This window comes from Pantoea sp. WMus005 (assembly GCF_013415305.1).
Classification (GTDB): Bacteria; Pseudomonadota; Gammaproteobacteria; order Enterobacterales; family Enterobacteriaceae; genus Pantoea; species Pantoea rara.
This window is the reverse complement of sequence record NZ_JACBXU010000001.1, coordinates 2,065,013-2,122,683: the sequence shown is the minus strand read 5'-3', so window position 1 is coordinate 2,122,683 and position 57,671 is coordinate 2,065,013. Positions and strand designations below refer to the sequence as shown.

Below are 57,671 nucleotides of genomic sequence, written 5' to 3'. Positions count from 1 at the left end.
CGCAACCTAACACGGTAATTTTCATGCTGCCTCCCGCTGGCGGGCTATCCATCTATTATTAACTGTCACACCTTCATTATAGCGTTGTGTGCAGCCTGATTTTATTTAGCACCTTAAGACGCGTATTATGCATGTCACTTTAGCGTCAGGAGAAGAAGAGATGCCATCTTTCGATATCGTTTCAGAGGTCGATCTGCAGGAAATTCGCAATGCGGTGGAGAATGCCAACCGTGAAGTGTCTACCCGCTTCGATTTCCGCAACGTGAGCGCCGAGTTTGAGCTCAACGAAAAGAATGAAACCATCAAGATCACCAGCGAGTCTGATTTCCAGGTTAAGCAGCTGGTCGATATTTTGCGTGAGAAGTTGCTGAAGCGCGGGATTGAAGGCGGCGCCTTAGAGGTGCCGGAAGAGATTGAGCACAGTGGTAAAAGCTGGGTGGTCGATGCCAAACTGAAGAAAGGCATTGAAAGCGACGTGGCGAAGAAGCTGGTGAAGCTGATCAAAGACAGTAAGCTGAAAGTGCAGACTCAGATTCAGGGTGAAGCACTGCGTGTGACCGGTAAAGCACGTGATGATTTGCAGGGTGCGATGGCGGTCGTGCGTGGCAGCAACCTGGGGCAGCCATTCCAGTTTAAAAACTTCCGCGATTAAGCGGGGGAGACAGGATTTCAGTCTGAATGCATTGATGAAAAACCCGGCTAAGGCCGGGTTTTTTGTTGTTGAGCTGGAGGTCGTCTGGATGATGTCGTTCTGGCAGTGATGAGGTGCCTAATCGCACGGGCCATGGATGGGGGCTATGGCGTCTTTCCGATCTGACTCTGTTCCCTGAGCCAGCTCGATCTGACAGCAAAACTAAATGATGCTGCTCACCCTCTTAAACCCGCTTTCAAAGCCAACCCGATCTCTCCGCTAACCCACCAAAACCAGCTTTTATCAGCAACTGCCCAGCAGCGCTTCCAGTTCAGGACGGCTGGTAACTTTACTGTCGATCTTGATATACGCGCTTTTCTCTTCCGGCACGATAAACACGGCGTTAACCCCCGGCTGCGCTTTCAGGCGCTGTTCCAGATTCGGCACAGCCAGGGCAGCATCACTCAGCACGATGCGCAGGCTGCTGACATAGGGTGGCTCCTGCATTGTCATGCTGACAAACAGCCAGGCTGCTGCCACCATCGCGCCTACCAGGAACACGGTCTGCGCATCGAAATGTCCAAACACCCAGCCACCCATGCTGCCGCCAACGGCCACGCCCAGGAACTGGCTGGTGGAGTAGATCCCCATCGCCGTACCTTTATAGCCAGCGGGTGACTCTTTACTGATCAGGGAAGGCAGAATGGCTTCCATCAGATTGAAGGCGAAGAAAAAGAGCTGAACACCCACTACCAGCGTCCAGAAATGACCTTCCGCGCCCCACAGCACGATCTCAGCAATGACAATCATCCCGACGCAGCCGACAAAGACACGCTTCATGCGGCGCTTCACTTCGGCATAAATAATGAACGGCACCACGCCCGCAAAGGCGATCAGCATAGTGGAGAGATAAACTTTCCAGTGCTCGGGGGCCGGGAATCCAGCCTGTTCAAACTGCCCTGGCAAGGCGACAAAGCTCGACATCAGCAGGACGTGCAGGCAGAAAATACCGATGTTAAGTTTCACCAGACGCGGGTTCGCCAGCACTTTGCGGAAGCTGCCTTTCACCATGCCCGACTCACGGTTCAGCACATGATGGGAAGCAGACGGCACTACCATCAGGGTAATCACGATACCCAGTGATGCCAGAATCGCAATCATCCAGAACAGCGCATGCAGGCCCATTGCATGAGTGACAATCGGGCCCACGACCATCGCAATCGCGAAGGTCACGCCAAAACTGATACCGATAAACGCCATCGCTTTAGTACGGTTCTGCTCACGGGTTAAATCGGATAACAGTGCCATCACAGCAGCCGCAATGGCCCCTGAACCCTGAAGCGCACGGCCCAGAATGATGCCCCAGATGGAGTCGGTGCAGGCAGCGATTATGCTGCCCAGGACAAACAGCAAGAGTCCGCCCACGATCAACGGCTTGCGGCCGATGCGATCGGAGAGCAAACCAAAAGGAATCTGAAAGATTGCCTGGGCAAGGCCGTAAATGCCAATTGCCAGACCGATTAAGGTTTCACTCGCGCCCTGTAATGCCATGCCATAGGTGGTCAGTACCGGCAGGACCATAAACATTCCCAGCATGCGCAGGGAAAAGACCGTACCGAGGCCCCATGTGGCACGCAGCTCCACCGGAGTCATTTTGTTATCGTTCATTCCAACCTCTGTTAATGTGCTGCAGTTATTCTAGGTGGCGGGGCAGGGCGGGTAAAACAATAGTTTTTAAGCAGTGGTAACAAAAAGAAAGGGCGCGAAAATCGCGCCCTTTTCATGCTGTATCGGTGCCGGTTACCAGACGTAAGTCAGCAGGTCCTTCGAGGCCGGAGCCAGCGAATCTACCGACATCATCACGCTCAGCGCGGTGATGGTCACGATAGAGAAGACGAACACTTTTCTTGCCCAGACACGGTCATCTGCGGTTTTGTAACCCGATAATGCCATGCCCAGCCACCAGACGCTGACCGCAGCGGCCACCACCAGATATTTGTAGCCTGCGTAGCCTCCCAGCGTCAGCATCAGCGTGGCAATCATAAACGCCAGGATATAAAGCGTAATATGATTCTTAGCCACGGAAATGCCTTTCACCACCGGCAGAACCGGGATGTTCGCTGCCTGATAATCTTTAAAGCGGAAGATAGCAATCGCGTACGAATGCGGCATCTGCCACAGGCTAAAGATCGCCAGCAGGATTAACGCGCCAGCATCAAACTGGTTAGAGACCGCGCAGTAGCCGATAACCGGCGGCGCAGCACCCGACAGACTGCCAATCAGCGTTCCGTAAACGGAATTACGCTTCATGTAAAGACTGTAGATGCCTACGTACACCACGAAGCCCATCACCGCCAGCCACATGGCCAGCGGATTAGCACCGAAGTAGAGCAACGCAAAGCCAGCAATACCCAGCACAGTGGCATAAACCAGGCTTACTTTCGCGGAGATAAGGCCTTTTACCAGCACCCGATTCCTGGTTCTCTCCATCTTGATGTCAATGTCGCGGTCAATCACGTTGTTGAAAACACAACCCGATGCAACCACCAGTGACACGCCCACCAGGGTGAAGAGAAACAGGGCGTAATCCGTGTTGCCTTTGGAAGCCAACAGGAATCCGCCGATCACAGAAATTAAATTCCCGAAAATAATTCCTGGTTTTGTAACTTGCAGGTATTGCTTAAACATTACGTGTGACTCTTTAGTGAGGCATCATGTTGTAGTTGAGGTTCCACATGATCCACAGTGAGCCCACTACGACAATCAGGATGATGATGGCCGAGAAAACAATGGCTACCATGTTCCAGCCACCCTCAGATTTGCTGTCTAAGTGCAGGAAGTACACCAGGTGAACCAGCACCTGGATGATCGCACAGACCAGAACAACACCGAGAATAGTACCGTGAGATGCACTGCCATCCATTACCATCCAGAACGGGATTGCCGTCAGGATGATAGAGAGGATGAAGCCGATCATGTAGGACTTCACGCTACCGTGTGAAGCGCCATGTTCGTTAACAGAATGACTCATTACATGGCTCCCATCAGGTAAACAACGGTGAAGACGCAAATCCAGACCACGTCCAGGAAGTGCCAGAACAGGCTCAGACACATGATACGGGTGCGGTTAGTCGCATTCAGGCCACGTTTGGACACCTGGAACATCAGAACCAGCATCCAGATCAGACCGGAGGTTACGTGCAGACCGTGCGTACCGACCAGCGTAAAGAAGCCAGACAGGAAGCCACTGCGATCCGGACCAAAGCCTTCAGCAATCAGGTGATGGAATTCATAGATTTCCATCCCGATGAAGCCCAGACCGAACAGGAAGGTCAGCGCCAGCCAGCCGATAACGGCACCTTTTTGCTCCTTGTTCATGGAGATAACAGCCATGCCGTAAGTGATTGAACTCAACAGCAGCAGGGCGGTTTCTACCAGAACGAACGGCAGCTCAAAGATGTCTTTACCTGCCGGGCCACCGGCAGTGTTGTTGACCATGACAGCATAGGTCGCAAACAGGGTTGCGAAGATAATGCAGTCACTCATCAGGTAGATCCAGAAGCCAAAGACTTTATTGGCTCCTGCATCGTGATGCCCATGCTCCGCATGGGCGTCGTGGTGATGTTTAATCAGAGTTTCAGTTGACATTATTTCAGACCTGCTTTGCTGATTTCGTCAAAGTGCTGGTTTTCAATCTTCTGAACTTCAGCAACCGGAACGTAGTAATCCACGTCTTCGTCGAAGCTCTTCACGATCCAGGTAACGATCATGCCGAGGAATGAAAGACCCGCCATCCACCAGATATGCCAGATCAGCGCGAAGCCCATTATGGTGGCGAATGCGCAGATGACGATTGCAGCACCACTGTTTTTCGGCATATGAATCTCTTCATACGATGCCGGCTGTTTGTATGCTTCGCCTTTCTCTTTCATTTCCCAGAACGCATCACGCTCATGGACATGTGGGATGACAGCAAAGTTGTAGAACGGTGGCGGTGAAGAGGTTGCCCACTCCAGCGTACGACCGCCCCACGGGTCACCTGTCACATCACGGTTCTGATCGCGATCACGTACTGAAACGTAGAACATAGTCAGCTGACACAGGATACCCAGTGCAATCAGACCTGCACCGACCGCAGCAACCACCAGAAGAGGGTGGAACTGTGGATCGATATCCTGACTCAGACGACGGGTCATACCCATGAAGCCCAGTGCGTACAGCGGCATAAAGGCTACGAAGAAGCCAATGATCCAGAACCAGAATGCGCGCTTACCCCAGGTTTCGTTCAGGGTGAAGCCGAAGGCTTTCGGGAACCAGTAGGTCACGCCCGCCATACAACCGAAGACCACACCACCGATGATAACGTTATGGAAGTGTGCAATCAGGAACAGGCTGTTGTGCAGAATAAAGTCAGCGCCCGGAACGGCCAGCAGTACGCCGGTCATACCCCCTACAGAGAAGGTTACCAGGAAGCCAACGGTCCACAGCATGGCAGAGTGCATCTGAATGCGACCCTGATACATAGTGAACAGCCAGTTAAAGATTTTAACCCCGGTCGGAATCGCGATGATCATCGTCATGATACCGAAGAAGGCGTTAACGTTGGCACCTGCACCCATGGTGAAGAAGTGGTGCAACCAGACGATAAACGACAGCACGGTAATGGCGATGGTCGCCCACACCAGTGAGGTATAACCAAACAGACGTTTTTTGGAGAAGGTCGCGGTAATTTCTGCGAACACACCAAACACCGGCAGTACCAGGATATACACTTCCGGATGGCCCCAGACCCAGATCAGGTTGACGTACATCATCATGTTCCCGCCCATTTCATTGGTGAAGAAATGGAAGCCGAGATAACGATCAAGGGTCAACAGCGCCAGGGTCACGGTCAGAACCGGGAACGCAGCGATGATCAGGACGTTGGTGCACAGCGCGGTCCAGGTAAAGACCGGCATTTTGAACAGGCTCATGCCTGGTGCGCGCATCTTCAGGATGGTCACGAAGAAGTTAATACCGGTTAAGGTCGTACCGATACCTGAGAGCTGAAGGCTCCAGATCCAGTAATCGACCCCGACCCCGGGACTGTACTCCGCGCCGGAAAGCGGCGGATAAGCCAGCCAGCCGGTCTGTGCGAACTCGCCCACACCCAGAGACAGGTTAACCAGGATCACACCGACCGCAGTAAACCAGAAGCTCAGGTTGTTCAGGAACGGGAACGCAACGTCACGTGCACCAATCTGCAACGGAACCGCGATGTTCATCAGGCCAACCACGAAAGGCATCGCCACGAAGAAGATCATAATCACGCCATGCGCGGTAAAGATCTGGTCGTAGTGGTGCGGTGGCAGAATGCCCGCTTCACCGGCCGAAGCCATAACCTGCTGGGTACGCATCATAATGGCATCAGCGAAACCACGAATCAGCATGACGAACGCCATGATGATATACATGATACCCAGGCGTTTGTGGTCGACTGACGTCAGCCATTCAGACCACAGATATTTCCACTTACCAAAATAGGTGAGCGCAGCGACCAGCGCCGCTCCACCTATCAGGATAGCGGCAACCGTAACCATGATAATCGGCTCATGGTACGGCACTGCATCAAGTGTTAATTTTCCGAACATCGTATTATTCCTCGGCTCCCGCGGAAGCGGCGTGACTCATGTCCATACCTTCATGCTGTGGCATGTCCATTTTCCCGTGGCTCATCTTGAACTTGTCGATGACTTGCATGAACAGTTTCGGATCAGCTGAAGAGAAATATTCCACCGGGTGATTTTCGCTTGGCACAGCCACTTTCTCGAAATCATCCATAGTAGTCAGCGTGTTAGGGGCTGCTTTAACTTTAGCCACCCACTGCTGGAATTCCGCATCGTCTTTAGTTGCAATGGCTTTAAACTTCATGCCAGAGAAACCACGACCACTGAAGTTCGCAGAGATACCGTCGAAAGTTCCCGGCTCATTCGCAATCAGATGCAGTTTGGTCTGCATACCAGCCATCGCATAGATCTGGCTGCCGAGCGTTGGGATGAAGAAAGAGTTCATGACGGAGTTAGACGTAATTTTGAAGTTCACCGGAGTATTTGCCGGGAAGGCAATCTGGTTCACAGTCGCAATACCCTGCTCCGGGTAAATGAACAACCATTTCCAGTCCAGTGCAACCACATCGATCTCAACCGGTTTCACATCAGATTGCAGCGGTTTGCTGGGCTCCAGTGCGTGGGTCGATTTCCAGGTCAGTACGCTAAGGAAGAGAATGATCAGGATCGGAATGGTCCAGACCACGGCTTCCACTTTGTTAGAGTGTGACCAGTTAGGGCTGTACTTCGCATTCGTGTTGGACGCCCGGTACTTCCAGGCAAACACCACGGCCATCAGGACTGCGGGAATCACGACGATCAACATCAGGCCAAAGGCAGTCAGTATCAGCGAACGTTGCTCCAGTGCAATCTGTCCTTTGGGATTTAACAATGCACTATCACAGCCACTCATTAATAAAGTGCCTGCAATTAATGACAAAATCCCCAAACTTTTATTGTATTTACTGAGTCTCATTTAACGACCTCAATGACAAAGGGCTCTATTGTCGTTTAAGTGTGCGCGCATTTTACGGGAAGGTTTATGCAGTGTAAACCAGCTTAAGGATGTGTCAGATACGTGTTGACACCTTTTGCTAAGGGTGTCACAGATGTTGCGCCAGGTGACAAAAAATTAACGCAGACAAGCAGTTGCCACCAATATAACAAAAATCAATGGAAGTAACCGTAAAAAAATCAGGGAAAGGAATAACCCGTACTTTTAATCCCCAATTATTTAACAAGTCCGTATCATTTGTGCGATGAAATTTAAACAAAGTAATTGCTCACCGGTTTTTAGTATTTCCGCTACGCCTCCTCAGGTCATATTGTTATTTTTTAAAAATAACACGCGATGATAAATGACGGCGACTTATCCACTGCTTAAAAAATAAGTCGCAGCGCGTTAACCTATCGATTTCGCTTAAGCGTCTGATGCGGGCAACACCGGCGTTTTCTTCAGCGCCCGGTAGTCCAGCAACACCCCGGCAAGCACCGCCAGTAGCGAGAGGGCCATGCCCAGCTCAAACAGGCGGGTAAGCAGCGGTGCCAGCGCAGTCAGCCCCAGTGCATTCAGTGCCAGCGCAACAAGCCACAGAGCCAGCACGCCGCATCCGGTTGCAAACAGACGATTAGTCCAGCGATAACCATGAGGATAGTAGCTTCGTGTGAGGAAATTGCCACTTTGCTCGACCTGATTAAGCGTTTGACGGCAAAAAGCCAGCAGCACCAGGCCCGGCAGGCCTGCTACCACTGTGAAAGCATAAAAGGTCGGCCAGCCCCAGAGTTCTACCAGCCAGCCCGCCGCCGGGCCAACATAGACCCGGCCAACGGCTGACAGTGCCGACAGCAGGGCGAACTGGGTGGCTGAGAATGATTTGTTGCAGAGTGTCATTAACAGCGCCACAAAGGCTGCGGTGCCCATGCCGCCGCAGAGGTTTTCCACAAAGACCGCGCTGGCCATGCTCCACAACTGTTTGTCTGTCACTGCCAGCAGCCAGTAACCAAAGTTCGAGACCGCCTGCAGCACGCCGAAAATCATCAGCGCCCTGAACAGACTCAGGCGCTGCATCAGCACGCCGCCATAGAGCGCCCCGATAATGGTTGCCAGCAGGCCCAGCGTCTTATTAACCAGGCCGACATCGCCTGCATTGAAACCCACGCCGCGAATCAGAAAGGTAGTAGTCAGCGAGGCAGCAAAGGCATCGCCCAGCTTGTAAAGGATAATCAGGGTAATCAGCAGCCAGGCGTTGTTGCGCTGAAAGAAATCTTTTAGCGGATCGACCACCGCCTGACGCAGCGAATGAGGAGTGGAGATACGCGTGTCCGGCTCGTTTGCCATCAGCGTCGCGATAATGCCTGGCACCATCATCAATGCCATCAGCCAGTAGGTTGCCTGCCAGCCCAGATAGCGGTCAGCCAGCCACAACGCCAGCCCGCCGGAAATGAGCATCGCCAGTCGATAACCCAGCACGGTGATTGCCGCACCGCTGCCACGCTCTTCAGGCGGCAGGATATCCGTTTTCCAGGCATCAAAGACGATATCCTGCGAGGCAGAGCAGAAGGCAATCAGCACCGCCAGCGCGGCCATCAGGGTCAGATCGCGCCCGGGTTGCAGAAATCCCATCGCGAAGATTCCGCCCACCAGCGCCAGCTGACTGAGCAGCAACCAACCGCGACGCCGTCCCAGAAAAGGTGGCGTATAGCGGTCCATCATCGGCGACCAGAGAAATTTAAAGACGTAAGCCTGGCCGACCAGCGAAAAGAAGCCGATAGTTTTCAGATCGACATTTTCCACTGTCATCCACGCCTGCAACGTGCCCGATGTCAGTGCCAGCGGTAATCCGGAAGCAAAACCGAGGAGCAGTAAGACGGCGGCGTTTTTCTGGCTGAAGAGGCGAAGGTAGTGGTTCATGCGGATCCTGCAGATAACAAAAAGCCCTGCACGAGGCAGGGCAGAGAAGAGAGGATATTAACGGGCGTTCTGTTTGATGAAGTCGTTCACGCTCGTGTCCTGCGCCATGTCCGCGATTACATCGCTCATGGTGGCGTTCACCGCGTTGGTAATCTTCTGGTTATTGGCGTTGAACGCGCCTTCTACGCTGTAAGTCTGGCGGTAGTTTTTAACCTGTTTGTTGCCGTTTTTCGCTGTCGCGATGATAGAAATGTCGGCTTTTGTGGTGATGCTGTAGCGCACATTGCCCTGTGTCACGTCGGCATAGAGGTTGTTAACCACAATCTGCAGATCAACCGCGCCATTAGGACCCACCATATAGCCACGTGCGGTCATCTGCTTCTCCAGCACTTCCTGCAGCAGGAAACGCAGATCGCGCGATGGCGTCAGGGTCACTAACTGACCATCACGGTTTACTTTTGCCAGCGCCTGATCTTTACGCTGGTCGGCACCGTTGATGCTGACGGTCACGCCCATCAGGCCTGGATCCTGCTGTGGCAACTGAATTTTAGGCTGGATGGTAAGGGTATTCGTGCTGGTTGCACAGCCGGCTAAAATGAACGCAGCCAACAGTGGGAATAACAGTTTTTTCAACATACTTTTTCTCGTTGGTGTCAGGGGGTTGGTTTGCAAAAACTGCGGCCATCATAGCATTGCCCGGCAGTGAAAAAAGCCCTGTTGCCGGGGAAATTGTGTCTGAAACCGTTTTAAGCCTCTTCTCTGACAGGCTGGTTTGATGTTGGTTTCAGCTGCGTTATTATGCGCGCCAGAGGCGGGCTGACATAAAATGCAATATTTAGCGTCCGCTGACAGGTAAGCGCACTAAAAGCGACTAAGATTGAATGAGATGGGGCACCGCGCTCGCCATTGAGGAGTAATAGCCATGATCCGCGAACAAATAGAAGAAAAGCTGCGTGTGGCGTTTCAGCCAGCTCATCTGGAAGTACATGACGAGAGCTACCGGCACAACGTGCCTGCCGGATCCGAAAGTCACTTCAAAGTGGTGATTGTCAGCGACTGCTTTGCGGGCCAGCGTTTTCTGGCGCGTCACCGCCTGATTTATGGCGAACTGGCGGCAGAACTCGCGGGCAGTGTTCATGCTTTAGCCCTGCATACGTACACCCTGAAAGAGTGGGAAGGGTTGCAGGATACCGTACTGGCTTCGCCTAACTGCCGCGGTGCCGGAACACTCGCCTGAACTGCCTTCTGTGAAACGGCCTGCGGGCCGTTTTATTCGATTGCGGCGTGACGTGACATTAAAAACGCGTAAGCAGTGAAGGCGCAATAAATAGGTCTTTACCTGCACATGACATCTATTAAAATAAGAGGGAATAAAGCGGAGTTCGCTATCGGTAACAACCTATATATATTCCGATTAATCAAAAAACGCACTCTTCAGCCCTCAGGTTTTTTGTTCAGCGGCTGACCAGGTTATGTTGCTTTTTTATGCCTCTGCCGATGTTAATTCACTCTGATAATGGGTCTTACTCTATTTATCTCTGGCGTGGTAAGACCTCTCTGTATTTAAGTCTCTCCTTATAGTAGAAACCGTACGGCTTATTTATAATAAATTCCTTACTCAGTCAGAGATATTTCTCTTTCAGGAAAAGCGTATTCCCAGGTGACTGGCGTATATTCTTTTCACTCTATCAACAACAATAGTGGACTTAATTTCATCCTGATTACAACGGAATATAATTATGTCTACGACCCCTTTGCATAATAAGTGCACCAGGGTAACGCTGCGCCCGCTGATATTGGCTCTCTCATGTGCTGCAGCATGTCCGGCAGCGGCAGAGCAGGTAATGACCGTAACCGCCCCGGTAAATAATCCGGGCCATCTGGTGACCTCTACGCAAACGCCGCGCCAGCCTGTTCCGGCCAGTGATGGTGCAGATTTACTGAAAACAATCCCGGGCTTCTCGATACTGCGTAGCGGGGGCAGCAATGGCGATCCTGTATTGCGCGGCATGTTCGGTTCCCGGCTGAATATCCTGAGCGATGGTGCCAGTACGCAGGGGGGGTGTGGCTCCAGAATGGATACCCCGACTGCCTACATCACCCCCAAAAGTTACGACACGCTGACGGTTGTCAAAGGGCCACAAAGCGTTACCCACGGGCCGATGGCCTCGGCGGGCACCCTGCTGTTTGAGCGTCAGCCCGAACTGTTCAGCGAGCCGGGGATTAAAGGCTCGGTTAGCCTTCTTCAGGGGGCGAATGGTCGCTCAGATCAAAACGTCAATACTGTGTTGGGTAATCGTTCGGGCTATATCCGTTTAGACGGCAACCGTTCGGAAGCGGAGGATTACCGGGATGGCGACAGCAATCGGGTGCCAGGCAAGTGGCGTAAATGGAACAGCGGCGTCACTCTGGGGCTGACGCCGGATGACGATACGCTGGCGGAACTGAGCATGGGGGCCAGTGACGGCGAAGCCCGCTATGCGGGACGCATGATGGACGGCAGCCGTTTTGCGCGCAAAAGTGCCGCATTGAAGCTGGAAAAATATGCGTTAAGCGATCGTCTGAGAAAAGTCAGCTGGCAAAGTTACTACAACGACACCGACCACATCATGGACAACTACAGTCTGCGCCAGACCGCTGGGCCAAAACGCAAAAGTGAAGTCGGTGGGGTTACGATGGGAACCCGGCTGAGTACTGTCTGGGAGTCTGACGCTAATCAGCTGACGACCGGCACCGACATGATGCGTAAGACTCACCGTAGAAAGAATGCGGCAGGCTGGCGCGATGACGCGCAGTTCATTCAGGCAGGCATTTTCAGTGAGCTCAAGACTGAATTAAACAGCGACAATAAGTTCATCACCGGCGCACGTCTGGATCATGTCAGGGTTGACGACAAGCGCTCACCAGATTTCGCATCACGCAGTGACGTACTGCCCGGTGCCTTTATGCGCGTTGAGCATACGCTGCCGGATGCCCCGCTTACACTCTACAGTGGCGTAGGTTATACCGAGCGTTTCCCGGACTACTGGGAATTTTTTTCCGGCAAAGCCGGACAGGCCAGTTTCAAAACACTGAAAAGCGAAAAAACGCTCCAGTGGGATAATGGTCTGAGCTTTAATGGCGAGAACGTCAGCGCGTGGCTCTCCGCTTATGTGGGACGGATTTCCGACTATATCCTGTTCGATTACAGCCAGACGCCGTCGCAGGCAAGCAACACCAACGCTGTCATTATGGGAGGGGAAACCGGAGCGCGCTGGAAGATTGCACCGAACTGGTTGCTGGAAAGTAGCCTTAATTACGCCTGGGGAGAAAATCGCTCCGACAGCCAGCCGCTGCCGCAGATGCCGCCACTGGAAGGGCGCGTCATGCTTAATTACTATCAGGAAGACTGGAGCACAGGCGTGATGTGGCGAGCCGTCGCTCCTCAGCATCGCACCGCTAACCAAAAAGGAAACGTAACCGGGCAGGACCTGAGCAGCAGCGCAGGGTTTGGTACCCTGGCCTGGAGTGCAGATTATACGTTCAGTCAGCAGCTAAAGATGAGTGCGGGTATTGATAACCTGCTGAACAAAGCTTACAGCGAACACCTTAATATGGCTGGTGTCAGCGAATTCGGTTATTCCACTCATCAGCAGATCACTGAACCCGGTCGCACGTGGTGGCTGGAAATGGAATATGTTTTCTAGGTGGCGACAGGCAATGCTGATGCTTTAATTTATCCGGACGTGATCTGGGGAGGTGTTTTCCGCGCCGCCTGCGCCAGGAGCGTTTGATGATCTCCCCCGATCAACGCAGGGCAAATAATATAGCAGCCGTTCCTCAGTGCAAAAATGATTCTGCCATGCGGCTGTCTCTTAAGGGTAAATAAGTGTCGTCCGGTCACGCCATAAGAGAATTATTAATAGTGAGGTTCAAATAGCAATATCGAACGCCTGCGTTTTTGCCAGCACACAATAGAGCTGGCAATCGTTACTGACGTTGAGTTTCTCCATGGCTCTCAGCTTATGGGCGCTGACGGTCTTATTACTCAGGTTCATCTGCTGAGCGATCTGGGTCAGATTAAGCCCCTGACACATCATACGCAGCACGTCAATTTCGCGCGGAGATAGCTCCCTGCTGGCTTGATTATTGTTCTGAAAAAGGGCGTTCATGAGTTCGCGTTCAATGTAAACCTCATCGTTGATGACTGAACTCAGCGTCCGGCTCAGCGTTTTCTCGCAGGTATCCCGGCTGATATAGGCTTTTGCCCCAGCTTCCAGCGTCATACGGATGAGCTGGGTATTTTTATAAGGAGAAAGGACGATCATTTTTAACTTTGGATACTTGCGGTTGAGCCACTTAATCAGCAGCACGCCATCCATGCCACTAATGGGATTTGGGCCTGGAGTGGTAGCCAGCGAGAAGCCAAGAAAAAGAATATCAACCGTCTGTTCAGTCAGCAGTGACATGAGGCCGGAAGGCGAGGCTGTATCCCCTGTGACTTTAATTTCGGGGCGGGAAAAGCTGTCACTGGGCAGAGCCGGCGCATTCATAATCATCGACATAACGCCGCGACGAATAATCGTATGCTCATGGGCGATAGCAATATTGATACTCATAGTGGTTTCTCCGAAATGATGATGGCGCTCTGGATGACGTCACCTGATGTGAAGAAATATACTGATCCCACAGAGAGTATTCTTTAGTACTTGTCAGATAATTCCGCTTGCGCGCTGTCCAGGCGTAGCAGGCTCTCTTGCATTAATGCCACGAAACGTTCTGCGAGCGGTGAAAGCTGTAACTCATCGACAAGACCCGCCCGGAGGAGTTCAGGGAGAGCCTCCATTGCCTGGCAGAAACGGGTTGCTTCTCGCATGGAAAGCAAGCTCCATGATGCCTTGAGACGGTGCGCCAGCTTACTCAGCGCTTCGGCCGAGTGGCTGGAACACCGGAGCTGCCGCAGGTCCTGCTCAAGCGCTTCCCGCATCTGATCGCGCATCAGGGTAATCACATCATGTTGTCCCTCTGCAAGTTGATAAAGCCCTGTAAGATCACAGGTCTCGACGAGGGGACTGGCATGCTGCGCCAGTGCCTGCTGCAGTTCATCCAGGGTGAGAGGTTTACGCAACAGACCGTCCATGCCGGCATGGCGTGCCCTGTCATTCTCTTCCAGCAGCGCATTGGCCGTGCAGCCAAGCAGGATAGCCGGTGCAGGGGCCAACCCCGCGATATCTCTTACCAGCAGCAATGTTGCGAGTTGATAGCCATCTATTTCTGGCATCTGGCAGTCAGTAATCAGTACCTCTACCGGATCGGTAGCCAGCCGGGCAAGGGCATCGCGGGCATTGGTACAGCCAATCACTTCCTGTCCCAGTTTTTCCAGCTGCAGTCTCAGCACGGTTAAGTTAGCGGGGAAATCATCGACAATCATGATGCGGCGGCGCGGAAGCGGTGCGAACGCTGATTCGGTGATGACTCTGGTCTGTTCATCGACAGGCTGCAGAGGCAACGAAACCGTCACTTCAGTGCCCTGAGCTGGCACACTACTCAGGGTGAGTTTACCGGCCATCAGCTCAATTAACTGATAGCAAATCGCAAGCCCAAGTCCGCTGCTTTGCGGCATGGCAGAGTCACACTGGAACCACGGCGTACCGATTGATGGCATGGCATCTGGCGGGATGCCTATTCCGGTATCCGTGATACGTAATTCAAGTTTTTGACCCTCAAGCCTGGCGCTAAACGTCACCTTTCCCTCAGGGGTATATTTGATGGCGTTACTGAGCAGGTTAGCAATTACCTGGCTAAGCCGGGACTTATCAATATGAAACAGTTGATGGCGCGGAACATCCAGCGCGGCCTCCCACTGCAGCATTTTAGCTGAGGCGCTATGAGCGAAGATCTCCTCGTTGGTATGGAGGAGTTGCCAGAGAGAGTGTTGCGCCAGTTCCAGTCGCAACTCTCCCGCTTCGATGCGAGAGAGATCAAGAATATCGCCAATCACGTCACGCAATGAGCCTGCGCTCTGCCATGCCACCATGAGGCTATTACTACGCTCTTTTTCCAGCTCCAGCAGCCCAAGCAGGGCATTGAGCGGTGTGCGGATGTCATGGCTCATACGGGCGAGAAAGTTTGATTTTTCCAGGCTTGCGCGTTCGGCCTGACTAAGGGCAAGATTCAGCGCGGCGGTCAGTTCGGCTTTTTCACTGATATCAACCCAACCGCCAATAATGCCCTGAGGTCGTCCAACATTATCGGTATAGCTGCACAACCACCAATAGAGTGTGGCGCCAGCCTGAGCGATACGCGTTTCTCCAGTCAGGGGATCGGGTGCGTTAAGTAGCATCAGGCGTCTGGGGAGAGCGAATTGCTCTGCGAGTTCACCCAGCGGCAGGTTGACAAAAAGACTGCCTTCTTCCGGCTCGTTCGCCAAAAGCGGGGAGTTTACAAACGCGTCGTTATAGCGAGTCAGGCGACCAGAGGGATCGCAGACAAACAGCGGCACCGGGACATTGTTCATGAGTGTTTGCCACAAGGACAGGGCATTATGCAATGCGAAAGTATCCTGTTCCCGCTGACTGCGCCGGCGTTGTGCAATCTTCCAGATGACCAGCACCAGAATCGCGACACAAAAGAAGATCGCAGCCAGCAATGCAGTCCACAACGTGCGGTTTAAAGAAGGTTGCTGTTTGTTAAGGACAGCCAGCGGCCTGGCCCGCTCGCGAAAGACGCTGGCGCGGGTTACGGATGCCAGTATGGCGTTGACCCGTTCTTCTTTAACCGGGTCTGAACTCTCTGCGATAAACCATAACGGCGTACCCGGCAGATCGAGCGGCATAAGCTGCAGTGAGGTATCTTCACGTTGCCGCAGAGCATAGTTCAGCGCATAAGCATCTCCCGCCAGTCCGTTGGCTCCTCCCGCATTCATTAATTCAAACCCCTGAGAAAGCGTCTTCACCCGTACAAGGTTTTCCGACGGTAGCTTATGTCGCAATAGAGGAAGGAGAGGGGAATCCTGGAGCACCGCGATGCGCCGATGTTTCAGCCCGGGCAAAACGGCAGGCAGCGCATGCTGAATGGGGCTGACCAGACCCCAGGCGAGTTCGTCAAAATGAATCGCGTCTGGCGCTGGCGACGTCTGGCTGGCCACGATCTTTATGCGAACGTGCTCACTCTGCATAAGCGGGGGGAGTGATGCCGGGTTCATCCCAAACGTAAGGCTGAAGTGGGTGGTGGGGAACAATTTCGAAATGAGATCGTACCAGACGCCGCGAATCTGCCCATCGGCCGAAAGCTGTACAAACGGGGCGGGAGACAAGGGAAGGACCACCTGTAGCATCAGGCGAGGGGCCTTTTCGCTGGCTGGCGAGTTTCTTGCACTGAATACGGTGCCGTTCGGGAGGAACCATTTTTCCTCAAGCCAGTGCGCATCTTCAGGAGCCATGGTCCGAATATGCGCATTGATCTCTTCCAGCGCATCGGTGCGATCGGACATTGCCCAGGCATAAAAATGCAGTGCGGGCAGCCCCTCCTCTGTATCAAGTGACAACGTGGTTGCTGGCGCGTGAGCCATCCAGCTGCGCAGAATAAATTCCGGAGCGATAAAGCGGCTGGCTTCGCCACGAACCAGTCGCTGAATATTCTCTTCCGTTGAGGCGGTAGTCGCTGACACCGAGCAGGATGCTGTGATGTTAACCGGAAGGTTGTGAAAGCACAGAGTGCCACCGGTACTATTTTGCAGCGTCACAGAAGCCAGAGAAAAAGTGACAATAGGGTCACTGGCTTGCAAAGCGCTCTCTGGCGGCTGGCTGGCAATGACGACATCAACGATGCCCTGTTTCAGTGCTTTCACACTCTCATCCGCAGAGACAAAACGGTGAACCTCCGGCCTGGGGTTATGAATGAACAAAATTTCAAGTTCATCATCCAGCAGACTGCTGGCTTTATTTTGCGAGACGAACGGGGGCGCAATAATCAAACCGATCTTCAGCTCAGCCGTCGCGGATGGCGTGTTGATCAGTATCAGTAGCAGAAGAAGAATCCACGCGCCCTGGCGCATGTTACGTGCCTAGCCCAAGACTCTGAGCAAACTGGAACAACTCAAAGTCGCTTGAGGCGCCGAGCTTGCGCATAGCGCTGATTTTTTGTGTGCTGATGGTTTGCTTAGTGCGCTTAAGCTGACCACTAATCTGGTTCACGGTTAAGCCACGAAGCAGCAGGCGCAGGACTTCAGTTTCTCGCTGTGTAAGATGAACCTCCGTTTTTACGGGAGCCATATGCCCCTGGCTCGTACTGTGTAAACTCTGAATCAGATTTGTCGACAGGCTCGTTTTATTCAGCACGGCGTGAACGCCGCAGCGGCGCAGAGAGGCGAGGAGTTCGGGGTTGGTGATCATTGTGACAACGACCACCATACTTTCCGGATAACGTCGGGTCAGCGTCTGGATCATGGTCAATCCATCCGGGAAGCGCTCGCCGGGCATACTTAAGTCAGTAATGATGATATCCACAGGCGAGTGTGCAAGCTTGTCCATGACCTCGTCAGCGCTCAGCGCTTCATGAACAATATGATAGCGATCATGGCGTGTTTGCAGGAGGGTACGTAACCCTAATAAATAGACGGGGTGATCATCAGCAATCAGGACGGTTTTTTTCATCACATTTCAGTCATGGAAAGGGAATGGGTTCTGAGAGGAAAAACGTCAGCAGGAGCCGGGTTTAACGGCGTATTAAGTAGAGTGTAAATCAAAGTAGATTCCTCTGCACAAGTCGCCTGTTTGCCTGTAACACCAGATAATTTTAAGAAGAATACTATTTCTGCGGCTGAGCGAGAATGGCGCAGAATAAATTAATTCAGTCTCTTTTAGCATTCATTATTTTGGTAATCTCCTGATAAACATGAGATACAAGACATGCGTTGATAATCGACATTCGTCAGGAGCTGTCTGATTGAGTGGCAGGAATGCTAATAAACGGTTAACCGCAAGCTGATTGAGAATTTTCCAGGTTATGCCGCTTAATATCTGATGAACTGTTCAGTTATTCCACTGTTTTATTAAAAATGAATTACATACTCTTAAAAGCTGAATGTTCATTGCACTATTACAAAGCGATTATCGCCAGCGATACAGCCAATAATGTTGCCATTCCGGGACTGCCTTTTACGGCGGCCACGTTTACCGCTTACTGAACGTACATACCGCAGACAGCCATCGGGCACCGGATGCAGCGCTTAACCTGCTTTCTGCTAATTAATTATTAATTAATTTCTGGCTCCGCTGGCAGGTTTTTTTTAGATAACACTGAATTTTATAGGTAAATGTTATGATATCCAGTTCTTTAAATGTTGCGCGCTATGATCGCTTCACGCGCATTCTTCATTGGGTTGTGGCGGTGATCATCATTTATGCGATGTGCGTGGGATATATTCTGCATGCGCTGGAAGGAACAAGATGGTTTTACTTCTTCTCAGAATTAAATATGTCGCTGGCCACTATTGCTACGCCTGTCATGCTGGTGCGTTTTATCTGGCGTTTTTTCCGTCCGTCGATCGAACGGCCTGCAGGTATATCCTTGCGTAAAAAGCAGATGGTGGCTTTGGTGCACGAGGTGTTTTATCTGACCATTTTTGCCGTGCTGGTGAGCGGTTTTCTGATGCTGCATAAGGATTATCACCTTTTTGGTCTTCTGCATGTCACGCGTCCTGTAGACGTTCCGGTTATCAATCAGTTCTTTTTCACGGCTCATCGCTATAGCTGCATGGTGTTAGGCATCATTCTGGTGATGCACGTAGCCGCCGTACTGAAATATACCGTTACCGGTAAGCCGGAGATCCTGCGGCGTATGTTGTAAGCCCCCGGCTTATTACGGGCGATCATGAAAGGGATTGAACGTGCTTATCCCGCCGGTGAGTGAAGGGTCGCCGGGAAGTCGCATCATGGTCAACAGGCAGCACGACTGTTGCCCATTGAGTCGTTGTATCGTCAGCCTTTTTTCGAACAGCGGTTCTTCACCGCGGGTGTACCAGTCAAGAAATGCTGGGATAAAGGGTGCATCGCAATGGGCCTCAAGCAGATCGAGAGTACTGATGCTCTGATGTTCACCGGGGAAAAACGTCTCAGTATTACCCTGCCAGTGCAGCGTACGTTGTGGCACATCCAGCCGGAAAAAAAGACTGCTGCCGGTAAGCGCAAAGCGGGAAAGTAGCGTCTCCGTGTTTTTCGCCTGCTGCAGCTGCAGCTGTGTCCGGCGCTGATACTGGTGCAGGCAACCAGCAAGTATCGACGAAAAGACGAGGTAACAGTAAGCCTGCCATATCGCAGGCAGTCGCACTGGCATCAACTCAAAAAAGATCCCCTTACTCTTATGGGTAGCCAGTACCACGATCAGGTATTGCACTAACAGTAACAGGCCTATGCCGCGTCCTGACAGCATGAACACACTTAACAGCAACAGCATAAGCTGTAAAAAGAGCAGGTTAAGCCCCTGTTGCAGAGGCTCAAGCGGAGAGAAAAACAGCCCAAGCTGCAGTAGCGTATTCGCACCAATCACTATCCATGTCTGAACATTCCCCACCGACTGCCGAAGTGAGAGGGGAGACTCATCCTGTTCGTGCAGGAAGGGGAGTATGGCCAATACACCGGTGAGGGTAGAGAGCGACCAGTAGAGTAAATGCTGTGTCGAAATGGGGTATCCGGCCATGAGCAGACAGAGGCTGAGTACCGCGCTACCGCATAAGGTAAACAGGAGAAGCAGCATTACCCATACCAGCTCACGCGCAATGGGGCGATGGCTCAGGGGATGCCACAACAGGGGAGCGCTGTAACGAAAAACGAGTATGGTCAGGGGGTAGACAGTGATTTCGAACAGGGTGAACAGGCTGGCAAGTGCCAGTGAGTGACCAATCCAGATGTCGATAAAAAGATGCAGGAACGCGGTTGTGACAAGCCACACCGGCCAGTCACGAACAGAGGTTAACCAAAGGACAGCAAACAGCAGCGAGGCGGGGAACCAGCAGGTTGTAGAAAAACTCCAGGCGTCCTGGCTGCGCAGGCTTAACAGCGCCAGCAGGCTATAGAGGCCTGAAAAAAGCACCCAGCTAAAGATAGTGCGGGTCATTGATGTTTTGCCCCTGCCGTTATCATATCGTTCATTAAATCGAGCAATATTCTTAGGATACCCGGCTTCTCGCGGTTGTGGTCTGCAAATGCGATTTAACCATTCCAGAATGGTGCGTAAAAAAGGATTCTATGCAAATTATTTTCTTTATTTTAACCGGTGCCATATTTGGCAGCTTCAGTAACGTTATTATTTACCGTCTTCCGCGAATACTTAACGGTGAGGCGATGTCATTATCCTGGCCTGGCTCACATTGCCCGGGCTGTAAACAACCGGTAAAGGTTTATCACAATATTCCGCTGCTGGGCTGGTTGTTGCTGCGTGGCCGCTGTGCCGGATGCGGGCAGGCCATTTCACTGCGCTACCCTCTGGTTGAGGCCGTGATGGCAATTTTATACGGCACGATCATCTGGCAGCAAGGCGTGACGCCGCAAAGCATTGTCGACCTCTTTGTGGTTACGCTGCTGGTGCCGCTTTTCTTTATTGATTTGCAGACCATGCTGCTGCCGGACAGGCTCACACTGCCGTTGCTTGTTGTTGCCCTGTTGTTTGCGGCCAGCGGATACGGCGCCGTGACACTTCCCCAGGCGCTTATTGCGGCCGGTCTGGGATTTGGTATCCCCTGGCTGCTCTCTCTGTTATTCCGTCTGTTGCGCGGGCATGAGGGGATGGGGCGAGGAGATATGAAGTTACTGGCGGGATTAGGTGCGTGGGTGGGTCCCCTGCCGCTGCTGGACATTGTGACGGCTTCAAGCTTACTGGCTCTGCTGTCAGGCGTGGTTTTACTGCGGGTGAAACCCGGTTTACCCTTTCCCTTTGGGCCTTACCCTGTTATCGCGGCAATGGGCTGGTTGCTGATAGTACGCTGAAATATCAAATAAAAAAGACACCGGCAGCGCACTGTCGGTGTCAAACGAGGGCATTAAAATATTATGTTCCGCCCGTCACGCGGGCGGTTTTATTTGTTTATTGCTGTATCCATGCAGGGGCTGTGCCTGGCGCATTGTTCTGAGCAATCCACTGACTGGCTCTCCAGGTTTTGCCAGCATGGGTAACCAGGTTACCGCTTTCGTAAACCATCGTAGACATCCACGCGACCGGTTTAGCATTCTCGTACAATTTCCAGTCGCTGCCTTTGCCCGGTTCAGACCTCGTCCAGTTACGGGCAATGTAGTTAATGCCCTTCCAGCTTACTGTGTTTCCGGCGGTGTATGTGTTGCCGGAAACCCAGGTCGCATAGCCGCTGGTAGCTGGCTCTTCTTTTGCGGTGACTTTCAGGTTAGTGGTTCCGGTCGCGGTGCGCTGGCCGTTATCCAGCTCAGCGGTCACTTTTACCTTATAATCGCCTGCCTGCAGACCGGTAATGACATTACCATTCTGATCGATACCGGAGACTTCGCGGCCATCTTTGAGCAGCGACCATCGGTAGCTCACGCGACCCTGATCGTAATCAAAGTTGGCTTTTGCCGTGAACTTTCCGCCTTTATCCGAAGCGATGTTCGTCGGGCCGGCTGGAGAGACGTCTGGTGCAATGACATTGACTTTCAGCGTGGCTTTACCTGCATGGCCATTGGCGCTGGTGCCGATCAGTTCGAAGGTGGCCGTTGCGCCGCCTTTCACGCCACCGGCAACGCTGATCTGCGTTGTTGCCTGATTTGCCGGATTTGCGGTGATCTGTGTATCGCCTGCGACATGCTTCCACTTCCAGCTCACACCGGCTTTGTCGCTGCTACCGGTCACGGCATAGTTGTAAGTGGCACTGGTGGTGGCAACCGGAGAAATAGTGTAGCGGTTAAGTGTAATCACCGGTGTCTGTACATTACTCACAATTTCAATGGCATAACCATAAATGCTATTGCTGACGAAGACCTGGTTGCTCAGCGGAAGCTGTTCGTTAAAGCGAACGGTGCCATCAGGCTGTTTTTGACCAATCTGTAGCTCATTGCTGTGATCGCGATTCAGTAGCTGACCCAGCTCAACAACCCACTGGTTGTTACTGATGTTCTGTGCGGTGATTGGCAGAGTAACGTCAATCAGGTTGTCGCCACGGGTTCCCCCCATCAGGCGAAAACGGACTTTTTCACCCACGGCTGGCTTATGAGCCTGGGTAATGAAGTCGCCTTTTTCCGTCCAGCTGCTCTGGATAGTTTCCTCTTCTTCACCCCCACCAGCCTGCGCTTCTGAGCCGTCACGGGCTTTGATATTCACATCGCTGCAGTTATAGAAACCTTCCCCTACAGGGTCAATTCGCTGCCAGCGGGTAAAAATGATCGCTTTACCCTGGCGGTCTGCCGGAATAGTGACGTTTACAGTATGACGAACGCTGGGATCACCAGCGGCAATATCAAATTTCTTCAGCAGTTCTACGTCATCCCAGCCCAGCGCTTTTTTCGTGATGTCGACATCTTTCTTGTTGATATAAAACTCAATGAAAGACGGCGTGTGTCGCGCGGTATAGTAGTAAGTCATGCCGACCTGACCATGACTGTCAGGCTGGATGGTCGTGGCAGTCCAGTCTGCACGTGGCAGATTAAAGCCCGCGTAGCCCGGGTTACTGCCGCTGCAAAGCATACCATCGCGAACATCAGTCAGAGTGACCGCGTGCGGGGGTTTGGCAAAACCCGTAAAACCATTCCAGTTGACGAACGCATTTGGGCCTGCAGGACTGTTTTCAAGCGCGGCTCTGCAGGCGGCGCTCTTCATCGAGCCCGGGTTCCACATGCCGCCCTGGTTATTGCATTCCCATTGACGGGCTCTGGGATTTTCCATTGCGCCATGGCCAAATGCCGGGCCCGACAGGGCGGATACTGCCAGGCCACCCATCACGACAGCCAGAACTTTTTTCTTTGTAGAAAGCATGATCGCTTACTCCTTATTCAGATTGAAACAAAAATAACGGAGTAACGGTAGCGACCCAGAAGAAAGAAAGGTATGAGATGATCGGGCTGTGCATTAAGTAATTTCTATATATTGACTAATTTGAAGAAAAATATTGTCAAATTGCACAAAACTCTCTGGTCTGATTGATTTTATACGGGGCTGAAGCGGGTGTCCGCGTGCATTGAGCATCGGAATAGCCTGCACGGATGTGTTTATTCACCGCCCGCAGGCTGCAGGCAGAGGAGCCCTGGGATCGGTATCGACCTTAAATGCCCAATCATAATAACTACTGGCCTTTGAAAACGTTTCGGCATCGTGACGGAATCCCGCTTTACGGCGCGGTTTACCGTTGCCCAGGCTGCGTACACCAACCCAGCGTCCCTGAGCGTCGTAAATAGCCCCCCACGTTTTATCGTTTGTTAAGGGATCGACCCAAACCTGACGAAGGTGATAGCGCGGCGCGGGTCCACGTTTGTCGATTAACAGCTGTTCAGCGCGCACGGGAAAACAGCCGTTGCCTGCGGCGCGGTAGGCGGCAATCGCCGTACGATATTGATCACCGCGAAACAGCAGTTCTGCCTCCTGCTGTTCCGTGTGGCGCATCTGTACGTCCTCCTGACTTTTCAGCAGCGATAACGCCAATGCCGACAGGGCAACCAGCAGTAACAGATAGGTGAAACCGCCTTGCCGTTTACTGTAGGGCATATTAAGACCCTCTGGATGCGCCGACAGGTGCAGTAACATCGAGTATCTGTCCATTATTGTCGGTTTTGACTTCCCAGCTATCCCGGCGATTGGTTACCGGATCCAGCGGCATTTCCCGCAGATAGCCCGCTTCAATCAATTCGTCCATGCTATAAGGCCCCACAATGCGATCGCGACGGAAATGATCGATAGCGTTGCGCAGGGTATTCAGATTGTGCGCCTGTACCACCACTTTGGCCTGGTCTGCCTGCTGGAAGAAACGCGGCGCGACCAGCGTCAGCAATGTTGCGATGATCGCCATGACGACGAGCAGTTCAATCAGGGTGAATCCTTTTTCACCATTGTGCATAGGGCACTCCATTCAGGCCGCTGCCAGTACTGCTGCTACTGACGTCAAACACATCTTTACCGCCACCGCTGAAGTCACCCGGTGGCTGCGTTGATGCCCGTAGTCGCCAGGTATCCTCTGCCCGTCGACCCGGACAGTCACACATCGGATCTCTGGGTATTCGTCGCAGAAAATAAAGCCGATTCCCGTTGGGGTTAGTGACATCGATTGCGCCTTCAGTCAGCTGTTTAAGCGCAGGGGGATAGCCCGATTCGCTGGCTTTCTTCTCAATCTTCCCGTCCTTACCAGCCTGATACCAGGCGTCGATTGCGGTACGCAGGGTACGGAGAGACTCCCGCAATTCTGCCTCCTGCTGCTGCTGGTGAAAGCGATGTATCAGCGGTGTGGCAGCCGCCGCTAAGGTGGCGAGGATTGCCAGTGTCACCATCATTTCTATCAACGTAAAACCGCGCTGGCTGTTCATTAATGCGATCCGTTTCGCGCGAAATTGTCATCCAGTACGGGGGGTGGCAGGGTGCTGGTGCGTGCCGGAAATTGTGCAGGAGGCGCAAGCTCTGGCGCAGTGTAACGCTGTCCGGTATCTGACTGCGGCAAGCTGCGAAGCTGAATGCTGTCGCCAGTAAGATCGTCAGTGCCCATATCGATGGTACTGATATGGCTGCCCGGCAGATCGAGGTTTTGGTCGATGGTCGGCGTGATCAATAGCACAACTTCGGTTCGCTGCTTATTGTGTGATTTGCTGCCAAACAGCCTGCCGATAACAGGAATACTGCTCAGTACCGGAGTACCGCTATCAATGACGCTTTCTTCCTGTTTAATCAGACCAGCCAGCATTTGTGTCTCGCCGTTCAGGCTGCTTAACGTCGTATTCGCCTCGCGCTTGTTGGTGCGGTAGTAGACGGTACCGTGCTCGCCCCTCTCTGCCGTGCCCAGGCTGCTGAGCGTAAATTTTACGTCCATCAGGATATTGTTATCCACGCTGATGTCCGGCGTGACCTCAAGCTTAAGCCCGACATCCTGATACTCGACTTTTTGCTGAGAGAAACCGTCCTGCACATTACTGGTCAGAACCGGAATCGTTTCGCCGATATCAATCTGCGCTTTTTTGTTGTTTTTAACGCGAATACGGGGATTAGCTAATACCCGGGCATTCCCCAGTACTTTTCTCAGATCAACGGACATGTTTTCGATATTGACCCGCACGTTACTGCTGTTGAAGCCCTTAAGCGGTATCCCGCTGCCTTCATCCTCTGCGCCGCTAACGAAACCGGCACTGATTTTTTGCGGCAGGTTAATGCCCAGCGCTTCGATATCGCTGGAGTTCACTTCCAGCACCTGAACGGCAAGCGTCACTTCCGCCTCTGGACGGTCAAGAGTCACCAGCAGTCGCTCGGCCTTCTCAACGGTCTCTTTTGGACCACGCAGACTGACGGAATTAGTGCGTTCATCAACGTGGATATCCTTCAGTTTCACCATGTTGCGCAGGGCGACATTGACATCCTTAGCTTTGGCGTATCCCAGAAATACGGTTTTCACTACGATGTCCTGATACATCTTCTCTTTTTGCTGGGTGGCCGGGTAAATCAGCAATGTGTTGTTGTTCAGCACTTTCCTGCGCAGGTGGTTAGTCAGCAGCATCAGGTTAATGGCATCTTCTGCGGTCGTGTTTTTGGCAATCAGCGTCGCCGTCGTAGTCGATGGGACATCCTTATCAAAGATAATGTTTACGCCTGTCATCTGGCTAATTGTGTTACAGATGGCCACCAGGCTATGCTCGCGAAAATTGAGAGAAATACGCTTTTGCAGCTCTTTGTTAAGGCGATTTTCCGGCTGGTTAATACGGGCAATCTCGCGCAGCAGATGGTCGCGAAGCTCCCTCGCCTGGGGCCAGCTGGGATCTTCTTCCAGAACCTTTTGAATAGTCTGCAAGGCCCGTTCCGGGTTGCTGTGGGTATTATTCACCGCATCTTTATAAAGTGTGTCCAGCACACGACGACTATTAATTTTCCGCAGCCCCTGAAGAGCCATAACGTTTCCAGGCTCATATTTCAACGCGTTCTGCCATTGCTGTGAAGCCAGCAGGTAGTTGTTTTTACGGATAGCGAGGTCTGCGTTTTTGAGGTAGCTGGCAACCAGCTTTCTCGAAATGTTCGCTTTTTCTGCCCGCAGATTGACGTCCTGAGGTGCGGTGATACGTTGCTGGTCAATCTCCCTGAGTCGCTGCATCAATGCCTCAGGCTGCTCAATAGCGGATGAGTGAGCTGCAGGTATTTCATTTTTCGCACAGCCGCTTAGCAGAAAGCAGAATAAAATGGACGCAGTAATGGGGGTAATTTTCATCATTATTGTTTAGGCTCCGATTGCAGCTCTCCAAGCTCCAGCCTGTGCTGCGCATGGGTCGACTGCCATTCAAATAGAAGGTGGTCTTGCTTCACCGCTGTTAATTTCCATCCCTTAACCGGCTCGCTGCCGAGCCAGATTTTTCCCGCCGCTTTGCACTGTCTGCAGACGGGCCAGGTGTCGACGCCATCGGTCAGGACAATGATGCGCTGGTGGTCGCTCCACCATGCGCCCAGCGCATGAAGCGGCAGGTCGGGCGTGGTCGGTTCAGCCTTCGCCTGCTCAACCGGCATTGCCTGCTCTGCTACGGCGTCAGCCTTTGGCGACGGAAAGAGATCGATTCGTTCTGGCCGGAGCGTGGAGGCCGGTTCTGCAGTCTGTTTTATCTGGTGCGACGTGACGGGCCGCATTGTCTGGGGTGTCACCGGCGCAGAGTCATCATCATTGAAATGACTCCATACCACGGCGACGGCGGTGGCCAGGAGCGCAACCTGAAGGTAACGGGGAAGCTTCATGGCGTCACCTTCAGCAGGCGAAGGCGGACCGTTACGCTGAGCTGGCTTTCCAGCGGTGAGGCACGCTTCAGGGTTATTTGCTCGATCTCCAGCGGCAGCGTTCGTGCCAGCGCTTCCAGCGACTCAACCAGCGGCAGATACTCGCCTTGCAGGGGAATATCCAGTAGCAGAGCGGGTCTGGCCGCGTTCTCATCCAGCTGGTATCGGCTGGCTTCCACGCGCAGGCCACCCTGACTGAGCCTGTCGAACACCAACCCGACCAGCTGATATTCACTGGGTGTTATATGGCTCTCCAGGGCCGGCTGTTGGCTATCCAGTGGCACCTGAACGCGCAGCTGGGACTGGATTTTCGCCAGGCTCTCCTGCTGAGCGGTGGTATGCGGTATCTGTACGCCCAGCCAAAAGGCCAGCAGTCCGCATGGCAGTGTGCTCAGTAGCAGTGGGAGACGTCCTGTTCGCCCGGAGAGGATCGCTGCGCGCCAGCGCAAGGCCGCGCCTCTATCTTTCAGGAGCATGGTGATCCTCCGCGCTGAAACTGACGTCAAGCGTGGCGCTTACAGCCCAGCCGTTTTCAGTGCTTTCTGTGGGACGGTGGTTTTGCAATGCAACGTGCGCGGGAAGCTGTTGCAGGCGCTGGCTGAAAGCCATCAGGGCATTCAGGCTGGTGGCTTTCACGGTCAGATGAACATCGCGCTTTTCAGGGACGATGTTGATGCTTAGCAGGGCAATCTCAGACGACAGCTCGCTGCCAACTCTATCCATCATGCGGATAGCTGGCGGTATCGCCGTTAACTGATGAGACTGACGCTGGCGACGCAGTTGCGTAGCCTGAAGTTGTTGCTGTATGCGCTGATGAGCGGCAAGTTGCTGTTCTGCCTGCGTGAGTTGATACTCAAGATGCTGCTGGTGTAACGTTTCCCGCATGACTAATCCGGCGACCGGCAGACAAAGCAGGCCAGTGAGCAACAGTGTCCGTCCCGCCCACGGTGGAGCCGGTGAAAACAGTGGTGTCATACCCCCTTCTCCTGAGGCGTAATAATCTGTGGCTCGCCTTCTTCAGTGTTCAAAAGGTAGTGAGGGCAGTCGGTCATACCGCTGAGTTGTGCAATGACGCGCAGCTGGGTAACCGTCTCCTGTTGAGGCAGTGAGATCGTGCTGACCTCATGCCAGGCCCGATTAATCCGGCTGGCGATGCGGCATTGATGCGCGCTGATCGTGATAAACAGCGCTTTCTCCGGAAACGTACGGCGACTGTATTTCAGCAGGCGTTGAAAGGGGGTTTCGATACCCCGAAAGCGCAGTTTCTCCCGGCGGGCCAGCGCCTTAAGCCGCTCCCAGCAGGCATGCTGTACCCCTGAAACCAGGGCAGGTTGCTGCCAGCACGCTGACTCAAAACGCATCATCCAGCCCCCTTTGTGCAGCGCGGCGCTGTCATGTTGCATGACCTGAAGCTGTGCCAGTTGCAGAAGCTCCTGCGGCGTTGCCACACCGGGTTGCCAGGGCACAACCATTAGCATCAGATCGTCAGTATCAACGTTAAATGCCACACTATCGCGCCACGGAAACGACGGTGAACGCAGGCGAAAGAGCATGCTGAGGGCGGTATCCAGCGTTTCACCGGCCACGCGTTCGTGCCTTGCAATCACTTTTTTGCCCAGGCGCAGGCGCAGCGCATGGGGCCAGATATCACACTCCCATGCCTTAGTGAGCGATAACACGATTGACCTCCTCGAGGGTGGTTTTGCCTTCCGCAACAGCACGGAGTGCGATAGTGGTCAGCGGGACAAAGCCATCGTCCAGCGCGACCTGTCTAAGTTGACGAACCGACGCTCTGACCAGCATGGCTTCTTTTATTGCATCGCTGAAATGCAGGACTTCAGCCAGCGCCAGCCTGCCGCGGTAACCGCTGTGTCGGCATGCCTCGCAGCCACGTCCTCGTCGCCAGCGGGGTGTCAGCGAGCCTAACCGTTCAGACTGCCAGGCATCAGGCATCGCCTCTGGCTGTGGGGCATCTTCACCGCATTCAGGACAAATCTGACGGACCAGGCGCTGGGCGACGACACCGTTCAGGGCGGCGATCAGGCTGGCGGGTTCGACCTGCATATAAAGAAAACGCTCGAGCACGCTGAAGACATCGTTAGCGTGGACTGACGAAAGCACGACGTGCCCGGTCAGAGAAGCCTGAACGGCAATGCCTGCCGTTTCGCCATCACGTATTTCACCGACCAGAATAATATCCGGGTCGTGACGCAGAATGGCTCTCAGGCCACGGGCAAAGGTCAGCCCCTTTTTGTCATTGACCGGGATCTGCAGCACGCCATTGAGCTGATACTCGACGGGATCTTCAATAGTGATGATTTTGCTTTCCCCACTGTTCAGTTCGCTGAGCGCAGAATAGAGGGTGGTGGATTTGCCACTTCCCGTCGGGCCGGTTACCAGCACCATGCCATGGGGAAGATGAGTCAGCTGCCGAATCGCTCTGAGTGTGTGTTCATCAAAGCCCAGAGTTTCGAGCTGGATATTCTGATCATGAGATTTATCCAGTACGCGCAGCACCGCATCTTCGCCGTGAATACCGGGCACGATAGAGACGCGGAAATCGACCGGCCGCTGAAGAATTAAGGCTTTAAAACGACCGTCCTGCGGAATACGTCGCTCCGAAATATCCATACAGCTCAGAACTTTGATTCGGGATATAACCTGTTCGGCTTGTTGAATGCCGGCGCAATGCCGGATGGCGTGGAGCACGCCATCAATGCGATATTTCACCACGATGCCATCGGCAACGGCGCTAAGGTGGATGTCGCTGGCACGGCTTTGCAGTGCGTCAAACAAGGTGGCATTGACCAGTTTGATGACCGCATGAGGCTCGCTGGCAATGGCTGCGGGTGTAATCTCCAGCCACTGCATGTCGCTGCTTTCGTCACTGCTCTGCTGTTCAAGCTGATCGAGCGTTCTCTGCTGTTTGCCAAGCTCGTTCAGCCGGGTGTTCAGCCAGGAGAGCGAGAGCAGGGCAGGCTTTGCGTTCATGCTATAGGCCCACTGACGCTGCGTCAGGGAGAACGGGTCGGTCAGTGCAACGTAGAATGTTTTGTCAATCAGCAGCGGGAGCGCGCGATAGCTTAGGGCCTCGGTCAACGCAAGGCGGCTAAAATCCTCATTTTCTTCGGTGACGTTGGCCGCCGAAAGAGGGATCATCCCTAATGCCTCGGCTGTATCGTGCAGACGCTCAGGGAAATGCTCCAGGAGTGTCGCCAGCGTCTGACAACGCTCCTCGTCAGAGAGCTTCATGAGCGCGTCGATGCTGCCGATAGGCGTGGATAAATCGGTCATTATTGCAATCCTCCTGCCAGCTCGAAGATGGGCATATAGAGTAAAAAAACGACCAGGCCGACGATGCCGCCCACCACGATCATCAGAACCGGTTCGAAAACTTTGCTGAAGGTTTCAATTGCACGTTCCAGCGACTCGTCGTAGAACGCGGCGATTCGTTCGCACATGGCGGGCAGTTCACCACTGCGCTCGCCGACCTGCATTAAACGGGTGGCGACGGGCGTGGTCAGATTCTGCGCTTCCAGCATGCGGGAGAGCGATTCGCCCGCGCCGACATCGCGAATGACCTGCTCAATTTGCGGGCGGTGGCTCTCAGGCAGAACGTCCCGGCTAAGCGTCAGCGCCTGCGGCACGGGTAGCCCGCCCTGCAGCAGCAGTCCGAGGGTGCGGTAAAAGCGAACCAGTATGGCTAACTGGTGTTTCTGGCGTAGCTGAGGAATCTGCAGCAGCATGTCGAGTAAACGCTTGCGCAGGCGAGGGCTTCTTACCGCCATCACAATTCCGGCAACAGTGGCGGCACAGCCGGCAATCAGCAGGGTGCTGTGGTTTTGCGTCAGCTTGCCCCACCAGAGGATTAATTGGGCGCTGGATGAGGGATCTTTTATGCCGTCAAACACGACGGAGAAGCGCGGAATAATAAAGCCAAGCAGGAATATCAGTATCGCTACTCCGGCGGAGATAACGATAGTGGGGTAAAGCAGCGTGGCTTTAATGCGTTTGCGCAGTATTTCCATCCGGGTTTCATAATGCTGGAAGCGGGTCAGCGCGATCGGAAGATGGCCGGTTTGTTCTGAGGAGGCCACGGTATTAATCAGCAGCGTCGGAAATAGCGCAGGCAGTGTCGACATGGCCTGTGAAAGCTGGGCGCCCTCATAGAGTCGGTTCACCAGCGTATCGAGCACCAGCGTTGCCGTGCTATCCCGGCTGCTTTCGCGCAGCGCTTCAATGGCTTCAACCACGACAAGTCCGGCTTCAAGCAGGGCGATAAGTTCCTGCAAAAATAAACTCAGCGGAAAGCGTTTATCCCGACGTGCAGGGCGTGCATGTACCTGCAGTACGATGCCGCCTTTCGAGGTGACGCGAAGAGCGGCATCGTCGGCTGAAGTCGCAAGCACTGACTGACTAACGCGTTTACCCTCGGTGAGGGTGATAACAGTATAAGATTTCATTCTGCCAGTTATGAGTGGCCCCGTTGCCTCTTAAGACGGGCATAATGCGGAGCTACTTTTTTTATATATTGTTGACGGAGCGCCCGGCGTTTAGGTGTATTCGCCGTGCCAGCGTTATAGGCGCCGACAGCGTCCCAGGTATACCCGAACCGTTGAATCTGACCGGCCAGAATCCATGCTCCGGTCATCACACTCTGGCAGGGATCATTGAGCAAATCTTTCTGACTAATACGAAATTTCCACAGCGTATTAAAGTGGCTGCTATTTATTTGCATCAGACCAACGTCAAATGATCCATCACGATTTTTATTGATTGCTTTGGTGTTTCCATTCGACTCGACAATCGCGATAGCCTGTAATAGTTCAGGTTCGATTCCGTAGCGTGCTCCCGCATCTACCCAGCAGTTAGCCCGGACGGAAAATAATGGGAGTAATAGCACTAATAATAATCCAGCGCGTAACATCATCAGAATCCATACGTAATGGCTTTATCGCCTTTACCCATAGAAGTAATATCGACGTCATTAATAGAACCTTGTTCTCTGGTCGGGTTATGCCACTGATAAGCCTGACCCCACGGATCCAGTGGCACCTGATGGCTTAGGTAAGGTCCTTTCCAGTTTTGCGCCGAAGCGGGTTTTTCCGTTAGCGCACGCAATCCTTCTGATTCATCAGGATAATGCCCCACGTCAAGACGATATTGCACCATCGCGTCTGCAATTGCGCGCATCTGCCGCTGGGCAGTTTTATCTTTTGCCGAGTCAACATTAGAAAAGACCTTCGGTCCGACAAAGCCAGCCAGAAGCGCAATGATCATCAGGACGACCAGCAGTTCGAGCAAGGTGAATCCCCCTTGCTTATGAAGCAACCGGGTTTGACTATTCATTTAAATACCTCTTTATCAGAGATGCTGTTAAGTGAGGAAGGATTCTTAATTAAATAGCGCCAGGGGAGAAGGTATGGTTTCTTTTATTATTTGAGAATAGGCGTGGAGGGGGTAAGGAATTTCTTATCCTCTTTTATTTAAGATACTTCTTGTCTGGTTTACCTCATTTCTGAAAGTAAAAGAAAATATCCCCAGAGATTTTTTTAAAGCAGAGCGTAATACTGAGTGCAGTAACAAATATTGTATTCAATAAAAACATGGGATATGTCATGAAAAAACTAACGTTACCTCTTTTAATCGGCGGTGCCCTCCTGGCACAGTCGGCTTTTGCTGCGCAGGAGCACTACGCGGTTTCTTATCTGACTTCCTGGGGGGGAATCGGTGCAGGGTCTGTTGAGACCCTCAAAGATGTTAAAGCCAATACGCTGCTGCTTTCATTCGGAGGCTGGGATGCGAACGGTAACATATCCAGCTCTGATAATATCGTTAGCATGCCGACCTACGATCCATGGTACATCCAGGCCTCCGCTTACAGCGGTTGGAGCGGACTGAAGCTGGCCCGTCCAGGTATTAAAATGATGGTCGCCTTCGGCGGTGAAACCTATGAGTCCATGTGGGCGTATCTGGCTTCCCCACAAACGCGCGAAAATCTGGCACAGAATCTGGTCAAAATGCTGCAAACTAATTACCCGGTTTACCAGAAGAACCTGAAGCCTGAAGAGATGACCGGCCAGTGTCTGCACACCAACTGGTCAGGGGCGTGTGATATGGGCGTCAATCAGCTGGCGGGAACCGTACAGCTCGATGGGATTGATTTTGACTTTGAAAAAGTGGCGCGACTGACGCCAGAAGAGAATGACAACGTGCTGGCGGTAGCAAAGCGTGTGCGCGAGCTGCTCAACGCTTCTGGCAGTAAAAAACTGATCAGCCTGACGACCTATCACGTTGGCGCTGACCCGGTAGCGTGCCAGTCCAGCACGGTCACTGAAAACTGCTCATTCACCGAATCATCGCGCTCCAGTCATCACGGTGAAGTCCTGCCGCTGCTGAACAAAGGCAAGGATGTTTTCGACTTCTTTAACGTGATGGCTTATGACGCAGGTCGAAACTTTAAATATGATGTAGCGATGGCCAACTACGCTCGCGCTGTGGGTGATAAGCGTAAAATTGTCCTCGGTCAGACGATTAACTCTCAGTGGGGACCTGAAGGGCGCTTTGTAGAAAATCGTCAGACTAACGTTAACCGTGCGGGATGGCAGGCAGAAAACGGTTATGGTGGTTTCTTCATCTGGACGTTGGGTGCAAATGATCAGCAGACGTCCCTTGCCCAGCAGGTAGATTACTTCAACGAGATGAAAGAGCGGGCTGACCTGATGTCCGGCGATCAGGCAGTTCCGGATGTGACCGCCCCAACGGCCCCGACCGGCCTCAGAGTGATGGCAAACGATAAAACCATCATGCTGGTGTGGCAGCCTTCAACCGACAAGGTGGGCGTGATGAGTTATTCGATTCTGCGCAACGGCGTGGCGGTAGGCTCAACAACAGATACCCGCTGGACCGACACCAACACAGAGCTGGGTGGCGTGACGTATCGCTATACCGTCAAAGCACGCGATGCGGCAGGCAATCTCTCTGAAGCCAGTAATCAGGTGGAAGTGAAAACGGCTCCGGCTCCTGAGGCCGGGTCTGTGGCCCCCGCGGCCCCAGCCAGCCTGAGCCTGATCTCTGCCGGAGAAACAAACCTGAGTATTAAATGGAAAGGGGTTTCCGGTGCGGTAAAATATCAGGTCCTGCGTGATGGCATCCGGGTCGGCACGCTGGCGGGAACCCAATTTACCGATACGGGTCTGAAAGCCGCGACAACCTATAGCTACACCGTAGTGGCTGAAAATGCTAAAGGACAAACGTCACTGGCGAGTGCTGCACTGAAGGTTAAAACGCAGGCCAGCGCAGTTGCGCCGGCACCAGCTCCCGCACCAGCTCCAGCACCAACTCCAGAACCCGCTCCGGCACCTTCGCTGTCAGCAGCCTGGAAAACCGGTGTGAACTATAAACCGGGCGATATTGTGACCTACAAAGGCAAAGAGTATCGCTGCCTGCAGGGACACCCATCAATGGCACACTGGACGCCAGAAGCAACGCAATCCCTTTGGCAGGTTATTCGCTAACGATTTAACTCCGGGTCAGGTCTCTGCCTGAGTGCAGAGGCCTCCGGAAAAATTATCGGAAAACGTGCGGTGAAATATTCCAGTGCTTTTTTCTGAGGTGGTCCGGTCTTATCTGTTATTACCTCTATTTATTCAGCTAAGCCAATGCTTAAAATGATATATGGCCGGGTATTACCTCTGATTCGCGGTGCGTTAATATAAACCCTAGTGCAATAGTTTATTAAAAGAGGTGTTCAGGAAGACGTGATCAGCCATTGTTCTTTCGCTGAATCAGAACGGCCAGTGTGTACTTCCCGCTGTCTCAGTGGGCGTTTTTAGCCTGATATATTCCCGGCGGGTATGCTGCTATAGCAGCACTATACTAAAAGGCCGTGCGGTGGATGTAATGACTTGTAATTCAATATATTTAATTAAAGTCATTTTTTATGGCAATGACTCATCTAAAGGTCTCATTAAAGCACTATGAAAATAAACAAAATAACATTATGTGTTGCCCTTGCAATGTCATTGGGTGCTTGTGTATGGCAGGCCAGTGCTGCCGAACCACACTGGTGGCAGCAGTATGATAATCAGCCTGGTTTTAAAGAAGGCCTGTCCGCGATTGGCTATAATTATGATCAGTTCGAAAAAAACAGCAGCCAGGTGATAAAAGACTCCGGCGACAGCCGTACCCCGCTATTCTGGCTGAAGCGTTCAATGAAGATGTACCCGCCAGCCACGCCTAACCACTATAATCTGCCGATCGTTCACCATGAAACCCGGGACTGGACGAACAGTCTGCAGGCCACCATGGGCAGAGGGATCTTCTTCTTTACACGAACTGCTGCAGATGCGGGTCAGACAGTGACGATCTCAGCGGGTGCCATTCCCGCAGGCGCGACCTGCTATGCCGTTACCGGGAATGGTTTTAAAGATTCAGATACCATGTTTAAAAACCAGGTTGAGCTGGCTGCGGGAAAAACTACCCAATATACATTCAGCGAGCGCGGGGTGTTATTAGTAGGTTGTGGCGATCCGGTTAAAACACAACGCGACGTTACGGTTCCCCTCACGGTCACGGGCGGAAAAGATAATCATTTATTCATTCTGGGTCAAAATGTTCAGGATGACTGGGAAAACAGTAAAATAACGGCCAGTCATTTTGGTTTTTCTTATTTATTTGATGGAAGAGCCAATACGCTGGTTCCCAAAAAGATTGTCGATGTTACCCCCGAAAATATCAACACTGTGCTTGGCGAAAATTTGAAGGTCTCTGCGTTGTATGAAAAATTAAATGGAATGGATGGTTCTGAAGAGATATTCAAATCAGGGCTGGGATCACTTTTTTATAATTATGACACATGTTGCTATGCCGCTTACCGGCGAGGGTTTACCGGTATCGGTTTCAGTTCATCAAGAATGAATGCGGATGATTGGGGGCGGTGGCATGAAGTAGGGCATTTACATGAACCCATGCATGAGTATGTATGGGGACCGTTTTCGGAAATCCAGGTCAACCGTTATTCCTCAGAAGCCTGTCAGCTGATAAGAGGAAAGCACTATCCTCTCAACAAGTGTCATAGCGGTATTACCGAGGAAGAGGGGAACTGGGACAAGGATGCCGTTGTGAAATTCCTCCAGTCTGGTCCTCATTATGCCGATTATACGAAAATAACAAATGTGTTCCGTAAGCTGGCCTTCTTTAACTTTCTGCGTTTCAGCTATGGTGAAGACTTCTTCCCAAAAGTGAATCAGGCGCGACTGCGTGCTATTTACGCGGCGCCCGGTGAGGATATGGCTGCTAAGAAGCAATATGTCATGCATGGAAATCAAAAGGTCTATGATTTCAGCGTAGTGGCTTACAGCCAGGCCGCAGGATACGATCTGCGGAATTATTTCCTGCAATGGGGCATGCATTTTAGCGAAGCGGCGGGACAAAAGGTCGCGGAAATGCATTTACCCCAGCCTGGCGAGAAATCGGATGAAACGTCGAATCTGGCGCCTGAGCTTAGCGTGAGCCGGGACAACATTGTTGCCGTTGCCACGTTTAATCACGGTTTTGCCTACAGTGTGACGGCGAAAAGTAATCGTGATGATGTTATTTACAACTGGTCTCATATTTCGGGAGACCAGCGTATTTATGTCAGAAACAGCAAAGCTGCGACGGCAGAGCTCGTTATCCCGAAAGAGGTGCAAAATGTCACGGCGCGTTTTCAGGTCACGGCCAGCAACAATCATGGCACTACAGCCAGATTTGTCGATATCACCAGCGTCTCACCGGAAGTGACCATTACCGGCCCGGGCAGCATTTCTCGTGATAAGCCCCAGCAACTGAAAGCGGCGGCTAACTTCCGGGAAGCGGCTTACCAGTGGATCCTGCGTAAGAATAACAAGGTTGTTGAAAAGGGGATTGATACTTCAGGCCAGATAAAAGCGGGGCTGGCAGCAGGGCGTTATAGCGCGGAAGTCACAGCAACCAGCCATTTAGGATTACGTCGTGCAGTGTCTGTTCATGACTTTGAGGTGAAGCCTTCTGAGTTACCCGCACCCGCACCACAACCTCAGGCACCCGAGTGGAATGCAGGAACAACATACAGCGCTCCTTGTACCCCTGTCTTATGGAAGGGCAGCGTGTGGAAAAATGGCTGGTGGACACGGGGGGTAACACCGGGTTCAGATGGCCAGTGGGGTGTCTGGCGAATGGTCGGTTCCAGTCAAATGCACGGCGCATGTAAATGATATCTGGCAGATGATTCCCTCTATTAAGATCATCAAGGCCGTCTGGCCGGTCGATGGGGGGCTAAGAAGGATAAAAACGGGCGTTCCTGAGCTCCCGTTTTTATCAGGCATCCGCATACCGGATTCGTTTTGAAAATGATGTCAGGTTCATCAACGCAATCAGGTACGTGAGATCAGACACGTGGTGAGTTAGCATCCTCGACTCATTCCAGCGTTGCCGCTATAATGCTGCGTCTATTTTTCCTGAATGTCTTCGGGACGCTTCTGGTAACAGGGATCAGGTTCTCTTCACGGAAGCCGTCCCGGTTGTTGGATACGGCGCATTTCACTATGTGTGGTGTCTGAAGTTGACCGAGCACGTGATTTTTTTGAGGTAACAAGATGCAAGTTTCTGTAGAAACCACTCAGGGCCTGGGCCGTCGCATTACGATTACTGTTGCAGCTGACAGCATCGAAAGCGCAGTAAAAAAAGAACTGGTTGACGTTGCCAGGAAAGTCCGTATCGATGGTTTCCGTAAAGGCAAAGTGCCGATGAACATCGTTGCGCAGCGTTACGGCGCTTCTGTCCGTCAGGACGTGCTGGGCGAGCTGATGACGCGCAACTTCGTTGACGCCATCATCAAAGAAAAAATTAATCCGGCTGGCGCACCAAACTACGTGCCGGGCGAGTACAAAGAAGGCCAGGATTTCACCTACGCGGTTGAATTCGAAGTTTATCCGGAAGTTGAGCTGAAAGGCCTGGAAAACATCGAAGTCGAAAAACCTGTGGTTGAAGTAACTGATGCTGATGTTGATACCATGCTGGACACCCTGCGTAAGCAGCAGGCTAACTGGATCGAAAGCGACGCTGCTGCTGGTCCGGAAGATCGCGCCACTATCGATTTCAACGGTTCAGTTGACGGTGAAGAGTTCGAAGGCGGCAAAGCCGCTGATTTCGTTCTGGCCATGGGCCAGGGCCGCATGATCCCAGGCTTTGAAGAAGGCGTTGTGGGTCACAAAGCGGGCGAGACTTTCACTATCGACGTGAAATTCCCGGACGACTACCACGCAGAAACCCTGAAAGGGAAAGATGCGAAGTTCGAAATCGTGCTGAAGAAAGTTGAAACGCGCGAACTGCCTGAGCTGACTGAAGAGTTCATCAAGCGTTTCGGCGTTGAAGATGGTTCAATTGCCGGTCTGCGTACTGAAGTGCGCAAGAACATGGATCGCGAACTGAAAGGCGCTATCCGTAACCGCATTAAAACTCAGGCGATCGACGGTCTGGTTGACGCTAACGAAATCGACGTGCCAGCTGCGCTGGTTGACAGCGAAATCGACGTTCTGCGTCGTCAGGCTGCACAGCGTTTCGGTGGCAACGAACAGCAGGCGCTGGAACTGCCACGCGAACTGTTCGAAGAGCAGGCTAAACGCCGTGTTGTGGTCGGTCTGCTGCTGGGCGAAGTGATTCGTACCCACGAGCTGAAAGCTGACGAAGCACGCGTAAACACCATGATCGAAGAGATGGCTTCTGCGTACGAAGATCCGCAGGAAGTGATCGAGTTCTACAGCAAGAATAACGAGCTGATGAACAATATGCGCAACGTTGCGCTGGAAGAGCAAGCGGTTGAAGCGGTCCTGGCGAAAGCTAAAGTGACCGAGAAAGAGACCAACTTCCAGGAACTGATGAATCAGACCGCTCAGGCCTGATCACGCATTTAACCGTCTGTGCTAAGCCCGTGACTGAAAAGTCGCGGGCTTTTTTGTATTTTGCGTACAGAACGCCCCCTTTCGGCGCTATTTGTTTAATTAATCGGCAAATTATTCACCCATCGCTTTTTCCGGGTTAGCGAACAGGGAAAAGATTGTTATGCTTGAAACATGCGTTCAGCATCCCCAGATAGTGGGAGTATGCAGAAATGAGAGTGAGGCTGACTGATTAACCGTCCTGAAGGTGTCGGAAAAGGCGCAACGTAGCGTTTGCCGCGCGTCTTACGTAGAATCGGTACAGAATGTTGCCAATGAAATTTATCCAGGAGACGGTAATGTCATACAGTGGCGATCGTGAATATACTGCACCGCACAATGCGCTGGTGCCAATGGTGGTTGAACAAACTTCGCGTGGTGAGCGTTCTTACGACATCTACTCCCGTCTGCTGAAAGAGCGCGTCATTTTTCTGACCGGCCAGGTTGAAGATCACATGGCGAATCTGATCGTGGCGCAGATGCTGTTTCTGGAAGCTGAAAACCCGGAAAAAGATATCTATCTCTACATTAACTCACCGGGTGGTGTGATCACTGCCGGTATGTCGATCTACGACACCATGAAATTTATCAAACCGGATGTCAGCACCATCTGTATGGGACAGGCCTGTTCAATGGGTGCGTTCCTGCTGACGGCGGGAACCAAAGGCAAACGTTTCTGCCTGCCAAACTCACGAGTCATGATCCACCAGCCGCTGGGCGGTTATCAGGGCCAGGCGTCAGATATTGAGATCCATGCGCGCGAAATTCTTAAAGTTAAACAGCGTATGAATGAGCTGATGGCTGAGCACACCGGTAAAACGCTGGAAGAAATCGAACGTGATACTGAGCGTGACCGTTTCCTCTCAGCAAGTGAAGCGGTAGAGTATGGATTAGTCGATTCAATTCTGACGCATCGTCAATAAGACCCGACTTACCGTTGTCCCTGGTCTATAGTTAACAGGACAACGGTACTATTATGGGTTGAATGAATTTCGGCCGTCTCTGCACGGCCAGAGCCGTACGTATGTATGGCCTGAGAACTAGAAGAGGTTAACTGATGACAGATAAGCGCAAAGACGGTTCAGGAAAGTTGCTGTACTGCTCTTTTTGCGGCAAAAGCCAGCATGAAGTGCGAAAGCTGATTGCCGGGCCGTCAGTGTATATCTGCGATGAGTGTGTTGACCTGTGCAACGACATCATTCGCGAAGAGATTAAAGAAGTTGCCCCGCATCGTGAACGCAGTGCGTTGCCAACCCCACATGAGATTCGCCATCACCTTGATGATTATGTCATCGGTCAGGAAAGGGCGAAGAAAGTGCTGGCGGTTGCGGTCTACAACCACTACAAGCGTCTGCGCAACGGCGATACCAGCAATGGTATCGAACTGGGCAAAAGTAACATTCTGCTGATTGGCCCGACCGGTAGCGGTAAAACGCTGCTGGCAGAAACACTTGCACGCCTGCTGGATGTGCCATTCACCATGGCTGACGCCACCACGCTGACTGAAGCGGGTTATGTGGGTGAAGATGTTGAAAACATCATTCAAAAACTGCTGCAGAAGTGTGACTACGATGTACAGAAAGCACAGCGCGGCATCGTCTATATCGATGAAATTGACAAAATCTCTCGTAAGTCTGATAACCCGTCGATTACCCGTGACGTATCTGGTGAAGGCGTACAGCAGGCTCTGCTTAAACTGATCGAAGGCACCGTTGCTGCCGTTCCACCGCAGGGTGGCCGTAAGCATCCGCAGCAGGAGTTTTTGCAGGTTGATACCTCGAAAATTCTGTTTATCTGCGGTGGCGCATTTGCCGGTCTGGACAAAGTGATCTCCCAGCGTGTGGAAACCGGATCCGGTATCGGTTTTGGCGCGACCGTCAAAGGGAAGTCGCAGAAAGCCAGCGAAGGCGAACTGCTTTCACAGTGCGAACCGGAAGATTTGATTAAGTTTGGCCTGATTCCTGAGTTCATTGGTCGTCTGCCAGTGGTAGCAACCCTGAGCGAGTTAAGTGAAGAAGCGCTGATTCAGATTCTGCGTGAGCCGAAAAACGCCCTGACAAAACAGTACCAGGCGCTGTTTAACCTGGAAGGCGTTGAGCTAGAGTTCCGTGACGAAGCGTTAACCGCCATTGCGAAGAAAGCGATGATACGCAAAACCGGTGCACGTGGTTTGCGTTCCATTGTAGAAGGCGCGTTGCTGGAAACGATGTATGACCTGCCTTCCATGGACGACGTGGAAAAAGTAGTGATTGATGAATCAGTTATTGAAGGTCAATCTGAGCCGATGTTGATCTACGGTAAGCATGAAGCGCAGGCATCTGGCGAATAATTAAACAGATCGTCCATGTTGTATAAATAAAAAAGGGGAAAATGTTTCCCCTTTTGCTTTTCTCGCCTCTGTGACGTTGAATGTCGGACAAGCATCCCCATATACTCAGATACCTGTGGGTTTAACTGCATACCTGCCTGATGCGGTTCCCATCACCTGGCGGACATTAAACAAAGAGAGAGCTCTATGAATCCTGAGCGTTCTGAACGCATTGAAATCCCCGTGTTGCCGCTGCGCGACGTGGTGGTTTATCCGCACATGGTAATTCCGTTGTTTGTTGGCCGGGAAAAATCAATTCGGTGCCTTGAAGCCGCAATGGATCATGATAAAAAAATCATGCTGGTCGCGCAGAAAGAGGCTTCAACGGATGAACCTGGCATTAACGATCTCTTTTCAGTAGGGACCGTTGCCTCAGTATTACAAATGCTGAAACTGCCGGATGGCACCGTCAAAGTTCTGGTCGAAGGTTTACAGCGCGCCCATATTACGACGCTGGCCGATAACGGTGACCATTTTGTAGCACAGGCTGAATATCTGGTTTCGCCAGAGATTGAAGAGCGCGAGCAGGAAGTGCTGGTGCGAACGGCGATCAATCAGTTTGAAGGCTACATCAAACTCAATAAAAAGATCCCACCAGAGGTATTAACCTCACTTAACAACATTGACGATGCGGCCCGCCTTGCCGACACCGTCGCAGCACATATGCCACTGAAACTGGCAGATAAACAGTCTGTGCTGGAGATGTCCGACGTCAACGAGCGTCTGGAATATCTGATGGCGATGATGGAATCTGAAATCGATCTGCTACAGGTTGAGAAGCGTATTCGCAACCGTGTTAAGAAGCAGATGGAGAAGAGCCAGCGTGAGTACTATCTGAATGAGCAGATGAAGGCGATTCAGAAAGAGCTGGGCGAGATGGACGATGCGCCTGACGAGTACGAAGCGTTAAAACGCAAAATCGACGCGGCCAAAATGCCGCAGGAAGCGCGCGAGAAAGCAGAAGCTGAGCTGCAGAAGCTGAAAATGATGTCCCCGATGTCTGCTGAAGCTACGGTGGTTCGCGGCTACATCGACTGGATGGTGCAGGTTCCGTGGGTTGCGCGCAGTAAAGTGAAGAAGGATCTGCGTAAAGCGCAGGAGACGCTGGATACCGACCATTACGGCCTGGAGCGCGTGAAGGATCGTATTCTTGAGTATCTTGCGGTTCAGAGCCGCGTCAGCAAAATCAAAGGGCCGATTCTGTGCCTGGTCGGACCGCCGGGGGTGGGTAAAACCTCTCTGGGCCAGTCGATCGCTAAAGCGACCGGCCGTAAATATGTGCGTATGGCGCTGGGCGGCGTGCGCGATGAAGCGGAAATCCGTGGTCACCGTCGTACTTACATCGGCTCAATGCCGGGTAAACTCATTCAGAAAATGGCAAAAGTGGGCGTTAAAAACCCGCTGTTCCTGCTGGATGAAATCGACAAGATGTCCTCTGATATGCGCGGTGATCCGGCTTCAGCGCTGCTGGAAGTGCTTGATCCGGAGCAGAACATTGCGTTCAACGATCACTATCTGGAAGTCGACTATGACCTCTCTGATGTGATGTTCGTGGCAACATCGAACTCAATGAACATCCCGGCACCGCTGCTGGACCGTATGGAAGTGATTCGTCTTTCGGGTTACACCGAAGATGAGAAACTGAACATCGCTAAGCAGCATCTGCTGACCAAGCAGATTGAGCGCAACGCCCTGAAAGCCAGTGAAATTACGGTTGAAGACAGCGCGATTGTTGGCATCATTCGTTACTACACCCGTGAAGCCGGTGTGCGTAGCCTTGAGCGTGAGCTGTCGAAGTTGTGTCGTAAAGCGGTGAAATCGCTGCTTATGGACAAGACTAAGAAGCACATCACCATCAATGGCGAAAACCTCAAGGACTTCCTGGGTGTACAGCGCTTTGACTATGGCCGTGCAGACAGTGAAAACCGTGTCGGTCAGGTCACTGGCCTGGCGTGGACGGAAGTGGGTGGCGATCTGCTGACCATCGAAACCGCGTGCGTACCGGGTAAAGGCAAGCTGACTTACACCGGTTCTCTGGGTGAAGTAATGCAGGAGTCGATTCAGGCTGCACTGACTGTAGTGCGTGCCCGTGCCGAGAAGCTGGGCATCAATGGTGACTTCTACGAAAAACGTGATATTCACGTTCACGTCCCTGAAGGCGCCACACCGAAAGATGGTCCAAGTGCCGGTATTGCCATGTGTACTGCGCTGGTTTCCTGTCTGACCGGTAACCCGGTTCGTGCGGATGTCGCCATGACCGGAGAGATCACCCTACGTGGTCAGGTGTTGCCGATTGGCGGGCTGAAAGAGAAACTGCTGGCAGCGCACCGTGGTGGTATTAAGACTGTGCTGATTCCGGACGACAATAAGCGTGACCTGGAAGAGATTCCACAGAACGTGATTGCCGATCTGGAGATTCATCCGGTGAAACGTATTGAAGAGGTGCTGAATCTGGCACTGGAAAATGCGCCATACGGTATGCAGGTCGCAACAGCAAAATAGTGATTAACGGCAAAAACCGTTAAAAAGCGGAGCTGGCAAGGCAATTGGCGCTTGCCAGCTTTTTTTTGTGCCGCTAATTTAGGTGGCTGCCGACGCGACGTTCTCAGAGAAATTCCGTTGTTTCGGCTCCACAGGCTTGATATAACTTGCTGCGCGTTCGTACCTGGCCGGATGCAGGGTACGATGTGAAATAATAAAAGAGGGGATGAATAGAGTGAATAAGTCACAATTGATCGACAAAATTGCTGCCGATGCTGATATTTCTAAAGCTGCAGCGGGACGTGTTTTAGATGCATTTATGGGCTCAGTTTCAGATGCACTAAAAGACGGTGATGAAGTGGCTCTGGTTGGTTTCGGCACATTCTCTGTGCGTGACCGCGCTGCACGTACCGGCCGCAACCCGCAGACGGGTAAAGAGATCACCATCCCAGCCGGTAAAGTACCCGGTTTCCGTGCGGGTAAAGCATTGAAAGACGCTGTCAATTAATAACAACGAATAGATTCATTGACGCATTTTCTTCAGTGGATTAGAGGACGATTAACCCGTTCTCATGTAACATACGGGCACATCAATCAGATGTGCCTTTTTTGTTTTAACCGGTGATAATCGGGCCGAAAGATGGACCTGGACCGGATTGAGACTGCCAGCTAAGCCAGCAGTTGCGTGAGTCGCCAGCCACTGGCGAATTGCGACCGAGCTTTACATTCACACTACAGCGGAGTGTTGCCATACCATGATGGACAATTTACGCGCGGCGTCGAACAATGTCGTGCTCAAGATTATTTTGGGACTGATTATGGTCTCCTTTGTGCTGACGGGCGTTGGCAACTATCTGATTGGCGGCAATAACGACTATGCGGCCAAAGTTAACGGTCAGGAGATTAGCCGTGGACAGCTGGAGCAGGCGTTCAACAGCGAACGCAGTCGTCAGCAGCAGATGCTGGGCGACCAGTTCTCGCAGCTGGCCAGCAACGATGGCTATATGCAGCAGATCCGCCAGCAGGCGCTGTCTCAGTTAATCGATCAGGCGCTACTCGATAGCTACATCAAAGATCTCCACCTCAGCATCAGCGACGATCAGGTTAAGCAGGCTATCTTCAATCAGCAGGCTTTCCAGACCAACGGCAAGTTCGACAACGGCAAATATCTGGCTCTGATCGGCAATATGGGTTTTAGCGCCGACCAGTATGCTGAAGCGCTGCGTAAGCAACTCTCCAATCAGCAGTTGATCAATGCCGTAGCTAACACCGACTTTACGCTGAAAGGCGAAGCGAGCCGACTGGTGGACCTGGTTTCACAGCAGCGCGATATTCGTCAGGCGACACTGGACGTCAATGCACTGGCGGCGAAGCAAGCCGTCACCGATGACGAAATCAGTCAGTATTATCAGCAGCATAAGACCAGCTTTATGGCACCGGAACAATACCGTGTCAGCTACATCCTGATGGATGCCGCCAGCATGCAGCAGGATGCCAGCGAGGCAGATATCCAGGCATGGTACGACCAGCATAAAGCGGATTACTCGCAGCCACAGCGTACGCGCTACAGCGTGATTCAGACCAAAACTGAAGCCGATGCCAATGCGGTACTGGCTCAGCTAAAAGGTGGCGCTAACTTCGCGGATGTGGCGAAAGCCAAATCAATCGACCCCATCTCTGCGCGTAAGGGCGGTGATATGGGCTGGCTGGAACCGTCAACGACCCCCGATGAGCTGAAAAATGCCGGTCTGACTGAGAAAGGCCAGATGTCCGGCGTAATTAAATCGTCAGTGGGTTTCCTGGTTGTGCGTCTTGACGATATTCAGCCAGAGCAGGTTAAACCGCTGGATGATGTTCGCAGCGCCATTGCCGCGAAAGTGAAGCAGGAGAAGGGCGTTGATGCCTTCTACAAACTGCAGCAAAAAGTCAGCGAAGCAGCCAGCAATGACAATGAGTCACTGGCGGGTGCTGAGCAGGCTTCTGGTCTGAAAGCGAAAGAGACCGGCTGGTTCAGTCAGGATACGCTGCCAGATGCGCTTAATTTCGATGCGGTTAAGCAGGCGATCTTTAACGGGGGGCTGGTGGGGCAAAACGGCGCGCCGGGCAACAACTCCGATATCATCACTGTTGATGGCGATCGTGCCTTTGTGCTGCGTATAAGCGAGCACAAACCGGAAACGGTGAAACCGCTGGATCAGATTAAGGCGCAGATCACCGACACGCTTAAGCATGACAAAGCAACTCAGCAGGCGAAAGCCCAGGCTGATAAACTGCTGGCCGACCTCAAAGCCGGTAAGCAGGATGCACTGACCGCTGCGGGCCTGACCCTGAGCGCCAGCAAAACCGTTGATCGTAATGCGCAGGACCCGGTCGCACAGGCTGCCTTTAATCTGCCTCAGCCTGCGGAAAATAAACCTTCCTGGGGTGTGAGCGAAGATATGCAGGGCAATGTAGTCCTGGTGGCGGTTGATAAGGTTAAAACCGGCAGCATGCCGCAGGCGCAGATTGACGAAATGGTCAAAGGCGTCACGCAGAACAATGCGCAACTGACGTTTGAAGCGTTACTGCAAAACCTGCGTAAAGAGGCCAAAATTAAGTACGGCGCTGCTGCGCAAATGCAGTAAGCTTCGCAGAAAATTCGCAACGACTGTAACAATCAAAGGCCGCATTCGCGGCCTTTTCCATTTCTGAAATCCCGCTTTTGAGCCTTGTGCGCAGTAATGCCACTCTGTCGCTGCTGTTTACACACAAGGAGAAACACAGCATGGCTAAACCTAAAATTATTGCCCTCTATCTTTCGCTCGCGCTGGGTGGCGCACTCTGTCACAACAGCGTCTCTGCGGCACCTGAACCTTCCAGCACCGCTGTCACGCAGAACGCACACCCTGCGGCGAAGCCGGAGGCCGCAGCACAGCCACAGCAGGAACAGGTCAGCATCAATGAAGCGACAGCCGAACAGCTGTCTGCCGTCATGAATGGGGTGGGACTTAAAAAAGCCCAGGCGATAGTGAGCTATCGCGAACAGTACGGCCCGTTTAGCGCGATTCAGCAACTCAGTGAAGTGCCGGGTATCGGCAATGCGCTGATAGAACGCAATGCTTCCCGGATGAAATTGTGAGGCACTACACATCTGTGATGCTTAACTCACGCTAACGAGGCGACTCTGCTAAAGTGAACAGGTCCAACCAGTTAACTCACAGCAGGAGAGCATGACCATGCAGACCATCATAAAAGTGCGCGGCTATCATCTGGATGTCTATCAGCACGTCAATAATGCGCGCTATCTTGAGTTTCTTGAGGAAGCGCGCTGGCAATGGCTCGAAGAGGTTGAAGCATTCCATTGGTTGCAGGAACAGAAACTGGCTTTTGTGGTGGTCAACATCAACATCAATTATCGTCGCCCGGCGGTGCTGGGCGACGTACTGACTATCGACAGTGAGATCACGCAGTTGAATGGCAAAAGTGGCATTATTGCGCAGCGGGTTTTGCTGGCTGGTCAGGATACCGTGGTGGCGGATGCCGCACTCACGTTTGTCTGTATTGATTTGCGGACCCAGAAGGCGGTTGTGCTGGAAGGTGAGTTACGCGAAAGATTGATGCGTTTGATGGCATGAGCTGATAACGAGGCGGCAAACCAGATTCTCTGCCGCCACGCCAGACAGCCTTAGCTAAGGCCGCTTTTTGCTTTCATAGCAGCCATTACGCCTGCACGATCGGTGAGATAACCCTGCAAGCCATTAGCGCGTAAATGACAGGCTGCACACTCACCACATCCGTCACCTTTCACGCCGTTATAGCAGGTCAGCGTCTGCTCGCGTACCAGCGTAAGCTGTTGCCAGTAATCCGCCAGCGCCCAGGTTTCCGCTTTGTTGAGCCACATCAGTGGCGTCTCAAAACGAACTTCGCGCGCCATACCAAGCGACACTGCATGGTTCAGCGCTCTGACAAACTCATCACGGCAATCAGGGTAGCCGGAGAAATCGGTCTCGCAGACACCGGTAATGACCGCTTCCGCTTCGACCTGATAAGCGTAAACCGAGGCCAGCGTCAGAAAGAGAATATTGCGTCCTGGTACGAACGTACTGGGTAATCCACTGGCCTCAGGATTGTAAGCCGGCACCGGAATGTTATCCCGCGTCAGGCTGCTGACGGCGAGTTCGTTCAGCATGGTGACATCCAGTACTTTATGCGCGACGGCACCCAGTTTACTCGCCAGATCACGGGCGACATCGATCTCTTCCCGATGGCGTTGTCCATAGTCGAAAGTGACGCAATGAACTTCATCATATTGCTGCAAAGCCTGAATCAGGCAGGTAGTGGAGTCTTGTCCACCGCTGAAAACTACAACAGCGCGTTTCATGGTGTTTTCCTGATCATTAATTTTGCGCTTATGGTAATGCCTCAGTCCTCTGCTGAACAGCTTCAGGGTGGATCAATGGGCGGCGGAATCCATGCCCGGTTGAAATCGAACCAGCCCAGCGTGTTCATTTCAATCCCCTCGACGCCAGACGGCGCGTAGATTTGGTAGCGATAATTAAACAGCGGCAGCAGGATGCCGCCCGTCATCAACTGATGATAAAGCTGATGCAGCGCGCGCGTTCGAATGTGGCTATCCGCTATCTGCTGTATCGCCAGCAGTTGCGCCTGTACTTCTTCGCCCTGCGATGTAGGCCACAATCGTCGCCATAGCGGGTCAATCTGCAACCAGTTGGCCAGCGTAAAGACCGGCGAATCGCCAATCAGTCGATCGCCCATCACGATATCCGCCTCATCAAGCTGATTGATGCAGTGCCAGCTTTTAACCGGATGAAAAACGACGTTCAGGGTGCAGCCGTGCTGTTTTAACAATGTGACCAGCGCCTGGGACATCTGATGCAGCTCAACAGGTAGCTGATAGTGCAGCGTCAGGGTCGCCGGCAGGGGGACCGGGACCGTTTCAATCAGCGGTACATCCCAGCCGGGTAACAGCTCGTTGCTGGGGGTAATCAAGCCCTCATCCAGTGGCAACCGGCTGACGATGCCACTTTGCTGGATCAGCTGGAAAAGCAAGCGTGCCTGATCGGGTGTAAATCCGGCTCGCGGTCGACAGACCAGATAACAGAAGCCCAGACTGATGCTGCTGCTGACCGGTTGCAACGTCCTGAGCTCTGAAGCATCGCCTATCGCAATCTGCACCGGATGACGACAGCTGCTGCCGAGAGTGGGATCAAACAGCTGAGGGGTAATCCAGTACTCCACCGCCTGCAACAGCGGGCGCTGCAGATGCCAGCGTGCATGACTTTCAATCCTGACCAGTTCGGCGCTGAAGTGCGCCCGTTTCCACGGCCCGCTACCCGTGGCGGGTTCATCAGGGTGGTGCAGCAGGCACAACACGTGTGCGAGGCGATGGGGCAGCCAGAAGTCCGGGCGCCGCAATACAAAACGCAGCGTAAGCGGATGGGGGGCATCCACGCTAATTACATCGGCCAGCAGCGCACTGACGCGCGTATCTCGTAACAGCTGGCGGAACTGTGTCACCAGTTGCGCGGCCTGCATCGGCTCGTTGTTGTGCCACATCAACTGAGGCCGTAACCAGAATAACCAGCGACATGATTCTTCATCGTGCTGCCAGTGATGCGCCAGGTCGCCGACCGGCTCATCCTGCTCGAAACGGGTCAGACCGGAATAGATCTGGCGAACCAGATGCTGTTCAGCCCGCCCGGTAATCTGACGCGGCTCGGTGCTTTCCATTGGCCGATAGTAAGGTATGCGCATAACCGGTGTATCGTTCTGCCATTGTCCTCCCATCATAGGCCGCAACATATTGATCAGCCTTTCCGGCGGCAGATCCAGCAGTTGTAAGGCATCCGCTGCCTCACCGGCATCGAGCTGCCGTTGCAGCAGCTGCTGTCTTAACTGTTCAGGCGTGCGCAGGAACTGTAATTGCCCCTGTTTGCCCCGGCCCGGCTCGCCGTGCCAGCTCAGCCAGCCCGCATGCTGCCACTGAGACAGCAACGTGCGCAGATGGCGTTCGCTGCAGATGCAGTGGCGTGCCATCTCTGCCACGCAGGTCTGCTGAGGAGCCCCCTGGCTCTGCTGCCAAAGACGCTGAAACTGATTAAGGCGGTTAAGCTGGCGCATAATAAAACCGGAACAGTTTTTTTAAAGTATTCACTATTAGTTCCGTAATTAACAGGCAATAGTGGCGTTCAACTTTCAGCAGGAGGTAAATCATGGTGCGTTTAGCCGCGTTCGATATGGATGGCACATTGTTGCTGCCGGATCATCAGGTGGGTCAGCAGACGCTGGATAGTCTGCAGGCGCTGCATCTGCGAGGCGTTAATCTGGCGCTGGCAACGGGCCGCCATCTGCTGGAAATGCAGATATTACGAAAAAAAATGACGCTGCCTGCCTGGCTGATTACCGGGAATGGCACACGCGTGCACGATCAGTCAGGCAATCTCATCTTTGCACGGGATCTGCCTTCTGCCGTCGCTGAAGAGGTTATCCACCGCCACTGGAAGACGCCCGCCTCAATCCATATTTTCAACGATCAGGGATGGTTTACCGATCGACCCCAGCCTGAGCTGCTGGTGCCCCATCAGATGAGCGGATTTAGCTATCAGCTCTGCGATCTTAAAAAACTGCCTGCGCATCAGGTGACAAAAATCTGCTTCATCGATCAGCATCAGCGGCTGTGCCAGCTCAAAACAGAGCTGGATGCCGCACTGGGCGATGAGGCTAATGTCTGTTTCTCTGCCGTGGATTGTCTGGAGGTCTTGCCCGCCAGCTGTAACAAAGGCAGTGCGCTGGCACTCCTGTGTGATCATCTCTCACTGACAATGGCGGATTGTATGGCATTTGGTGATGCGATGAACGATCGCGAGATGCTGGCACAGGCCGGGAAGGGCTTCATTATGGGCAATGCGATGGCGCAGCTGAAAGCCGCGCTGCCGCATCTGCCGGTGTTAGGGCATTGCGAGACACAGGCGGTGTCTCATTATTTAAATCACTGGCTGGCGACACCCGACCTCGCGTATTCCCCCGAATGCTGAGGATTGCCGTGAACCGGACAGGATGTCCGGGTTTTTATTCCAGCTCGCGCTGCCACGGTGCGATATCGCCGATATGTTTTGCCACCCATTCAGGCTGATAATAGCTATCAGGATAGCGTTCGCCGCTATCGCACAACAGGGTCACCAGCGATCCCTGCTGATTCGCTGCCCGTAATCGTTTTGCCACCTGCAACATGCCCCAGAAATTGGTGCCGGTAGAGGCGCCAGGCTTACGTCCCAGAATCTTTTCCAGCTTCAGCATGGCGGCCAGCGTCGCACCATCCGGCACTTTGATCATTTCGTCGATCACGTCGGGCATAAAAGACGGTTCTACTCGTGGACGGCCAATCCCCTCGATCATGCTGCCGCGCGTGCTGGTCAGTGTGGCATCACGGTGTTGCCAGTAGTCGTAGAACACTGAATGCTGCGGATCGACTACCAGGAGTTTCGTTTCCAGTCCCTGATAACGGAGATAACGGCCCAGCGTGGCTGAGGTGCCGCCTGTGCCTGCACTCATGATGACTGTATGGGGAATCGGATAGGGTTCATGCTGCATCTGGCGGAAAATGCTCTCAGCGATATTGTTATTGCCGCGCCAGTCGGTAGCGCGTTCAGCGTAGGTGAACTGATCCATAAAATGGCCATTCAGCTCATGTGCCAGACGTTCAGATTCCGCGTAGAGCTGGCAGGGATCCTGGACAAAATGGCACTGTCCGCCATAAAACGTGATCTGCTCAATTTTACGCTTCGCCGTGCTGGCGGGCATCACGGCAATAAACGGCAGGCCCAGCAGTCTTGCGAAGTACGCCTCAGATACGGCAGTACTGCCTGACGACGCTTCGATAATCGGCGTATTCTCTTTAATCCAGCCGTTGGAGAGGCCATAGAGGAACAGCGATCGTGCCAGCCGATGTTTAAGACTGCCACTGGGGTGGGTGCTCTCATCTTTCAGATAGAACCAGATGCCGGGAAAGTCCGCCAGATCGAAACGGATCAAATGAGTCTCAGCCGATCGTTGGAAATCAGCATTAATTTCGTTGATAGCGTGGCGAATCCAGCAGGTCTGCATCTCAGGCGTCCGGTAAGAGTGATGCGGCTATTTTATGGCACGTGCAGGAAAAAGAGATTGCAAAATTACCGCTAAAATCGCGCTAATGGAGAAAATGATTCTCTCGGAGCCCCGAATGTTAGATAAAACTGACCTTAAACTGCTCTCACTGTTGCAGCAGGACTGCACGCTGTCGCTGCAGGCGCTGGCGGATGCCGTCAACCTTACCACCACACCCTGCTGGAAGCGCCTGAAAAAGCTGGAAGATGATGGCATTATTCGCGCCCGGGTGGCGCTGCTGGATGGGGATAAAATCGGACTGTCACTGACGGCGTTTATGTTTGTGAAAACACAGCAGCACAGCCGCGACTGGTATCAGGCTTTTGTCTCGGTGGTGAGCAGCATGCCGGAGGTCATGGCCTTTTACCGAATGGCAGGCGAGTATGATTACCTGCTGCGCATTCAGGTGGCCGATATGAAAAGCTATGATGCGTTCTACAAGCGATTAGTGAATGGGATGCCCGGCCTTATTGATGTGACATCCAGCTTTGCCATGGAAGAGATTAAATACACCACGGCTTTACCTGTCGCCCCGTGAGGGCCTGAGATTGAGAACAGCGTTGTGAGATTATTCAGCCAGTTAAGTTGGTATTTTCTGCGGGAGTGGCGACGCTATCTGGGCGCAGTCATCCTGCTGATTGTGATTGCTATTCTGCAGTTGCTGCCGCCGCATGTGGTCGGGGTCATTGTTGATGGCGTGACGCGTGACAACATGAGTACCAGCCGCATTATGATGTGGATTGGGATCATGCTGGCCACCTCAGTCGTGGTCTATCTGCTGCGCTACGTCTGGCGCGTATTGCTGTTTGGAGCCTCCTACCAACTGGCAGTTGAGCTGCGCGAGGATTTTTACCGCCAGCTGAGTCGTCAGCAACCGGCTTTTTATCTGCGTCATCGTACCGGCGATCTGATTGCGCGCGCCACTAACGACGTAGATCGGGTGGTGTTTGCCGCCGGGGAAGGGGTACTGACGCTGGTCGACTCGCTGGTCATGGGTTGTGTGGTGCTGCTGGTGATGAGTACGCAGATCAGCTGGCAGCTGACGTTGCTGGCCCTGGTACCAATGCCGATTATGGCCATCGTAATCCATCGTTATGGCAATCAGCTGCATCATCGTTTCAAGCTGGCACAGGCGGCCTTCTCCAGCCTCAACGATCAGACGCAGGAAAGCCTGACCAGTATCCGGATGATCAAATCCTTTGGCCTTGAACAGCATCAGTCGCAGCAGTTTTCCGACATCGCCCGCGATACTGGCGAGAAAAACCTGCGCGTGGCGCGGGTGGATGCCCGCTTCGATCCCACTATCTACATCGCTATCGGCTTCTCAAACCTGCTGGCGATTGGCGGCGGCAGCTGGCTGGTGTGGCATGACCAGATGACGCTGGGGCAGCTCACCAGCTTTGTGATGTATCTCGGCCTGATGATTTGGCCGATGCTGGCGCTGGCGTGGATGTTTAATATTGTCGAACGTGGCAGCGCCGCCTGGAGTCGCATCGGCGCACTGCTGGCGGAAGCACCAGCGGTGGAAGATGGTGAGAAGTCACTGCCACCGGATCCTGGCACGCTGCAGGTCGCGATACGCGCCTTTCACTATCCGGCCAGCGCGGCTCCGGTGTTAAGCGATGTCAGCTTCCAGCTCAAACCCGGCGAGATGCTGGGTCTGTGCGGGCCAACCGGCAGTGGTAAAAGCACACTGCTCAGCCTGATTCAGCGCCACTTCGATATTCAGCAGGGCGACATCCGCTATCATCAAATCCCGCTGCCGCAACTGCGGCTCGACAGCTGGCGCAGCCGTCTGGCCGTGGTCAGTCAGACGCCATTTTTATTCTCCGACAGTGTGGCGAACAATATTGCGCTGGGGAAACCGGGTGCAACCCAGCAGGAGATTGAACATGCGGCCACGCTGGCCTGCGTTCATGAGGATATCCTGCGTCTGCCCCAGGGCTATGAAACGGAAGTCGGGGAGCGCGGTGTGATGCTGTCCGGTGGACAAAAGCAGCGTCTTTCAATTGCCCGGGCACTGCTGCTGAATGCTGAAATCCTGATTCTGGATGACGCGCTGTCTGCAGTGGATGGACGTACCGAACACGAGATCCTGCATAACCTGCGTATCTGGGGGCAGGGACGCACGCTGATTATCAGCGCACATCGCCTGTCGGCGCTGACAGAAGCCAGTGAAATTCTGGTGCTGCAGCAGGGCAGTGTGGCTCAGCGCGGAGACCATGACACGCTGGCCGACACGGCTGGCTGGTATCGTGACATGTACCGTTACCAGCAACTGGAAGCGGCGCTGGATGATGATGAAAATGAGAAAGGAGTGCCGCATGGCTAAGTCTGCACGCTTGTGGCCAACCCTGAAGCGCCTGCTGAGTTACGGCAAACCCTGGCGTAAATCCCTGTCGCTGGCGGTAGGGATGCTGTGGATCGCTGCCGCAGCGGAAGTGACTGGCCCGGTGCTGGTCAGCTACTTTATTGATAACCTGGTGGCGAAACATCAAATGCCCTGGGGACTGGTCGCCGGACTGGTAGTGAGTTTTATCCTGCTTCAGTTACTGGCCGCCGGGCTGCACTACTGGCAGGCGCTGTTGTTTAACCGCGCTGCTATCGGTGTGGTCCAGCGGTTGCGCAGCGACGTGATGAATGCGGCACTCTGCCAGCCGCTGAGCGCTTTTGATACTCAGCCGGTCGGGCAGCTTATTTCGCGCGTCACGAACGACACCGAGGTGATCCGCGATCTTTATGTCACGGTGGTCTCTACCGTACTGCGCAGCGCCGCACTGGTCGGTGCCATGATGGTGGCGATGTTCAGCCTTGACTGGCGCATGGCGCTGGTGGCGATGATGATCTTCCCGCTGGTTCTGATTGTGATGTTCATCTATCAGCGCTTCAGCACGCCGATTGCCCGCCGGGTTCGCAGTTATCTGGCGGACATCAACAACGGTTTTAACGAAGTGATCAGCGGCATGAGCGTGATTCAGCAGTTTCGTCAGCAGGCGCGATTTGGTGAGCGGATGGGCGAAGCAAGCCGCTCTCACTATCTGGCGCGCATGGAAACGCTGCGTCTGGATGGCTTTTTATTGCGTCCGCTGTTGAGTCTGTTTTCAGCGATGGTGCTGTGCGGGCTGCTAATCCTGTTCAGTTTCTCGGTGCCGGGCGTGTTTGAGGTGGGGGTGCTGTATGCCTTTATTACTTATCTGGGACGCCTCAACGAGCCGCTGATTGAGCTGACCACGCAGCAATCAATGCTGCAGCAGGCGGTGGTATCCGGCGAGCGCATCTTCGAGCTGATGGATGCCGCGCAGCAGCAATATGGTACTGATCAGCAGCCATTGACGTCAGGTCGTATCGCCCTGAACAACCTGAGTTTTGCCTATCGGGAAAATCGCGATGTACTGAGTGATATCAATCTTGAGGTCGCTCCGCGTGAGTTCGTGGCGCTGGTAGGTCATACCGGCAGCGGCAAAAGTACCCTGGCTAACCTGCTAATGGGCTACTACCCGGTGACGCGCGGTGAAATCCGTATTGATGACCGACCGATTAGCGAGCTGAGCCATGCCGTGCTGCGCCGCGGTATTGCGATGGTGCAGCAGGATCCTGTGGTGCTGGCCGATACGTTACTGGCGAATGTGCGGCTGGGCCGTGATATCAGCGAAGAGGCCGTCTGGACGGTGCTGGAGCAAGTGCAGCTGGCACCGCTGGCACATGCCTTGCCGGAGGGAATTCATACCCGGCTGGGCGAGCAGGGTAACAATCTGTCGGTCGGACAAAAGCAACTGCTGGCGCTGGCTCGCGTGCTGGTGGATTTGCCGCAGATACTGATCCTCGATGAGGCAACGGCCAATATCGACTCCGGCACCGAGCAGGCAATCCAGCAGACGCTTGAGAGGCTGCGCCAGCACAGCACGCTGGTGGTGATTGCTCACCGCCTCTCAACGATTATTGATGCGGACAAGATTCTGGTGCTGCATCGTGGCCGCGTTGTCGAGCAGGGTACCCATCAGCAATTGCTGGCACTGCAGGGACGATACTGGCAGATGTATCAGCTGCAGCAGGCAGGTGAAGACCTGGCATCGGGCGTGCCGGTAACATCTGAAAGCTGAGTTGCACCTTTATTGCGCAGCTTTATCAGAATAATCTGTATAAATGCACTCCTTTGACGCCTGAAGCACCAAAGGAGTGCAGTGTTATGTTGTCATGCCCGCCATCAGGCCTCTCTCTTTCCCTTCCTCATCAAAACATCCCTTGCCCCGTCTCGCCTGAATAACTGATTTACGTCAGTTTTGCACTCTGGCACAGGCTTTGCTTATATCCCTGCGTGTCCGTAAACGTTACCTATTTACTCGCTGGAGGGGATTCAATGAAGCTGGTTACCGTCGTAATTAAGCCATTTAAGCTGGAGGATGTACGTGAAGCTTTATCCTCTATCGGCATTCAGGGACTGACCGTCTCCGAAGTGAAGGGTTTTGGCCGTCAAAAGGGCCATGCAGAGCTTTATCGTGGCGCAGAGTACAGCGTGAACTTCCTGCCGAAGGTCAAAATTGATATCGCGATTGCCGACGATCAGTTAGACGAAGTAGTCGATGTCATCAGTAAAGCGGCTTACACCGGCAAAATTGGCGACGGTAAAATTTTCGTGGCTGAACTGCAGCGCGTCATCCGCATTCGTACCGGCGAGACCGACGAAGCCGCTCTGTAATTAAGACTCAGTACTGTGATGGGATGGAATAAAAATGAATAAAATGTTAGCTAAGTTGGGCCTCACCAGCCTGGCACTGTTACCCTCACTCGCCATGGCTGCGCCTGCCGTTGCGGACAAGGCTGATAACGCATTTATGATGATTTGCACCGCGCTGGTGCTGTTTATGTCAATTCCAGGTATTGCGCTCTTTTACGGCGGTCTGATTCGCGGCAAAAACGTTCTTTCGATGCTGACGCAGGTCGCTGTGACCTTCTCGCTGGTCTGCGTGTTGTGGGTAGTCTACGGCTACTCCCTGGCATTCAGTGAAGGCAACGCTTTCTTTGGCGGCTTTGGCTGGGCCATGCTGAAAAACATTCAGCTGACCGCCGTCATGGGCAGCTTCTATCAGTATATTCATGTGGCATTTCAGGCCTCGTTTGCCTGTATCACTGTGGGTCTGATTGTTGGCTCCATCGCAGAACGTATCCGCTTCTCTGCGGTACTGATCTTTGTCGGTGTCTGGCTAACGCTCTCTTATTTGCCTATCGCGCACATGGTGTGGGCAGGCGGTTTCCTGGCTCAGGATGGCGCGCTGGACTTTGCTGGCGGTACCGTGGTGCATATCAACGCTGCTGTCGCGGGTCTGGTGGGCGCTTATCTGGTTGGCAAACGTGCTGGCTTTGGTAAAGAAGCCTTCAAGCCACACAACCTGCCGATGGTCTTCACCGGCACCGCCATTCTCTATGTCGGCTGGTTTGGTTTCAACGCCGGCTCTGCGTCTGCAGCAAACGAAATCGCAGCACTGGCCTTCCTGAACACTGTCGTCGCAACAGCAGGAGCCGTACTGGCATGGACCTTTGGCGAGTGGGCGGTACGGGGTAAGCCTTCTCTGTTGGGTGCCTGTTCAGGCTTTATTGCCGGTCTGGTCGCAATTACCCCTGCCTGTGGTTATGTCGGCGTTGGCGGTGCATTAATCATCGGCCTGGTCGGCGGACT

50 protein-coding genes (2 of these 50 running past the window's edge) are annotated in these 57,671 nt (G+C 53.1%); 21 read left to right on the top strand and 29 right to left on the bottom strand.

Going from position 1 to position 57,671, the window contains the following annotated elements; translation table 11 throughout:
* A protein-coding gene (panE, locus tag HZZ01_RS09765) for a 2-dehydropantoate 2-reductase (protein ID WP_090963260.1) crosses the window boundary here: on the bottom strand, positions 1-25 show its beginning. It extends 896 nt beyond the left edge of the window; the window shows 25 of its 921 coding nt (coding positions 1-25); it begins with the start codon at positions 23-25; the stop codon falls past the left edge of the window.
* A gap of 135 nt (positions 26-160) precedes the next feature.
* Here panE and HZZ01_RS09760 point away from each other — a divergent pair, with 135 nt between their 5' ends.
* The gene (locus tag HZZ01_RS09760) at positions 161-652 is read left to right on the top strand and encodes a YajQ family cyclic di-GMP-binding protein (RefSeq protein ID WP_179896790.1); all 492 of its coding nucleotides are present in this window, start codon (positions 161-163) and stop codon (positions 650-652) included.
* 282 nt (positions 653-934) lie between these two features.
* Here the strand turns inward: HZZ01_RS09760 and HZZ01_RS09755 are convergent, their stop codons facing one another.
* From HZZ01_RS09755 to HZZ01_RS09720, 8 genes are all read right to left on the bottom strand, one after another.
* On the bottom strand, positions 935-2,299 hold the full coding sequence (locus tag HZZ01_RS09755) for an MFS transporter (RefSeq protein ID WP_179896788.1): 1,365 nt from the start codon (positions 2,297-2,299) through the stop codon (positions 935-937).
* Positions 2,300-2,431: 132 nt separating this feature from the next.
* Positions 2,432-3,319 carry a heme o synthase gene (gene cyoE, locus HZZ01_RS09750; RefSeq protein WP_090963256.1) on the bottom strand — a complete coding sequence of 296 codons (888 nt, stop codon included), beginning with the start codon at positions 3,317-3,319 and terminating at the stop codon, positions 2,432-2,434.
* A 13-nt stretch (positions 3,320-3,332) separates the two neighbouring features.
* Positions 3,333-3,662: a cytochrome o ubiquinol oxidase subunit IV gene (locus tag HZZ01_RS09745; RefSeq protein WP_136196568.1), complete on the bottom strand. Its 330-nt coding sequence runs from the start codon at positions 3,660-3,662 to the stop codon at positions 3,333-3,335.
* Positions 3,662-4,279: a cytochrome o ubiquinol oxidase subunit III gene (locus HZZ01_RS09740; RefSeq protein ID WP_013356987.1), complete on the bottom strand. Its 618-nt coding sequence runs from the start codon at positions 4,277-4,279 to the stop codon at positions 3,662-3,664. Before HZZ01_RS09740 ends, HZZ01_RS09745 begins: the two co-directional genes overlap by 1 nt.
* Positions 4,279-6,261, bottom strand: coding sequence for a cytochrome o ubiquinol oxidase subunit I (gene cyoB, locus HZZ01_RS09735; RefSeq protein ID WP_179896787.1), 1,983 nt, complete (start codon positions 6,259-6,261; stop codon positions 4,279-4,281). Before cyoB ends, HZZ01_RS09740 begins: the two co-directional genes overlap by 1 nt.
* A 4-nt stretch (positions 6,262-6,265) precedes the next feature.
* Positions 6,266-7,192: a cytochrome o ubiquinol oxidase subunit II gene (gene cyoA, locus HZZ01_RS09730; protein WP_179896785.1), complete on the bottom strand. Its 927-nt coding sequence runs from the start codon at positions 7,190-7,192 to the stop codon at positions 6,266-6,268.
* A 444-nt stretch (positions 7,193-7,636) separates the two neighbouring features.
* Positions 7,637-9,127: a muropeptide MFS transporter AmpG gene (gene ampG / locus HZZ01_RS09725; protein WP_179896783.1), complete on the bottom strand. Its 1,491-nt coding sequence runs from the start codon at positions 9,125-9,127 to the stop codon at positions 7,637-7,639.
* A gap of 57 nt (positions 9,128-9,184) precedes the next feature.
* Positions 9,185-9,763 (bottom strand): lipoprotein, encoded by a 579-nt coding sequence (locus HZZ01_RS09720; RefSeq protein WP_179896781.1) that lies wholly within the window; start codon positions 9,761-9,763, stop codon positions 9,185-9,187.
* A gap of 286 nt (positions 9,764-10,049) precedes the next feature.
* Here HZZ01_RS09720 and bolA point away from each other — a divergent pair, with 286 nt between their 5' ends.
* Positions 10,050-10,364, top strand: coding sequence for a transcriptional regulator BolA (gene bolA, locus HZZ01_RS09715; protein WP_008924895.1), 315 nt, complete (start codon positions 10,050-10,052; stop codon positions 10,362-10,364).
* Positions 10,365-10,971: 607 nt separating this feature from the next.
* Entirely contained in the window at positions 10,972-12,813 is a 1,842-nt protein-coding gene (locus HZZ01_RS09710) for a TonB-dependent copper receptor (protein ID WP_255434157.1), read from the top strand.
* Positions 12,814-13,038: 225 nt separating this feature from the next.
* Here the strand turns inward: HZZ01_RS09710 and HZZ01_RS09705 are convergent, their stop codons facing one another.
* The 3 genes from HZZ01_RS09705 to HZZ01_RS09695 form a co-directional block, all read right to left on the bottom strand.
* On the bottom strand, positions 13,039-13,725 hold the full coding sequence (locus HZZ01_RS09705; RefSeq protein ID WP_179896778.1) for a response regulator transcription factor: 687 nt from the start codon (positions 13,723-13,725) through the stop codon (positions 13,039-13,041).
* Between the two features lie 83 nt (positions 13,726-13,808).
* Positions 13,809-17,162: an ATP-binding protein gene (locus HZZ01_RS09700; protein WP_179896776.1), complete on the bottom strand. Its 3,354-nt coding sequence runs from the start codon at positions 17,160-17,162 to the stop codon at positions 13,809-13,811.
* A 1-nt stretch (position 17,163) separates the two neighbouring features.
* Positions 17,164-17,760, bottom strand: a complete 597-nt coding sequence (locus HZZ01_RS09695; protein WP_179896774.1) for a response regulator transcription factor — start codon at positions 17,758-17,760, stop codon at positions 17,164-17,166.
* 667 nt (positions 17,761-18,427) lie between these two features.
* Here HZZ01_RS09695 and HZZ01_RS09690 point away from each other — a divergent pair.
* Positions 18,428-18,955 carry a cytochrome b gene (locus HZZ01_RS09690; RefSeq protein WP_179896772.1) on the top strand — a complete coding sequence of 176 codons (528 nt, stop codon included), beginning with the start codon at positions 18,428-18,430 and terminating at the stop codon, positions 18,953-18,955.
* Positions 18,956-18,967: 12 nt separating this feature from the next.
* Here HZZ01_RS09690 and HZZ01_RS09685 read toward each other — a convergent pair whose 3' ends face one another.
* Positions 18,968-20,221: an MASE1 domain-containing protein gene (locus tag HZZ01_RS09685; protein ID WP_179896769.1), complete on the bottom strand. Its 1,254-nt coding sequence runs from the start codon at positions 20,219-20,221 to the stop codon at positions 18,968-18,970.
* A 131-nt stretch (positions 20,222-20,352) separates the two neighbouring features.
* Here HZZ01_RS09685 and HZZ01_RS09680 point away from each other — a divergent pair, with 131 nt between their 5' ends.
* Positions 20,353-21,090: an A24 family peptidase gene (locus HZZ01_RS09680; protein ID WP_179896767.1), complete on the top strand. Its 738-nt coding sequence runs from the start codon at positions 20,353-20,355 to the stop codon at positions 21,088-21,090.
* A gap of 97 nt (positions 21,091-21,187) precedes the next feature.
* On the opposite strand, the gene HZZ01_RS09675 is transcribed toward HZZ01_RS09680, so the two are convergent.
* The 13 genes from HZZ01_RS09675 to gspG all read right to left on the bottom strand — a co-directional run bounded on the left by HZZ01_RS09675 (position 21,188) and on the right by gspG (position 32,398).
* Positions 21,188-23,080 (bottom strand): lytic polysaccharide monooxygenase, encoded by a 1,893-nt coding sequence (locus HZZ01_RS09675; RefSeq protein ID WP_179896765.1) that lies wholly within the window; start codon positions 23,078-23,080, stop codon positions 21,188-21,190.
* 237 nt (positions 23,081-23,317) lie between these two features.
* Positions 23,318-23,806 carry a type II secretion system protein gene (locus HZZ01_RS09670; protein WP_179896763.1) on the bottom strand — a complete coding sequence of 163 codons (489 nt, stop codon included), beginning with the start codon at positions 23,804-23,806 and terminating at the stop codon, positions 23,318-23,320.
* A 1-nt stretch (position 23,807) separates the two neighbouring features.
* On the bottom strand, positions 23,808-24,155 hold the full coding sequence (locus HZZ01_RS09665; RefSeq protein WP_179896761.1) for a type II secretion system protein: 348 nt from the start codon (positions 24,153-24,155) through the stop codon (positions 23,808-23,810).
* Positions 24,142-24,618, bottom strand: coding sequence for a type II secretion system protein (locus HZZ01_RS09660; RefSeq protein WP_179896759.1), 477 nt, complete (start codon positions 24,616-24,618; stop codon positions 24,142-24,144). Before HZZ01_RS09660 ends, HZZ01_RS09665 begins: the two co-directional genes overlap by 14 nt.
* Positions 24,618-26,381 carry a secretin N-terminal domain-containing protein gene (locus HZZ01_RS09655; protein WP_255434156.1) on the bottom strand — a complete coding sequence of 588 codons (1,764 nt, stop codon included), beginning with the start codon at positions 26,379-26,381 and terminating at the stop codon, positions 24,618-24,620. The genes HZZ01_RS09660 and HZZ01_RS09655 overlap by 1 nt, the downstream gene beginning before the upstream one ends.
* 116 nt (positions 26,382-26,497) lie before the next feature.
* Positions 26,498-27,010: a hypothetical protein gene (locus HZZ01_RS09650; RefSeq protein ID WP_179896754.1), complete on the bottom strand. Its 513-nt coding sequence runs from the start codon at positions 27,008-27,010 to the stop codon at positions 26,498-26,500.
* Positions 27,007-27,525 (bottom strand): hypothetical protein, encoded by a 519-nt coding sequence (locus HZZ01_RS09645; protein WP_179896753.1) that lies wholly within the window; start codon positions 27,523-27,525, stop codon positions 27,007-27,009. The genes HZZ01_RS09650 and HZZ01_RS09645 overlap by 4 nt, the downstream gene beginning before the upstream one ends.
* Positions 27,509-28,024: a hypothetical protein gene (locus HZZ01_RS09640; protein WP_179896751.1), complete on the bottom strand. Its 516-nt coding sequence runs from the start codon at positions 28,022-28,024 to the stop codon at positions 27,509-27,511. The genes HZZ01_RS09645 and HZZ01_RS09640 overlap by 17 nt, the downstream gene beginning before the upstream one ends.
* Complete coding sequence (locus HZZ01_RS09635) at positions 28,021-28,728, bottom strand: hypothetical protein (protein WP_179896749.1); 708 nt, start codon at positions 28,726-28,728, stop codon at positions 28,021-28,023. The genes HZZ01_RS09640 and HZZ01_RS09635 overlap by 4 nt, the downstream gene beginning before the upstream one ends.
* On the bottom strand, positions 28,712-30,343 hold the full coding sequence (locus HZZ01_RS09630) for a GspE/PulE family protein (RefSeq protein WP_218928062.1): 1,632 nt from the start codon (positions 30,341-30,343) through the stop codon (positions 28,712-28,714). The genes HZZ01_RS09635 and HZZ01_RS09630 overlap by 17 nt, the downstream gene beginning before the upstream one ends.
* Positions 30,343-31,512: a type II secretion system F family protein gene (locus HZZ01_RS09625; RefSeq protein WP_179896746.1), complete on the bottom strand. Its 1,170-nt coding sequence runs from the start codon at positions 31,510-31,512 to the stop codon at positions 30,343-30,345. The genes HZZ01_RS09630 and HZZ01_RS09625 overlap by 1 nt, the downstream gene beginning before the upstream one ends.
* Positions 31,513-31,520: 8 nt before the next feature.
* Positions 31,521-31,976, bottom strand: a complete 456-nt coding sequence (locus HZZ01_RS09620) for a lytic transglycosylase domain-containing protein (protein ID WP_179897142.1) — start codon at positions 31,974-31,976, stop codon at positions 31,521-31,523.
* Between the two features lie 2 nt (positions 31,977-31,978).
* Positions 31,979-32,398, bottom strand: a complete 420-nt coding sequence (gene gspG, locus HZZ01_RS09615) for a type II secretion system major pseudopilin GspG (protein ID WP_179896744.1) — start codon at positions 32,396-32,398, stop codon at positions 31,979-31,981.
* Positions 32,399-32,667: 269 nt separating this feature from the next.
* Between gspG and HZZ01_RS20880 the strand changes: the two genes are divergently transcribed.
* From HZZ01_RS20880 to HZZ01_RS09565, 10 genes are all read left to right on the top strand, one after another.
* Positions 32,668-34,566, top strand: a complete 1,899-nt coding sequence (locus HZZ01_RS20880; protein WP_218928061.1) for a glycosyl hydrolase family 18 protein — start codon at positions 32,668-32,670, stop codon at positions 34,564-34,566.
* Positions 34,567-35,028: 462 nt separating this feature from the next.
* A complete protein-coding gene (locus HZZ01_RS09605) occupies positions 35,029-37,284 on the top strand; it encodes a M60 family metallopeptidase (RefSeq protein ID WP_179896743.1) in 2,256 nt (751 codons plus the stop codon).
* 381 nt (positions 37,285-37,665) lie between these two features.
* Positions 37,666-38,970: a trigger factor gene (gene tig / locus HZZ01_RS09600; RefSeq protein ID WP_179896741.1), complete on the top strand. Its 1,305-nt coding sequence runs from the start codon at positions 37,666-37,668 to the stop codon at positions 38,968-38,970.
* Positions 38,971-39,305: 335 nt separating this feature from the next.
* A complete protein-coding gene (gene clpP / locus HZZ01_RS09595; RefSeq protein ID WP_003850496.1) occupies positions 39,306-39,929 on the top strand; it encodes an ATP-dependent Clp endopeptidase proteolytic subunit ClpP in 624 nt (207 codons plus the stop codon).
* Between the two features lie 134 nt (positions 39,930-40,063).
* Positions 40,064-41,335: an ATP-dependent protease ATP-binding subunit ClpX gene (gene clpX / locus HZZ01_RS09590; RefSeq protein WP_179896739.1), complete on the top strand. Its 1,272-nt coding sequence runs from the start codon at positions 40,064-40,066 to the stop codon at positions 41,333-41,335.
* Between the two features lie 186 nt (positions 41,336-41,521).
* Complete coding sequence (gene lon, locus HZZ01_RS09585) at positions 41,522-43,876, top strand: endopeptidase La (protein ID WP_179896737.1); 2,355 nt, start codon at positions 41,522-41,524, stop codon at positions 43,874-43,876.
* A gap of 214 nt (positions 43,877-44,090) precedes the next feature.
* A complete protein-coding gene (gene hupB / locus HZZ01_RS09580) occupies positions 44,091-44,363 on the top strand; it encodes a nucleoid-associated protein HU-beta (RefSeq protein WP_009091701.1) in 273 nt (90 codons plus the stop codon).
* A gap of 247 nt (positions 44,364-44,610) precedes the next feature.
* Complete coding sequence (gene ppiD / locus HZZ01_RS09575) at positions 44,611-46,479, top strand: peptidylprolyl isomerase (RefSeq protein ID WP_179896735.1); 1,869 nt, start codon at positions 44,611-44,613, stop codon at positions 46,477-46,479.
* A gap of 140 nt (positions 46,480-46,619) precedes the next feature.
* Positions 46,620-46,973: a helix-hairpin-helix domain-containing protein gene (locus HZZ01_RS09570; RefSeq protein ID WP_179896733.1), complete on the top strand. Its 354-nt coding sequence runs from the start codon at positions 46,620-46,622 to the stop codon at positions 46,971-46,973.
* 97 nt (positions 46,974-47,070) lie between these two features.
* Positions 47,071-47,469 carry a thioesterase family protein gene (locus HZZ01_RS09565; RefSeq protein WP_179896731.1) on the top strand — a complete coding sequence of 133 codons (399 nt, stop codon included), beginning with the start codon at positions 47,071-47,073 and terminating at the stop codon, positions 47,467-47,469.
* A 50-nt stretch (positions 47,470-47,519) separates the two neighbouring features.
* Here the strand turns inward: HZZ01_RS09565 and queC are convergent, their stop codons facing one another.
* Positions 47,520-48,215 carry a 7-cyano-7-deazaguanine synthase QueC gene (gene queC / locus HZZ01_RS09560; RefSeq protein WP_179896729.1) on the bottom strand — a complete coding sequence of 232 codons (696 nt, stop codon included), beginning with the start codon at positions 48,213-48,215 and terminating at the stop codon, positions 47,520-47,522.
* A 62-nt stretch (positions 48,216-48,277) separates the two neighbouring features.
* Positions 48,278-49,975 (bottom strand): SgrR family transcriptional regulator, encoded by a 1,698-nt coding sequence (locus tag HZZ01_RS09555; protein ID WP_179896727.1) that lies wholly within the window; start codon positions 49,973-49,975, stop codon positions 48,278-48,280.
* Between the two features lie 92 nt (positions 49,976-50,067).
* Here HZZ01_RS09555 and cof point away from each other — a divergent pair, with 92 nt between their 5' ends.
* The gene (cof, locus tag HZZ01_RS09550; protein ID WP_179896725.1) at positions 50,068-50,889 is read left to right on the top strand and encodes an HMP-PP phosphatase; all 822 of its coding nucleotides are present in this window, start codon (positions 50,068-50,070) and stop codon (positions 50,887-50,889) included.
* A 34-nt stretch (positions 50,890-50,923) separates the two neighbouring features.
* Here the strand turns inward: cof and HZZ01_RS09545 are convergent, their stop codons facing one another.
* The gene (locus HZZ01_RS09545; protein ID WP_179896723.1) at positions 50,924-51,958 is read right to left on the bottom strand and encodes a PLP-dependent cysteine synthase family protein; all 1,035 of its coding nucleotides are present in this window, start codon (positions 51,956-51,958) and stop codon (positions 50,924-50,926) included.
* A 115-nt stretch (positions 51,959-52,073) separates the two neighbouring features.
* Between HZZ01_RS09545 and HZZ01_RS09540 the strand changes: the two genes are divergently transcribed.
* The 5 genes from HZZ01_RS09540 to amtB all read left to right on the top strand — a co-directional run.
* Positions 52,074-52,535, top strand: a complete 462-nt coding sequence (locus HZZ01_RS09540) for an Lrp/AsnC family transcriptional regulator (protein ID WP_090963233.1) — start codon at positions 52,074-52,076, stop codon at positions 52,533-52,535.
* A gap of 24 nt (positions 52,536-52,559) precedes the next feature.
* Positions 52,560-54,329 (top strand): SmdA family multidrug ABC transporter permease/ATP-binding protein, encoded by a 1,770-nt coding sequence (locus HZZ01_RS09535; RefSeq protein WP_179896721.1) that lies wholly within the window; start codon positions 52,560-52,562, stop codon positions 54,327-54,329.
* Positions 54,322-56,097, top strand: coding sequence for a SmdB family multidrug efflux ABC transporter permease/ATP-binding protein (locus HZZ01_RS09530; RefSeq protein ID WP_179896719.1), 1,776 nt, complete (start codon positions 54,322-54,324; stop codon positions 56,095-56,097). The genes HZZ01_RS09535 and HZZ01_RS09530 overlap by 8 nt, the downstream gene beginning before the upstream one ends.
* A gap of 257 nt (positions 56,098-56,354) precedes the next feature.
* The gene (gene glnK / locus HZZ01_RS09525; protein WP_003850469.1) at positions 56,355-56,693 is read left to right on the top strand and encodes a P-II family nitrogen regulator; all 339 of its coding nucleotides are present in this window, start codon (positions 56,355-56,357) and stop codon (positions 56,691-56,693) included.
* A gap of 34 nt (positions 56,694-56,727) precedes the next feature.
* Positions 56,728-57,671, top strand: the 5' portion of a protein-coding gene (gene amtB, locus HZZ01_RS09520; RefSeq protein WP_179896717.1) for an ammonium transporter AmtB. 343 nt of this gene lie beyond the right edge of the window; only the first 944 of its 1,287 coding nucleotides appear in the window; its start codon is at positions 56,728-56,730; its stop codon lies beyond the right edge, outside the window.

Bases quoted from the DNA above. Each gene is read 5' to 3' on its own strand.
- HZZ01_RS09760 (WP_179896790.1), top strand. From the start codon at position 161: ATGCCATCTTTCGATATCGTTTCAGAGGTCGATCTGCAGGAAATTCGC.
- HZZ01_RS09755 (WP_179896788.1), bottom strand. From the start codon at position 2,299: ATGAACGATAACAAAATGACTCCGGTGGAGCTGCGTGCCACATGGGGC.
- cyoE (WP_090963256.1), bottom strand. From the start codon at position 3,319: ATGTTTAAGCAATACCTGCAAGTTACAAAACCAGGAATTATTTTCGGG.
- HZZ01_RS09745 (WP_136196568.1), bottom strand. From the start codon at position 3,662: ATGAGTCATTCTGTTAACGAACATGGCGCTTCACACGGTAGCGTGAAG.
- HZZ01_RS09740 (WP_013356987.1), bottom strand. From the start codon at position 4,279: ATGTCAACTGAAACTCTGATTAAACATCACCACGACGCCCATGCGGAG.
- cyoB (WP_179896787.1), bottom strand. From the start codon at position 6,261: ATGTTCGGAAAATTAACACTTGATGCAGTGCCGTACCATGAGCCGATT.
- cyoA (WP_179896785.1), bottom strand. From the start codon at position 7,192: ATGAGACTCAGTAAATACAATAAAAGTTTGGGGATTTTGTCATTAATT.
- ampG (WP_179896783.1), bottom strand. From the start codon at position 9,127: ATGAACCACTACCTTCGCCTCTTCAGCCAGAAAAACGCCGCCGTCTTA.
- HZZ01_RS09720 (WP_179896781.1), bottom strand. From the start codon at position 9,763: ATGTTGAAAAAACTGTTATTCCCACTGTTGGCTGCGTTCATTTTAGCC.
- bolA (WP_008924895.1), top strand. From the start codon at position 10,050: ATGATCCGCGAACAAATAGAAGAAAAGCTGCGTGTGGCGTTTCAGCCA.
- HZZ01_RS09710 (WP_255434157.1), top strand. From the start codon at position 10,972: ATGACCGTAACCGCCCCGGTAAATAATCCGGGCCATCTGGTGACCTCT.
- HZZ01_RS09705 (WP_179896778.1), bottom strand. From the start codon at position 13,725: ATGAGTATCAATATTGCTATCGCCCATGAGCATACGATTATTCGTCGC.
- HZZ01_RS09700 (WP_179896776.1), bottom strand. From the start codon at position 17,162: ATGCGCCAGGGCGCGTGGATTCTTCTTCTGCTACTGATACTGATCAAC.
- HZZ01_RS09695 (WP_179896774.1), bottom strand. From the start codon at position 17,760: ATGAAAAAAACCGTCCTGATTGCTGATGATCACCCCGTCTATTTATTA.
- HZZ01_RS09690 (WP_179896772.1), top strand. From the start codon at position 18,428: ATGATATCCAGTTCTTTAAATGTTGCGCGCTATGATCGCTTCACGCGC.
- HZZ01_RS09685 (WP_179896769.1), bottom strand. From the start codon at position 20,221: ATGACCCGCACTATCTTTAGCTGGGTGCTTTTTTCAGGCCTCTATAGC.
- HZZ01_RS09680 (WP_179896767.1), top strand. From the start codon at position 20,353: ATGCAAATTATTTTCTTTATTTTAACCGGTGCCATATTTGGCAGCTTC.
- HZZ01_RS09675 (WP_179896765.1), bottom strand. From the start codon at position 23,080: ATGCTTTCTACAAAGAAAAAAGTTCTGGCTGTCGTGATGGGTGGCCTG.
- HZZ01_RS09670 (WP_179896763.1), bottom strand. From the start codon at position 23,806: ATGCCCTACAGTAAACGGCAAGGCGGTTTCACCTATCTGTTACTGCTG.
- HZZ01_RS09665 (WP_179896761.1), bottom strand. From the start codon at position 24,155: ATGCACAATGGTGAAAAAGGATTCACCCTGATTGAACTGCTCGTCGTC.
- HZZ01_RS09660 (WP_179896759.1), bottom strand. From the start codon at position 24,618: ATGAACAGCCAGCGCGGTTTTACGTTGATAGAAATGATGGTGACACTG.
- HZZ01_RS09655 (WP_255434156.1), bottom strand. From the start codon at position 26,381: ATGCAGCGACTCAGGGAGATTGACCAGCAACGTATCACCGCACCTCAG.
- HZZ01_RS09650 (WP_179896754.1), bottom strand. From the start codon at position 27,010: ATGAAGCTTCCCCGTTACCTTCAGGTTGCGCTCCTGGCCACCGCCGTC.
- HZZ01_RS09645 (WP_179896753.1), bottom strand. From the start codon at position 27,525: ATGCTCCTGAAAGATAGAGGCGCGGCCTTGCGCTGGCGCGCAGCGATC.
- HZZ01_RS09640 (WP_179896751.1), bottom strand. From the start codon at position 28,024: ATGACACCACTGTTTTCACCGGCTCCACCGTGGGCGGGACGGACACTG.
- HZZ01_RS09630 (WP_218928062.1), bottom strand. From the start codon at position 30,343: ATGACCGATTTATCCACGCCTATCGGCAGCATCGACGCGCTCATGAAG.
- HZZ01_RS09625 (WP_179896746.1), bottom strand. From the start codon at position 31,512: ATGAAATCTTATACTGTTATCACCCTCACCGAGGGTAAACGCGTTAGT.
- HZZ01_RS09620 (WP_179897142.1), bottom strand. From the start codon at position 31,976: ATGTTACGCGCTGGATTATTATTAGTGCTATTACTCCCATTATTTTCC.
- gspG (WP_179896744.1), bottom strand. From the start codon at position 32,398: ATGAATAGTCAAACCCGGTTGCTTCATAAGCAAGGGGGATTCACCTTG.
- HZZ01_RS20880 (WP_218928061.1), top strand. From the start codon at position 32,668: ATGAAAAAACTAACGTTACCTCTTTTAATCGGCGGTGCCCTCCTGGCA.
- HZZ01_RS09605 (WP_179896743.1), top strand. From the start codon at position 35,029: ATGAAAATAAACAAAATAACATTATGTGTTGCCCTTGCAATGTCATTG.
- tig (WP_179896741.1), top strand. From the start codon at position 37,666: ATGCAAGTTTCTGTAGAAACCACTCAGGGCCTGGGCCGTCGCATTACG.
- clpP (WP_003850496.1), top strand. From the start codon at position 39,306: ATGTCATACAGTGGCGATCGTGAATATACTGCACCGCACAATGCGCTG.
- clpX (WP_179896739.1), top strand. From the start codon at position 40,064: ATGACAGATAAGCGCAAAGACGGTTCAGGAAAGTTGCTGTACTGCTCT.
- lon (WP_179896737.1), top strand. From the start codon at position 41,522: ATGAATCCTGAGCGTTCTGAACGCATTGAAATCCCCGTGTTGCCGCTG.
- ppiD (WP_179896735.1), top strand. From the start codon at position 44,611: ATGATGGACAATTTACGCGCGGCGTCGAACAATGTCGTGCTCAAGATT.
- HZZ01_RS09570 (WP_179896733.1), top strand. From the start codon at position 46,620: ATGGCTAAACCTAAAATTATTGCCCTCTATCTTTCGCTCGCGCTGGGT.
- HZZ01_RS09565 (WP_179896731.1), top strand. From the start codon at position 47,071: ATGCAGACCATCATAAAAGTGCGCGGCTATCATCTGGATGTCTATCAG.
- queC (WP_179896729.1), bottom strand. From the start codon at position 48,215: ATGAAACGCGCTGTTGTAGTTTTCAGCGGTGGACAAGACTCCACTACC.
- HZZ01_RS09555 (WP_179896727.1), bottom strand. From the start codon at position 49,975: ATGCGCCAGCTTAACCGCCTTAATCAGTTTCAGCGTCTTTGGCAGCAG.
- cof (WP_179896725.1), top strand. From the start codon at position 50,068: ATGGTGCGTTTAGCCGCGTTCGATATGGATGGCACATTGTTGCTGCCG.
- HZZ01_RS09545 (WP_179896723.1), bottom strand. From the start codon at position 51,958: ATGCAGACCTGCTGGATTCGCCACGCTATCAACGAAATTAATGCTGAT.
- HZZ01_RS09540 (WP_090963233.1), top strand. From the start codon at position 52,074: ATGTTAGATAAAACTGACCTTAAACTGCTCTCACTGTTGCAGCAGGAC.
- HZZ01_RS09530 (WP_179896719.1), top strand. From the start codon at position 54,322: ATGGCTAAGTCTGCACGCTTGTGGCCAACCCTGAAGCGCCTGCTGAGT.
- glnK (WP_003850469.1), top strand. From the start codon at position 56,355: ATGAAGCTGGTTACCGTCGTAATTAAGCCATTTAAGCTGGAGGATGTA.